Source organism: Woronichinia naegeliana WA131 (assembly GCA_025370055.1).
GTDB classification, from domain to species: domain Bacteria; phylum Cyanobacteriota; class Cyanobacteriia; order Cyanobacteriales; family Microcystaceae; genus Woronichinia; species Woronichinia naegeliana.
Window position 1 is genome coordinate 7,265,060 of record CP073041.1, and the last position, 57,671, is coordinate 7,322,730.

At 39.1% G+C, this 57,671-nt stretch carries 51 protein-coding genes and 13 pseudogenes (2 of these 64 running past the window's edge); 39 read left to right on the forward strand and 25 right to left on the reverse strand.

Annotated features, from left to right (window positions below):
* From KA717_36890 to KA717_36930, 9 genes and pseudogenes are all read left to right on the forward strand, one after another.
* Nucleotides 1-477 carry the 3' portion of a DUF2231 domain-containing protein gene (locus tag KA717_36890; protein ID UXE60948.1) on the forward strand. The gene continues 129 nt to the left of window position 1, outside the view, so only the last 477 of its 606 coding nucleotides appear in the window; the start codon falls outside the window, past its left edge; its stop codon occupies nt 475-477.
* Nucleotides 478-485: 8 nt separating this feature from the next.
* On the forward strand, nt 486-1,358 hold the full coding sequence (locus tag KA717_36895) for a cytochrome c oxidase subunit II (GenBank protein ID UXE60949.1): 873 nt from the start codon (nt 486-488) through the stop codon (nt 1,356-1,358).
* Nucleotides 1,359-1,370: 12 nt separating this feature from the next.
* A complete protein-coding gene (ctaD, locus tag KA717_36900) occupies nt 1,371-3,053 on the forward strand; it encodes a cytochrome c oxidase subunit I (protein UXE60950.1) in 1,683 nt (560 codons plus the stop codon).
* Nucleotides 3,040-3,657, forward strand: a complete 618-nt coding sequence (locus tag KA717_36905) for a heme-copper oxidase subunit III (GenBank protein UXE60951.1) — start codon at nt 3,040-3,042, stop codon at nt 3,655-3,657. Before ctaD ends, KA717_36905 begins: the two co-directional genes overlap by 14 nt.
* Before the next feature lie 9 nt (nt 3,658-3,666).
* Nucleotides 3,667-5,178, forward strand: a complete 1,512-nt coding sequence (locus KA717_36910) for a GMC family oxidoreductase (GenBank protein ID UXE60952.1) — start codon at nt 3,667-3,669, stop codon at nt 5,176-5,178.
* A gap of 141 nt (nt 5,179-5,319) precedes the next feature.
* Nucleotides 5,320-5,691 (forward strand): annotated as a pseudogene (locus KA717_36915) (transposase).
* Between the two features lie 140 nt (nt 5,692-5,831).
* A complete protein-coding gene (locus KA717_36920; GenBank protein UXE60953.1) occupies nt 5,832-6,050 on the forward strand; it encodes a hypothetical protein in 219 nt (72 codons plus the stop codon).
* Between the two features lie 137 nt (nt 6,051-6,187).
* Nucleotides 6,188-7,390 (forward strand): transposase, encoded by a 1,203-nt coding sequence (locus KA717_36925; protein ID UXE60954.1) that lies wholly within the window; start codon nt 6,188-6,190, stop codon nt 7,388-7,390.
* Nucleotides 7,391-7,474: 84 nt separating this feature from the next.
* A pseudogene (locus tag KA717_36930) lies at nt 7,475-8,168 on the forward strand (IS5/IS1182 family transposase).
* A 622-nt stretch (nt 8,169-8,790) separates the two neighbouring features.
* Here the strand turns inward: KA717_36930 and KA717_36935 are convergent.
* The gene (locus KA717_36935) at nt 8,791-9,360 is read right to left on the reverse strand and encodes an ISAs1 family transposase (protein ID UXE60955.1); all 570 of its coding nucleotides are present in this window, start codon (nt 9,358-9,360) and stop codon (nt 8,791-8,793) included.
* Between the two features lie 279 nt (nt 9,361-9,639).
* Between KA717_36935 and KA717_36940 the strand changes: the two genes are divergently transcribed.
* Nucleotides 9,640-10,497 (forward strand): ISKra4 family transposase, encoded by an 858-nt coding sequence (locus KA717_36940; GenBank protein UXE60956.1) that lies wholly within the window; start codon nt 9,640-9,642, stop codon nt 10,495-10,497.
* A gap of 13 nt (nt 10,498-10,510) precedes the next feature.
* Here the strand turns inward: KA717_36940 and KA717_36945 are convergent.
* Nucleotides 10,511-10,723 (reverse strand): annotated as a pseudogene (locus KA717_36945) (ISAs1 family transposase).
* 194 nt (nt 10,724-10,917) lie between these two features.
* Between KA717_36945 and KA717_36950 the strand changes: the two are divergent.
* A pseudogene (locus KA717_36950) lies at nt 10,918-12,321 on the forward strand (IS66 family transposase).
* On the opposite strand, the gene KA717_36955 reads toward KA717_36950, so the two are convergent.
* Nucleotides 12,318-12,860, reverse strand: coding sequence for an ISAs1 family transposase (locus tag KA717_36955; GenBank protein ID UXE60957.1), 543 nt, complete (start codon nt 12,858-12,860; stop codon nt 12,318-12,320). The pseudogene KA717_36950 and the gene KA717_36955 overlap by 4 nt on opposite strands.
* A gap of 133 nt (nt 12,861-12,993) precedes the next feature.
* Here KA717_36955 and KA717_36960 point away from each other — a divergent pair.
* The 7 genes and pseudogenes from KA717_36960 (at nt 12,994) to KA717_36990 (ending at nt 18,114) form a co-directional block, all read left to right on the forward strand.
* Nucleotides 12,994-13,242: pseudogene (locus KA717_36960) on the forward strand (transposase).
* Nucleotides 13,243-13,488: 246 nt separating this feature from the next.
* On the forward strand, nt 13,489-13,686 hold the full coding sequence (locus KA717_36965) for a hypothetical protein (GenBank protein UXE60958.1): 198 nt from the start codon (nt 13,489-13,491) through the stop codon (nt 13,684-13,686).
* A gap of 1,072 nt (nt 13,687-14,758) precedes the next feature.
* Nucleotides 14,759-15,457, forward strand: a complete 699-nt coding sequence (locus KA717_36970; GenBank protein ID UXE60959.1) for an IS1634 family transposase — start codon at nt 14,759-14,761, stop codon at nt 15,455-15,457.
* Entirely contained in the window at nt 15,448-16,602 is a 1,155-nt protein-coding gene (locus KA717_36975) for an ISL3 family transposase (GenBank protein UXE60960.1), read from the forward strand. The genes KA717_36970 and KA717_36975 overlap by 10 nt, the downstream gene beginning before the upstream one ends.
* A 42-nt stretch (nt 16,603-16,644) precedes the next feature.
* Nucleotides 16,645-17,622: an IS1634 family transposase gene (locus KA717_36980; protein UXE64900.1), complete on the forward strand. Its 978-nt coding sequence runs from the start codon at nt 16,645-16,647 to the stop codon at nt 17,620-17,622.
* The gene (locus KA717_36985; protein UXE60961.1) at nt 17,619-17,789 is read left to right on the forward strand and encodes an IS1-like element transposase; all 171 of its coding nucleotides are present in this window, start codon (nt 17,619-17,621) and stop codon (nt 17,787-17,789) included. Before KA717_36980 ends, KA717_36985 begins: the two co-directional genes overlap by 4 nt.
* 79 nt (nt 17,790-17,868) lie before the next feature.
* On the forward strand, nt 17,869-18,114 hold the full coding sequence (locus tag KA717_36990; GenBank protein UXE60962.1) for a hypothetical protein: 246 nt from the start codon (nt 17,869-17,871) through the stop codon (nt 18,112-18,114).
* A 237-nt stretch (nt 18,115-18,351) separates the two neighbouring features.
* Here the strand turns inward: KA717_36990 and KA717_36995 are convergent.
* Nucleotides 18,352-18,962 (reverse strand): annotated as a pseudogene (locus tag KA717_36995) (transposase).
* Between the two features lie 200 nt (nt 18,963-19,162).
* Here KA717_36995 and KA717_37000 point away from each other — a divergent pair.
* Both KA717_37000 and KA717_37005 read left to right on the forward strand, forming a co-directional pair.
* Nucleotides 19,163-19,357, forward strand: a complete 195-nt coding sequence (locus KA717_37000) for a transposase (GenBank protein UXE60963.1) — start codon at nt 19,163-19,165, stop codon at nt 19,355-19,357.
* A gap of 17 nt (nt 19,358-19,374) precedes the next feature.
* Nucleotides 19,375-19,548, forward strand: a complete 174-nt coding sequence (locus KA717_37005) for a hypothetical protein (GenBank protein UXE64943.1) — start codon at nt 19,375-19,377, stop codon at nt 19,546-19,548.
* On the opposite strand, the gene KA717_37010 is transcribed toward KA717_37005, so the two are convergent.
* Nucleotides 19,521-19,670: a hypothetical protein gene (locus tag KA717_37010; protein UXE60964.1), complete on the reverse strand. Its 150-nt coding sequence runs from the start codon at nt 19,668-19,670 to the stop codon at nt 19,521-19,523. The two genes, KA717_37005 and KA717_37010, sit on opposite strands and share 28 nt — an antisense overlap.
* Nucleotides 19,671-19,794: 124 nt before the next feature.
* Between KA717_37010 and KA717_37015 the strand changes: the two genes are divergently transcribed.
* Nucleotides 19,795-20,874 carry an IS1 family transposase gene (locus tag KA717_37015; protein ID UXE60965.1) on the forward strand — a complete coding sequence of 360 codons (1,080 nt, stop codon included), beginning with the start codon at nt 19,795-19,797 and terminating at the stop codon, nt 20,872-20,874.
* 32 nt (nt 20,875-20,906) lie between these two features.
* Here KA717_37015 and KA717_37020 read toward each other — a convergent pair whose 3' ends face one another.
* The 4 genes and pseudogenes from KA717_37020 to KA717_37035 all read right to left on the reverse strand — a co-directional run bounded on the left by KA717_37020 (nt 20,907) and on the right by KA717_37035 (nt 23,807).
* The gene (locus tag KA717_37020) at nt 20,907-21,338 is read right to left on the reverse strand and encodes a hypothetical protein (protein UXE60966.1); all 432 of its coding nucleotides are present in this window, start codon (nt 21,336-21,338) and stop codon (nt 20,907-20,909) included.
* A 323-nt stretch (nt 21,339-21,661) separates the two neighbouring features.
* A pseudogene (locus KA717_37025) lies at nt 21,662-22,999 on the reverse strand (IS5 family transposase).
* A 102-nt stretch (nt 23,000-23,101) separates the two neighbouring features.
* The gene (locus KA717_37030) at nt 23,102-23,413 is read right to left on the reverse strand and encodes a hypothetical protein (GenBank protein UXE60967.1); all 312 of its coding nucleotides are present in this window, start codon (nt 23,411-23,413) and stop codon (nt 23,102-23,104) included.
* The gene (locus KA717_37035; protein UXE60968.1) at nt 23,379-23,807 is read right to left on the reverse strand and encodes a hypothetical protein; all 429 of its coding nucleotides are present in this window, start codon (nt 23,805-23,807) and stop codon (nt 23,379-23,381) included. The genes KA717_37030 and KA717_37035 overlap by 35 nt, the downstream gene beginning before the upstream one ends.
* 45 nt (nt 23,808-23,852) lie before the next feature.
* Here KA717_37035 and KA717_37040 point away from each other — a divergent pair.
* Nucleotides 23,853-24,926, forward strand: a pseudogene (locus KA717_37040) (IS4 family transposase).
* A 12-nt stretch (nt 24,927-24,938) separates the two neighbouring features.
* Here KA717_37040 and KA717_37045 read toward each other — a convergent pair.
* Nucleotides 24,939-25,669: pseudogene (locus tag KA717_37045) on the reverse strand (transposase).
* A gap of 118 nt (nt 25,670-25,787) precedes the next feature.
* Between KA717_37045 and KA717_37050 the strand changes: the two are divergent.
* Nucleotides 25,788-25,913, forward strand: a pseudogene (locus KA717_37050) (IS1 family transposase).
* A 129-nt stretch (nt 25,914-26,042) separates the two neighbouring features.
* A complete protein-coding gene (locus KA717_37055; protein UXE60969.1) occupies nt 26,043-27,122 on the forward strand; it encodes an IS1 family transposase in 1,080 nt (359 codons plus the stop codon).
* Between the two features lie 111 nt (nt 27,123-27,233).
* On the opposite strand, the gene KA717_37060 is transcribed toward KA717_37055, so the two are convergent.
* Complete coding sequence (locus KA717_37060) at nt 27,234-27,569, reverse strand: helix-turn-helix domain-containing protein (protein ID UXE60970.1); 336 nt, start codon at nt 27,567-27,569, stop codon at nt 27,234-27,236.
* A 123-nt stretch (nt 27,570-27,692) separates the two neighbouring features.
* On the opposite strand from KA717_37060, the gene KA717_37065 reads away from it, so the two are divergent.
* Entirely contained in the window at nt 27,693-28,019 is a 327-nt protein-coding gene (locus tag KA717_37065; protein ID UXE64901.1) for an FHA domain-containing protein, read from the forward strand.
* On the opposite strand, the gene KA717_37070 is transcribed toward KA717_37065, so the two are convergent.
* The 5 genes from KA717_37070 to KA717_37090 all read right to left on the reverse strand — a co-directional run bounded on the left by KA717_37070 (nt 28,016) and on the right by KA717_37090 (nt 32,261).
* Nucleotides 28,016-28,945, reverse strand: a complete 930-nt coding sequence (locus tag KA717_37070; protein ID UXE60971.1) for a LysR substrate-binding domain-containing protein — start codon at nt 28,943-28,945, stop codon at nt 28,016-28,018. The genes KA717_37065 and KA717_37070 overlap by 4 nt on opposite strands.
* A 215-nt stretch (nt 28,946-29,160) precedes the next feature.
* Nucleotides 29,161-30,006, reverse strand: a complete 846-nt coding sequence (locus KA717_37075; GenBank protein ID UXE60972.1) for a hypothetical protein — start codon at nt 30,004-30,006, stop codon at nt 29,161-29,163.
* The gene (locus KA717_37080; GenBank protein ID UXE60973.1) at nt 29,978-30,517 is read right to left on the reverse strand and encodes a hypothetical protein; all 540 of its coding nucleotides are present in this window, start codon (nt 30,515-30,517) and stop codon (nt 29,978-29,980) included. The genes KA717_37075 and KA717_37080 overlap by 29 nt, the downstream gene beginning before the upstream one ends.
* A gap of 257 nt (nt 30,518-30,774) precedes the next feature.
* Nucleotides 30,775-31,221 carry an IS1634 family transposase gene (locus KA717_37085; protein ID UXE60974.1) on the reverse strand — a complete coding sequence of 149 codons (447 nt, stop codon included), beginning with the start codon at nt 31,219-31,221 and terminating at the stop codon, nt 30,775-30,777.
* The gene (locus KA717_37090) at nt 31,218-32,261 is read right to left on the reverse strand and encodes an IS630 family transposase (protein ID UXE60975.1); all 1,044 of its coding nucleotides are present in this window, start codon (nt 32,259-32,261) and stop codon (nt 31,218-31,220) included. The genes KA717_37085 and KA717_37090 overlap by 4 nt, the downstream gene beginning before the upstream one ends.
* An 84-nt stretch (nt 32,262-32,345) precedes the next feature.
* Between KA717_37090 and KA717_37095 the strand changes: the two are divergent.
* Nucleotides 32,346-33,473, forward strand: a pseudogene (locus KA717_37095) (IS3 family transposase).
* A gap of 60 nt (nt 33,474-33,533) precedes the next feature.
* On the opposite strand, the gene KA717_37100 reads toward KA717_37095, so the two are convergent.
* The 9 genes and pseudogenes from KA717_37100 to KA717_37140 all read right to left on the reverse strand — a co-directional run bounded on the left by KA717_37100 (nt 33,534) and on the right by KA717_37140 (nt 43,654).
* Nucleotides 33,534-34,073 (reverse strand): IS1634 family transposase, encoded by a 540-nt coding sequence (locus KA717_37100; protein ID UXE60976.1) that lies wholly within the window; start codon nt 34,071-34,073, stop codon nt 33,534-33,536.
* Nucleotides 34,074-34,078: 5 nt separating this feature from the next.
* Nucleotides 34,079-35,404: an IS4 family transposase gene (locus KA717_37105; protein ID UXE64902.1), complete on the reverse strand. Its 1,326-nt coding sequence runs from the start codon at nt 35,402-35,404 to the stop codon at nt 34,079-34,081.
* Between the two features lie 70 nt (nt 35,405-35,474).
* Nucleotides 35,475-35,999, reverse strand: coding sequence for an IS1634 family transposase (locus KA717_37110; GenBank protein UXE60977.1), 525 nt, complete (start codon nt 35,997-35,999; stop codon nt 35,475-35,477).
* Nucleotides 36,000-36,279: 280 nt separating this feature from the next.
* Nucleotides 36,280-37,290: pseudogene (locus KA717_37115) on the reverse strand (IS5 family transposase).
* Nucleotides 37,291-37,341: 51 nt separating this feature from the next.
* Nucleotides 37,342-38,421, reverse strand: coding sequence for an IS1 family transposase (locus KA717_37120; GenBank protein UXE60978.1), 1,080 nt, complete (start codon nt 38,419-38,421; stop codon nt 37,342-37,344).
* Between the two features lie 192 nt (nt 38,422-38,613).
* A pseudogene (locus KA717_37125) lies at nt 38,614-38,901 on the reverse strand (transposase).
* A gap of 435 nt (nt 38,902-39,336) precedes the next feature.
* Nucleotides 39,337-40,224: a phosphatidate cytidylyltransferase gene (locus KA717_37130; protein UXE60979.1), complete on the reverse strand. Its 888-nt coding sequence runs from the start codon at nt 40,222-40,224 to the stop codon at nt 39,337-39,339.
* Between the two features lie 200 nt (nt 40,225-40,424).
* Complete coding sequence (gene cbiT / locus KA717_37135; GenBank protein UXE60980.1) at nt 40,425-41,018, reverse strand: precorrin-6Y C5,15-methyltransferase subunit CbiT; 594 nt, start codon at nt 41,016-41,018, stop codon at nt 40,425-40,427.
* A 98-nt stretch (nt 41,019-41,116) separates the two neighbouring features.
* Complete coding sequence (locus tag KA717_37140; GenBank protein ID UXE60981.1) at nt 41,117-43,654, reverse strand: glycogen/starch/alpha-glucan phosphorylase; 2,538 nt, start codon at nt 43,652-43,654, stop codon at nt 41,117-41,119.
* Nucleotides 43,655-44,454: 800 nt separating this feature from the next.
* Between KA717_37140 and KA717_37145 the strand changes: the two genes are divergently transcribed.
* From KA717_37145 to KA717_37205, 13 genes are all read left to right on the forward strand, one after another.
* Nucleotides 44,455-44,853 (forward strand): hypothetical protein, encoded by a 399-nt coding sequence (locus KA717_37145; protein ID UXE60982.1) that lies wholly within the window; start codon nt 44,455-44,457, stop codon nt 44,851-44,853.
* Nucleotides 44,854-44,872: 19 nt separating this feature from the next.
* Entirely contained in the window at nt 44,873-44,974 is a 102-nt protein-coding gene (locus KA717_37150; protein UXE60983.1) for an NAD-dependent epimerase/dehydratase family protein, read from the forward strand.
* Between the two features lie 287 nt (nt 44,975-45,261).
* Nucleotides 45,262-46,269, forward strand: coding sequence for an NAD-dependent epimerase (locus KA717_37155; protein UXE60984.1), 1,008 nt, complete (start codon nt 45,262-45,264; stop codon nt 46,267-46,269).
* 144 nt (nt 46,270-46,413) lie between these two features.
* A complete protein-coding gene (locus tag KA717_37160; GenBank protein ID UXE60985.1) occupies nt 46,414-48,216 on the forward strand; it encodes an ABC transporter ATP-binding protein/permease in 1,803 nt (600 codons plus the stop codon).
* Nucleotides 48,217-48,546: 330 nt separating this feature from the next.
* Nucleotides 48,547-49,014 carry a serine acetyltransferase gene (locus KA717_37165; GenBank protein UXE60986.1) on the forward strand — a complete coding sequence of 156 codons (468 nt, stop codon included), beginning with the start codon at nt 48,547-48,549 and terminating at the stop codon, nt 49,012-49,014.
* Nucleotides 49,015-49,065: 51 nt separating this feature from the next.
* Nucleotides 49,066-49,932 (forward strand): UDP-N-acetylmuramate dehydrogenase, encoded by an 867-nt coding sequence (murB, locus tag KA717_37170; GenBank protein ID UXE60987.1) that lies wholly within the window; start codon nt 49,066-49,068, stop codon nt 49,930-49,932.
* 7 nt (nt 49,933-49,939) lie between these two features.
* Nucleotides 49,940-51,205 carry a UDP-N-acetylglucosamine 1-carboxyvinyltransferase gene (locus tag KA717_37175; protein ID UXE60988.1) on the forward strand — a complete coding sequence of 422 codons (1,266 nt, stop codon included), beginning with the start codon at nt 49,940-49,942 and terminating at the stop codon, nt 51,203-51,205.
* A 112-nt stretch (nt 51,206-51,317) separates the two neighbouring features.
* Nucleotides 51,318-52,304, forward strand: coding sequence for a glycosyltransferase (locus tag KA717_37180; protein ID UXE60989.1), 987 nt, complete (start codon nt 51,318-51,320; stop codon nt 52,302-52,304).
* A 189-nt stretch (nt 52,305-52,493) separates the two neighbouring features.
* Nucleotides 52,494-53,438, forward strand: a complete 945-nt coding sequence (locus KA717_37185; protein UXE60990.1) for a glycosyltransferase family 2 protein — start codon at nt 52,494-52,496, stop codon at nt 53,436-53,438.
* 251 nt (nt 53,439-53,689) lie between these two features.
* On the forward strand, nt 53,690-55,042 hold the full coding sequence (locus KA717_37190) for a hypothetical protein (GenBank protein ID UXE60991.1): 1,353 nt from the start codon (nt 53,690-53,692) through the stop codon (nt 55,040-55,042).
* A 182-nt stretch (nt 55,043-55,224) separates the two neighbouring features.
* Nucleotides 55,225-55,974 (forward strand): FkbM family methyltransferase, encoded by a 750-nt coding sequence (locus tag KA717_37195; GenBank protein UXE60992.1) that lies wholly within the window; start codon nt 55,225-55,227, stop codon nt 55,972-55,974.
* A 140-nt stretch (nt 55,975-56,114) separates the two neighbouring features.
* On the forward strand, nt 56,115-57,041 hold the full coding sequence (locus KA717_37200) for a glycosyltransferase (GenBank protein UXE60993.1): 927 nt from the start codon (nt 56,115-56,117) through the stop codon (nt 57,039-57,041).
* Nucleotides 57,042-57,395: 354 nt separating this feature from the next.
* Nucleotides 57,396-57,671: the 5' portion of a class I SAM-dependent methyltransferase gene (locus tag KA717_37205; GenBank protein ID UXE60994.1), read on the forward strand. Its footprint extends 216 nt past the window's final position; only the first 276 of its 492 coding nucleotides appear in the window; its start codon is at nt 57,396-57,398; the stop codon falls past the right edge of the window.

Below are 57,671 nucleotides of genomic sequence, written 5' to 3' on the forward strand. Positions count from 1 at the left end.
ATTGTGGGAGTCTTTTTTCCGTTAGAAAAACCTGTGTTCAAATTTTTGGCCATTCCTGCCACGCGGTCAAACTTTTTTGATGTGGGTTGGTACAATATGCTGGCTTCTGCCGTGATTACTTTTTTTACGGTAGGCTTCGGGTTTTATGAAATTTTGTTAGCCTCTCCCGATAGCAATGTGAAAAGTGCCTGGGGTCTAGAGGCAATGGAAACGATGATCTGGCATGGCGTGGGGGGTGTTCTACTCCTGGCACTGATTGTGGGAATGACTATCTGGCGGGGATTTCAACGGTTTCTCTGGCGCAAAGATATGGCCCGACAAGTCGATTGGGGCTATCTAGCGGCAGGATTGGGCATTTTTGCCATCATGTTTGTGCATGGAACTTTAGGGGCGCAACTCGCTTCGGAATTTGGGGTTCACATCACCGCCGATCGCCTCTTGAGAATGGGCAAAGATCTGAACGCCTTGAAGCAATAGGAGACTTTATGAAAATTCGGACAATTTTAATTTTAGTGACAGTTGCGATCGTGATCGCCCTGGTGAGTTTGTGGATGGGACAGGTTGCCTATAGTTGGTTCCCTCCCCAAGCCTCGGCTGAATCGGTCTTGATCGATAATTTATTTAGCTTTTTGACCGCCTTAGGAACCTTTATCTTTCTAGGGGTCATTGGAACCTTAAGTTATTCGGTGTTATTTCAACGTGCTGATAAATACGATGAAAGTGATGGCCCGCCCATTGAGGGCAATGTCAAATTAGAAATTATCTGGACAGCTATTCCCTTTGCCTTAGTGATTTGGATTGCGGTTTACAGTTACCAAATTTATGATCAAATGTCGGTTTTAGGCCCGATGGAACACGTCCACATGATGGCTTCTGCCCAAGCCGCACCGCTCGAAAATGACGAAACGACTGAAAACATCGAAGTTTTTTCCCGTCAGTGGTCTTGGGAATTTCGTTACGGTGATGTGACGAGTACGGAACTCCATTTACCCAATAATCAACGGATCAAACTGGCTTTACACTCGTCGGATGTCATTCATGGCTTTTTTATCCCCGCTTTTCGTCTCAAACAAGACATTATTCCTGGTCAAGTGATTGATTTTGAATTTACCCCCATTCGGGAAGGAAAATATCGTCTTAGGGATTCCCAATATAGTGGGACTTATTTTGCCGCCATGCAAACCGATGTGGTCGTTGAATCTCCCGAAGCCTATCAAAAATGGTTAAAAGATTCAGAAAGCCAAAAGCCAACTACGGCCTATAATCGTGCCTTTACTGAATATTCCCAACGAAAAGGCGATCGCTGGAAAATTGTTGAGCCAGCCTCTCCCCCAGTGGTTAATTATTCAAATTCTTAAATAGAGTAACCCATGACCAATATTTCTGTTGATTCCCTTGATTTTGCCAAACCGCCTGATTCTAACCCACCCGAAAACTGGCGACGTTTTTTCGGTTTCAGTACCGATCATAAAGTGATTGGCATTCAATATATTGTTACTTCCTTCTTTTTCTTTTTAGTTGGCGGTGTATTGGCCATGATTATCAGGGGAGAATTATTGACCCCTGAAGCGGATCTAGTTGATCGCGCTGTGTATAACGCCATGTTCACCATGCACGGCACAATTATGCTGTTTTTGTGGACATTTCCCGTTCTTTTAGGGTTATCCAATTACCTTGTCCCCCTAATGATCGGTGCCAGGGATATGGCGTTTCCCCGTTTGAATGCCGTTGCCTTTTGGATGGTTCCCCTGTTTGGCATTATCCTGATGGCTAGTTTTTTCATTCCGGGTGGGCCTTCTCAATCAGGTTGGTGGGCCTATCCCCCCGTCAGTCTGCAAAATCCAACGGGAAATCTGATTAACGGACAATTTCTTTGGCTCTTAGCCGTTGCCATTTCGGGTGTGGCTTCCATTATGGGAGCGGTGAATTTTGTGACTACCATTGCTCGAATGCGTGCGCCAGGAATGACTTGGTTTCGGATGCCCGCCTTTGTCTGGACAGTGTTAGCGGCACAAATTATTCAACTCTTTGGTTTGCCTGCACTGACGGCGGGGGCGGTAATGTTGCTATCGGACCTGACCTTTGGGACAAGCTTTTTTGATCCAGCAAAGGGCGGCGATCCCGTTCTTTTTCAACACTTTTTCTGGTTCTATTCCCATCCTGCGGTTTATGTCATTATCTTACCCATTTTTGGAATTTTCTCGGAACTTTTTCCTGTTTATGCCCGAAAACCCCTATTTGGCTACAAAGTGGTCGCGGTTTCTTCTTTGATCATCACAGGTTTAAGCGCGATCGTTTGGGTACATCATATGTTTGCCAGTGGTACACCGAGTTGGATGCGGATGCTCTTTATGGCGACGACGATGCTGATCTCAGTTCCCACAGGTATTAAGGTTTTTGCCTGGGTCGCAACGGTTTGGGGCGGCAAAATACGGTTAACGACTGCCATGCTGTTTGCCCTGGGCGGTTTAACGATGTTCGTTTTTGCAGGAATTACGGGGATTATGCTTGCCTCTGTTCCTGTGGATATTCATGTTAACAATACCTATTTTGTAGTTGGGCATTTTCACTATGTAATCTATGGTGCGGCGGTGATGGGAATTTACGCGGCCCTCTATCACTGGTTTCCTAAAATGACAGGACGGATGTATTCTGAAGGCTTGGGAAAACTCCATTTTGCCCTGACTTTTTTGGGAACTAATCTCTGCTTTTTTCCCATGCACCCCTTGGGTTTACAGGGAATGCCCCGTCGTGTAGCTTCCTATGATCCTGAGTTTGCTTTTTGGAATGTGCTGGCGAGTTTGGGAGGATTTTTGTTGGGTGTATCAACGATTCCTTTTATTCTGAATATGGTGAGTTCCTGGGTGCAGGGCGAAAAAGCTCCGAAAAATCCCTGGCGAGCGATCGGTTTGGAATGGCTGGTTTCTTCTCCTCCCTCCCAGGAAAATTTTGAAGAATTGCCGATAGTGATTTCTGAACCCTACGGTTACGGTAAAGATGAACCCTTAGTGTCTAATCCTGATAAATTGGAGGTCGTCCATGCAACCCCTTGATGCTTCTATTGATACGCTTGATACTTCTTTGATCGTTACTGAAAAATCCGATCACCACGAAGAACACGACCATCGAATGTTTGGGTTTGTGATATTTTTACTGTCTGAAAGTGTTATTTTCTTTAGCTTTTTTGCGGGCTATATTGTTTACAAAACGACTGCTCTCGATTGGTTGCCGACAGGAGTAACGGGATTAGAAATTAAAGAGCCTGCCATTAATACGGTCGTCTTAGTTTCCAGTAGTTTTGTCATTTATATTGCCGAAAAATTTCTCCATAAAAATAATCTTTGGGGCTTTCGTGCCTTCTGGTTAATGACGATTGCGATGGGGAGTTATTTTCTCTACGGTCAAGCGGTGGAATGGAGTGGATTGTCCTTTGGATTTGGGGATGGGCTGTTTGGCGGAACCTTTTATTTATTAACAGGTTTTCATGGACTGCACGTTTTAACAGGCGTATTGTTGCAATTAATTATGTTAGGGCGATCGTTTCTTCCGAATAATTATGCCAAAGGTGAATTTGGAGTTCAATCAACTTCTTTGTTTTGGCATTTTGTGGATGTGATTTGGATTATTTTATTTACTTTAATTTACGTTTGGCAGTAAGGAAAAACCATGATTATTGATGACCAATATTACGATGTGATTATTGTTGGTACGGGGGCAGGGGGAGGCACTCTAGCCTATAAACTGGCCGCAACGGGAAAAAAAATTCTCATTCTCGAACGGGGTGGTTTTATGCCCCTAGAAGAACAAAACCGCAGTAATATCGATATTTTTAAGCGAGAACGCTATCACGCTCCTGAACAGTGGTACGACAACGCAGGAGAGCCGTTTTATCCCCAAATGAATTACGCGATCGGTGGGAATACGAAAATCTATGGCGCGTCCCTGCTCAGGTTCAGAGAAAAGGATTTTGAAGCGGTAGAGCATAAAACAGGTATTTCCCCCGAATGGTGTCTGAAATACTCAGATTTTGAACCCTATTACACCGAAGCCGAAGCTCTCTACAAAGTGCATGGAGAAGCGAAGGGAGATCCCACTGAACCTATCCATAGTGTCGATTATCCCTATCCCGCCGTCAATCAAGAATCCCCTGTTCAAGAAATTTATGACGCGATCGCCCAACAAGGCTTACATCCATCGGCAATTCCGTTAGGATTGACTCGTCAAGACGATGATCCGACCAATGATTCGGAAGTCAGTGGCATTAATCTTGCTTTGAAATACGAGAATGTAACTTTAAAAACCCAGGCAAAAGTGATCGGTTTACATACCAATCCATCGGGAAAAGCGGTTAAAGGTGTAGAAGCAGAAATTGACGGACAATCCTACTTATTTTTAGGGAATATTATCGTCTTAGCTTGTGGTGCAGTTAATTCAGCCGCTTTACTCCTCAAATCTGCTAACGATACCCATCCGACGGGATTAGCCAACAGTTCCGACCAAGTGGGACGTAATTTGATGAAAAGTTTGATGTCCTCAATTGTGCAACTGAGTACCAAACCAAATTCAGGGTCTTTTCAAAAAACCATTTGTGTCAATGATTTCTATTGGGGGGACGAGGATTTTCCCTATCCAATGGGTCATATCCAAAATTCAGGCGGCTTGCTCACGGATATTATTTTCGCGGAATCTCCCCCTGGCTTTTCCGTTGTTGCCCGATTAATGCCTGGATTTGGCTTGAAGCAGTTAGCAACCCATTCCATCGGCTGGTGGGCGCAAACGGAGGATTTGCCCGATCGCGATAATCGAGTGCAGGTCGAGAAGAACAAAATTCAGATCAATTACACCGCCAATAATACCGAAGCCCACGATCGCTTAATTTATCGTTGGTTGAATGTGTTAAAAAGTATCGAAAAGAATTTAGATGATTTCCATCGGGGCATTATGCACCCACGCGGAGAAGTTCCTTTGTCGGTAATGGCGAATCAATGCGGAACCTGTCGTTTTGGTCATGATCCTCAAACATCGGTTTTAGACCGTGATTGTCGCGCCCATGATCTGGATAATCTCTATGTGGTGGATGGTAGTTTTTTCCCTTCTAATGCGGCGGTGAGTCCAGCTTTAACGATTATTGCTAATGCTCTGCGAGTCGGCGATCGCTTAATTGAGCGATTGAAATAGGCTGATCATCGTTAATTAGGGCTTGCTGAAAAAAGCTGAAACCTTTACGGAGAAAAATAGTAGGCGAATTAAGAACCGCTAGAATGCACGAAAATAGGGTAGAATGCCTCAAAACCATTGCATTAAGAAGAGAGAAAGCAGATGTACCGAAAGCAACAGTACTCAATTGAAACACCAGAAAACTTGAAAAATCTGTTCGGCGGGCAGTTAGACGAAGAAAATCGTTGGATAGAAATGTCAAAAATGATTCCCTGGGAAGAATATGAGGAAGAATATGCAAAAAACTTCACAGAAAAAAAAGGAGCCCCAGCCAAATCATTTAGAATGGCATTAGGAGCATTAATTATCAAAGAAATTTCAGGAAAAAGTGACAGAGAAACAGTAGAACAAATAAAAGAGAACCCTTATTTACAGTACTTTATAGGAATGGAAAGCTATAGTAGCAAAGAAGCATTTAATGCGTCAATGATGGTTCATTTTCGTAAAAAAATAGGAATGGAATTAATAAATAAATAAAATTAATAAACTGGACAGTGGGAAGTTCTCGAGCAGGGTAAGTGAGAAAAGAAAATCGGACATGCGATACCCAAGAGTGCCGTTATGTCCGAAACTGGCTGATATAGAAAATCGATAGCCAGTGCTATCTATCAATTATGCAACTATGTCAGCGACTAGAGCAAATCCTAGAGAATCTCCGTCCCGCCTTTAGCCGAGAAGCAACGTACCAATGGTTTATCCTATTAGCCTGGGGAGTAGTGCTCAACAGCCAACCGAGCGCAATAACAAGCTATGTCAATGCCTTAGCAGCAATTCCAAATTCAAAACTTGATAGCTCTGAAAACCTTACACCAAGAGGACTTTACAATTCTTGACAATTTGGTGAATCGCTGAAACGACGCAAAATCGTTCTGAATTTATTTTTGCTGATGCCTTAGGGTTAACAGAGAGCTACTACCATCAGGCACTACATTGGTTTGAATCCAAGGCATTTAACGTCAAAGGACTGACCTTGGGATGGTCGAAGTGGGTAAGTCAGCATGAAAATCTATATCGAATCAAGGAAAAACGAGTGTATGTGGGGGATGGAATCAAAGTGGGGAAAGAAGGGCGCAAGATGCCAGGGGTAAAACGACTACACCAAGAATCCGGAAATGTGGCGAAGCCAGAATGGATAAGGGGGCATTACTTCAATGCCTTGAGTGTTTTGGTGGGAGCAGGAAAAGCCTGCTTTGCCTTGCCCTTAGTGTTGCGGCTAGACGATGGCATCAAGTCCAAAGCAACGGCAAAGGAAGGGAAAAAAGGCAGCAAAAAAGAGAAGACTACTCTAGTCACGAAAATGGGGGAGCTTTGCACTACCTACGCAGAGGCGGGAAGCTATGTGATTTTGGATGCTTACTTCGCTTGTGGAGCAGTGCTCAAAAGTTTTCGCCAAAATGCCTTGCATCTCATCACCCGAGTGCGTTGCTCTACAGTGGCATATGCTCCCTTTTCTTCCGTTCCGACCTTGAGGGGGAAAGGACGACCACGGCTTTGGGGGAGTTCAATAAAACTAGAAAGCCTGTTTGCTCTTGTGGAGGATTTTCCCACCGCTAAAGTCTGGCTCTATGGTCAACAAGTCTCCGTTTCTTATCAGTGCTTTGAGTTCCACTGGGATAGTCCCCATCAGCTCGTTAAGTTTGTCCTCACCCAATTGCCCAACGGACAAAGACTGATTCTGCTTTCTACTGACCTCTGTTTGACTGGACCTGAGATTATTGCCGCTTACGGTCTCCGATTTAAGATTGAAGTCACTTTTCGTCAATTAATCCATCTTTTGGGCGGCTTTGCCTATCGTTTTTGGCTTAAGGCTCTTCCTACTTTACCGACCTGGCCTAGCAATCTTATCCTCCCTGACTATCCCCAAACTGTTCAGACTCAGATTTTAAACAAAGTAGAAGCCTTTGAGCGTTTTGTTAATCTTCATGTCATTGTTCTCGGCTTACTTCAAATTCTTTCCTTAGAGTTACCCCAGGGGATTTGGGCTAATTTCCCTCGCTGGTTTCGGACTCTACCCTCCCATGGCTATCCTAGTGAACGCATTGCTCAACTAGCCATCCAACATCAAGCCCCAATGATTTTTCCTCAAAGTCCACCTAGTCTGCTTTTGCCTAAATTCCTTGCCGCTAAACTTGACCCTTTTCCAAGTCCTGATAGACTTACTTTGGCCGCATAGTCATTACCTTCTCTGCCATCCATAAACTTCCCACTGTCCAGTTAATAAAGAAATAGAAAAAAAGCGACGGGTGTAGCGTCAGAAAAAAAAGAAAATGAAGGAAAGTTATTGTTAGATGCGACTTGTACACCAGCAGATATAAAATATCCAACGGATATAGGAATATTGAATGATGCCAGAGAAAAAACAGAAAAAATAATAGATAAGCGATATGAAGAAATAAAAGAGAAAAGGAAAGCCGAGGACTTATAGGGAAGTGGCAAGAAAAGAGTACTTAGCCATAGCAAAAAAACGTCGTGTGTCAAAAAAAGAAAGAAGAAAAGGAACAAAAAAACAACTAGGATATATAAAAAGAAACTTGTCTCATATAGAAAAAATGATAGAAGAGGGAGCAAAGTTAGAAAAACTAACGAAAAAAGAGCAAGAAGAGCTTGTAACGATAGGAAAAGTGTATGAGCAACAGTTAGAAATGTATGAAAAAAAGACAAATAAAGTAGAAAACAGAATCGTGAGTGTAAGCCAACCTCACGTGCGTCCAATAGTGCGTGGAAAAGCGGGAAAAGCAGTAGAGTTTGGAGCTAAAATATCGGCAAGTAATGTGAATGGCTTTGTCTTCTTAGACAAATTAAGTTGGGATAATTACAACGAATCGGGAGATTTACAAGCGCGAATAGAAGAATATAAAAGGGAAACAGGATGTTATCCGGAATCGGTTCATGTGGATAAAATCTATCGAACAAAAGCGAATCGAGCTTATTGTAAAGAAAGGGATATAAGAACAGGGTAATCGCATATTAGTAGAGTGGAATCAAAAAAGAAATCTAGCTTAAAAATAGACTATATCAAAAACTAAAAAGAGAAGAAAATCAACTTAAACTCTAAAAGATTAAGTAGGGTCTGCTGAAAAAGTCCACAAAACGAACCTAGATGCCACAGGGCGCGAAAAATGGTGACTTCAGAGCTCAGTTTCCAGTTTTACCTCACATTTTTCCAGCAAAGTGCATGGATTTTGAGCCTCCAAATGCCATAAACTTGCATCTGATCGTTTGTAAAATGCCTGAAAGTATTGTATAGCAAGGATTTCATCCTTATTCAGCAAGCCCCAAATAGGAGGATTGGCAAAATATTGACACCAACAATTATGAATTAGCGAAATTACTTAGGGCTTGCTGAATAAGTATAGAACCCTTGCCAGATAATGCTTTCAAGCATTTTAAAAACGATCAGGTGCAAGGTTATGGCCTTTGGAGGCTCAAAGCCCATGCACGTCGTTGGAAAACTGGGGGTTGAAATTGGAAACTGAGCTCTGAAGTCACCATTTTTCGCCTCCTGTGGCATCTAGGTTCGTTTTGTGGACTTTTTCAGCAAGCCCTATTTGAAGCTAAATATACTCATGAATATCACTCCCGTGAACTAGCTGCTAAAACCTGTAGAAGAAAATTGTTGTCCATCGCCGCCAAATAACGCTTCATCTTCAAGCTTTTTTGAGATGGCTCATGTTTAAGCAAATTAATACTTAAACGACGGAGCAAGCCCAAATTATCAGCCGCATTACCTTGACGCACTCGACTCGCATCCTCATTAAAAGTGACATCTAAAACCCAATGCAGACTATTTTCAATACTCCAGTGAGAACGAATCACATGGCTATGACGTTCGGCATCCGTAGGAAGACTGCTAATATAATAGCGAAACGTCTCTGTTGTTTTATGACCGAATTGAGTTTTACTTTTAACCATCACAACAGTTGCTAAACCGACCCACTGATTTTGGCGATGCAATGCGGAAAGCTGATTGATTGACACTGTCCAGACTTGACGAGTTTCTAAACGGTAATGTCCTTTTTCTGTCTTCTCATGATAACTGTATTCAATTCCTTGCCAGTTCTGAGCGACCGCTTGTTTAAACCAATCCCTAACTTGTTTATTAAGTTTGCCCTGATTGGGTACATCCCGGATAAAGTAGTACATAGAATCTGGGGTAAAATGGAAAAAAACTGATGAGCGAAAAAAGTATGTTACCGATTCCCCCAGAAGAAAAAGCACTGTTAAAACAGCATCTCACCGAATCAGCCCGTATCCTGCGCAAATATACGGAACCAGAGAAACAGAAGGACTTTGGAAGCATCGAAGTAGAAGTCAGAACCCAGATGTTAGAAATTGTGGGGCCAACAATGGGGGAGTTTTTTTTTCAGAAGGGGGAAAAAACGGTCTGGAAACAAGCGAAAAATCAAAACCCTAGTCGGAGAAGTGGAAATAAGCCAAAAACAAGCCAGAAAACTAAAGGTGTCGCCAAAAATCGTCTTAAGTCCAGGTTTAGAGAAATGCTGTCTAAGAGCCAGTGCGAAAACATCCTACCAACAAGCAGAAGAAGATATAGAGGAGTTGATGGGGATAAAAGTAGGACATAGCAGTTTACATCGCTTGGTAGAACGGACAGAACTGCCCTTAGCTCAAGCTCAGTCAGAGAGTGCGGGGGTCAGTATAGATGGGGGAAAGATTTGTCTGCGGGGCGAGGAGAAGGAAGGGGGACAGTGGCGAGATTATAAACTGGTGAGTCTTCATGGCAATGTCTGTGAAGCCTTTTTCCAAGACCCAGAGGGCTTAAAGAATTGGAGCAATGTTCAACCTTTGTCTCCAATAGTGACCTTTTTGGGAGATGGTCATCCCGCAATCTGGAATGCGGTAGAGAGTTTCGCCACTCAATCGTGGCTGATACGACGAGAGGTGTTGGATTGGTATCATCTCAAGGAGAATCTGTTCAAAGTGGGTGGCTCTCTCAAACGGCTAGAAGCAGTGGAGCATTTACTGTGGCGGGGTTTTGTGAACAAGGCAATAGATGCGTTTGATGGAGTCAAAAGCAAGAGGGCAAAGAATTTTCAAGCCTATTTGACGAAGCATTATCAGCGTATCCCTGATTACCAATACTATCAACAGCTTGGTATTGTGATTGGTTCTGGTGATGTGGAGTCTAAGATTAAACAGGTGGGAGCTAGGGTTAAATTGTCGGGAGCACGTTGGCATCTTCATAATGTTTCTCGTATTCTTCGGCTACGATGTGCTTATCTCAATCACTCTCCTCTTTTGAGTGTCAATGTATTATCTTAAGTGGGATGCACCCGCCCTGATTTCCTTTGAGAGCCAATACATAGTCACCTTCACCTTGCTTTATTTGTTTTGCGATTTCTGTCTGCGTTCCCATTGCATCTAGGGTTACTACTGCCCCCTTGATGTTAAGTAACTTCAGTAACAAGGAGACTGCTTTTATTTCATTAGATTTACTATCTACTTTCTTTTGCGCTAACATCAGTCCCCGCTCACTACTCCACGCACTGTAATTAGTCACCGCAATAAAGAAGGAAATTATTGAGAATGAGAAGCAAATGAAAAAAGTAAAGAATAATGAAGAAAGGAAAGGCGGTTAAAGAGATAGGTTAGAATAGGGAGACTATGAAAAAACTAGACCCAGTTCCAGACTTAAACCAAGAAGAAGTGAAAATGCCATGGCAAAAAGAAGTGGCAAAAGATTGGTATGAAGATTATCAGAAAGAAAAAGAAGAGAACGAAAAGCTGAGAAAAGAATTGGTAGAGTTAAAGAAAGAGATAGAAAAGTTGAAAGAAAAGCTGAAAAAGCTTAACCAAAGAACGAGTGAAAATAGCTCTCAGCCCCCAAGCAGTGACGGTTACAAAAAGAAAGTCGCCAAAACCTTCGGTCAAAAAGGAAAAAAAAGAGGTCCAAAGTACGACCATGTGGGTAAAACCAGAAACGGGTTTGGTCGGGTAGATGAAATAGTAGATTTAAGGATGGAAAAATGCCCAAAATGTGGTGCGTCAGTGGAAAAGCAAAAGGAGACTATCATCAAAAAAAATCAAATAGCTGAATTAGTCAGTAAACCAGTAGAGGGAAGGGAATATGTTAGGGAAAAGTATCAATGCTCAAAATGTGATTGGGAAGGTTATGCCCCACTTCCTTTGGGATGTCGTGAAGATTTTAGCTACGGTGCAACCTTATCCAGCTTAGTGGGATGGCTGGGATATGGGGGAAATTTGACTTGGCTAAAACAACGATACTTGGTAGAAACGGTCTTTGGCATTCCTCTGTCTCAAGGGAGTTTAGCTAAAATGCACCGATGGTTTTGCGAAAGCTTGTATCCTAGTTATGAACAGTGGTGGACTTACATACAGGAGCCTGGAGTCCGTTGTGTGGACGAAACCAGCTATCGCGTCAATGGGGTTAACTATTGGATGTGGGTGGCTACTTCCTCCTCTGTTTGTGTTTTGTTTCTGGCTCCCAGCCGGAGTTCCGATGAGGTTCATTCCCTATTAGGTAAAGATTTTCATGGGCTTCTCAGTACGGACTGTTGGGGGGCTTACCATCGCCAAAATGCCCAGCATAAACAGAAATGTCTGGCTCATATTGGGCGGGAATTGAAGGCCTTGGAAACTTCCCACTTTTCTGAAAATAAACTTTTTGCTCAGAGAGTTTTTCCTATTCTAGAGCAAGCTCGTCAATCCCATCGAGATTATCATCAAGGCAAACTGAGCTTAGAAGCTTTACAACAACAGCGACCCCTAGTAGAAGCTCAACTTCAAGAGGTTCTGGATAATCCGCCGCCCACGGGATGGGCAAGTGATTCCCAATTGTTATCTAATCGCTTTCGACGTTATTGGCATGATTGGTTTACTTTTCTTACTTTTCCTGAAGTTAAACCTGATAACAATGATGCCGAGAGAGCCTTGCGTCCTGTTGTTATTCATCGTAAGGTTAGTGGCGGTGCTAGAAGTCATTGGGGCGGACAACTTGTTGCCATGATGTTTAGTTTTCTTGAAACCATGAGACTTCAAGGTAAAAGTGCGGTCGAACAGTTATCTCTTATTTTATCTTCCTCTGGTCTTTCTCCTCCTTCCATTGATGACTTTCTTCCTCTCTAGTATTTTTGGGGCTTAATGAGAATTAAGCCCCACTTATTGCTGTGACTAATTACCTTTTGCGCTAACATCAGTCCCCGCTCACTACTCCACGCACTTATGCTGTGTAACGCATTTAGTCCTTTTTCCCTATCATAAGAACCTCTTTTCGTTTTTCCATCTATCTGTATCAGCTCTATGTCCATTTTCTCTGTTAGACTGCTTATCCAGCTCAGAAAACTTTTTTCTAGTTCTTCTGTTTCCAACATTCCAAATACTCTTCCAAAGGTATCGTGAGAGGGAATTCCCTTTGGTAACTCTAGAAACATTTCTAGCCATTCTCGTTTGGCTTTGCCATAGGCTTCAATTGCTACGAAGCCATCTGCCCCTGACAATACTGCCAATATTCCTATGGTGACAATTGCTGTTAAGTTATGGTCTTGCCTTCTCCCTGTTCTCGGTTCTTTTAGGCACTGAAAATGTTTCAGTATGCTTCTTTTGATAATTTTGACTTCTTTTTCTTGTTGTGGGGTTAGAACTCTTGCGCCGAAGCCTTTTGCCATCTTTGACCTCACTCACTTACTTTTTTTAAATAATAGCCTTTTCTTCTCTTAGATGACTGCTTCTTTTTTACACTATATTTCTCTCTTTTTGTCTGTATTTTTTGTAACAAATAAGATGCGATTACCCTGGGATATAAGAATGAGTGGTCCCCGATTGGGAAGACCGCCGAAAGAGGTGAGCAAAGAAAAAAAGAAAGAGGCACGCTCAGATGAAAGAGTGCGTAATGCCATTGAGGGTAAATTCGGACAGGGAAAGAGGAAATTTAGTCTTGGTCGAGTGATGGCCAAACTACCTGAGACCTCGGAAACGGTAATTGCGATGAACTTTTTGGTAATGAATCTTTCTACTCTACTTCAGAAAACAAAAAGTAAAAAGTTGTAGAGTCGTTTTTCTTGTGAAAAATGGTGTTAATTTTCCTCTCTTTTGTGAGGAGTGATTTGTGTTGACCTTTTTAGACAGAAAGGAACAATAGATTAAACAAAATCTGTATTTTGATTTGTTTCCATAAGGATAAGTTATCTATGCTTTTTCAGTCCATACTTCCCTAACCCACATTTCTTTCGTTTTTTGACTTTTTCAGCAAGCCCTAATTATGGAGGTTTTTAGATGCAATCGAACTTTGAAGCGATGACTGTTGCTGAACTAAAAAGCTATGCTTTATCACATCGGCATGAGATTGAGCCATTACGAGAGCTTTATCGTCGTAGCACTCCTGATGCTGAAGCTGTTTGGTTTCAAGCTCCTCAAACCCCAGAGGAAGAAGAACAGCAAATTAAGGTTATTCAACAAGTTATCATGAATCAGGGGCTAACTAAAAATTTCTAATTATTAATGCATCCTACGAAAGCTATGAGATCGGCGATCTCCTTCGATGGTTACGTCATAACGTTTGAGCATGGTTATTGTTCTCCTTGTTCATCTAAAAACTTGATTAACTTTTCATTACGACTACAAATCAAAAGGCTGAATCGATAATTTTTTTTGCTTCTTCAGACAAATACATTCCATATGGTAAGGATGTATTCGACCATTTCCGTATCCGTGTTCTAAACTCATTCCAACGCATATAGACCTCTTGAAAGTTAGGATCTCACCCAGCGCGCTCTATCAAGATTGTTTTAGTATGCGATTTTGCTGCTTTAAGAATTGCGTCTGGAAAAGGAATAATCTTAGTTGGATCATTAAGTACAAAATCGTATAGTACTTGGCTATTTTTTTGCTCGTATTACAACAACATTTCTGTGTAAACTTGCAGACAAGCAGCTTTGAAAATTGCTCTATACTTATCAGATAAACGGTTCCATGCGTCTAGATTAACCTGCATATCATAAGTTGTACTAGGTTCTCACCATCCCAAATAATGATAAAAAAGTGGCTTTCCTTCTTTAGTTTTTGCTTTATTTAATTCTAGGATTGTTATCTCGTCGTAGGGTCCTATCCACTCGGCAGCATTTATGTCTCCATTAATTAATGAGTCTTTGATTTGAGAGAATCTAATCTTATGCTTGTAGCTAAAATTCGAGTTTAACTTCTTTAAAACGTCTTTTCCCAAGCCTGGGGTCGTGTTCTAAACCTGTGGAAAAGAGTAATAATAAATAAATGTAAATCTTAAAATTGGTGTGCCATGCTATTCAAAGCAATTGTTTGCCCAAGTTGTCAAAGTACGGATATTGTGAAACACGGCCCCTCTGGGGAGGGGAAAGAGCGTTACAGATGTCGTAATACAGAATGTAAGCGTTGCACATTTATCTTAAACCCACATTCCGCAGGTTGTCGAAGAGGAGCACTAGTTCACGCGAGCTAGTATCGGTACTTGTGCATTGATTTCGGGCAAGGATAAAAAATGTCAATAAAGTTCTAAAATGGAGTCTTGTCTTAGATAGAATCAACAGTAAAAATGAATAACCTAAATATTAAAGACCTCGACCACTTAGGAATCGTAGCGGGAATTATAGATGAAATGGGTTTAGTAGAAATTATCGATGAGGAAGTGGGAACTCATCCTCAAGAAAAGCTCAGTGTAGGTACAATAGTAAAAGCAATGATATTAAACTGCTTAGGATGTATCAATGCTCCGTTATATTTGTTGAGTGAGTTTTTTAAAGGAAAAGCATTAGAACACCTATTAGGAGAAGGAATAAAAGCAGAAGATTTAAATGATGACAAGCTAGGAAGGTCATTGGATAAGGTATTTGGAGTGGGGGTAAAAAACCGGTTCACGAAAATAGTCCTAAAAGCGGCAGCAATCTTTGGAATAGAACAAAAGTCAAAGCATTTAGACTCAACCTCAATGTCTGTACAAGGGAAGTATAAGGAAAGGATAGAAGATGAGGAAGACGAGCAGACAAAAGCCATAAAAATAAAATTTGGTTATTCCAGAGATAAACGACCAGACCTAAAACAGTTTATGTTAAATATGATATGTAGTGGAGATGGTGGTGTCCCTCTCTTTATGCAATTAGGAGATGGCAATGAATCGGATAAAAAGGTGTTTCCCCAGATAATCAAAGACTGTCAAGAAACGTTGGCTCTTCCCCCAACTGTGTGGAAAGTGTATAATAGTAATACCACAGTAGGAGGTGGAGTATGTGGATAAACTTGGATGAGCTACTAGGTTTGCCAAAGGTAACAGTCGTAAACTATCGAGAAATAGATGGTGCTTTGTTCTTAAAATTAAAAATGAAAAACGAAGTAATAGAATGTCCAAATTGTCATAAAGAATTGGAAGATATAAATCAAATAGAATATAATTTGGTTCGGGATTTATCCCTATTGGGAAAGAAAGTATATCTGGAAGTGCCCCGCCGCCAGTTCCATTGTGAAAAATGTCAGAAATACATAACAGAAAGACTGGACTTTATGCGGCTAAGAAAACATTATACAATTCGTTATGAAGAAAAGATTTATGAGCAAGTAAAAAAGAAAAATGTAGAAGAGGTAAGGCAAGAAGAAGAAATAAGTTGGGGAACATTGGAATCAATATTTGAAGAGTATGCAAAGCAGGCAGAAAAGAAGGAATGGGAATTACCAGAAAAGATAAGTTTAGACGAATTTAGTAATAGAAAAGGAAAAAAAGACTTTATTACAACAGTGATAGATATAAATAAAAAGGAATTGTTAGAAGTAATAAAAGGACACAAAAAAGAAGAGATAATAGAAGCCCTAAAGGTGCAGCCAGCAAGGGTTAGAGAGAATGTAAAGGAAGTAAGTGTGGATATGTGGGAGGGATTTACGTCAGCAATAAAGGAGTTATTTGTAAATGCTAAAATCGTCTATGATAGATTTCATGTAATGAAAAATATAAATGAAGAATTGAATAAATTGAGAAAGAAAATGAATATCCATAAAAAGGGTTTAACATACCTATTATGGAAAAATAAAGAAGAGTTAAAAAAAGAAAAAAGAGAAGAGTTAGAAGAGATATTGAAAATGTATCCTTGTTTAGGAATAGCGTATGAAATGAAGGAAGAGATTAGAGATATTTATGAGCATTCAAGAACGACAAATGGTGCAAGGAGAAAATTTGAAAAATGGATGAGAACAGCGTGCCTATTCTATAAAAAAAGTGTGGGTATGCTGAAAACTCATTTGACAGGTATATGCAATTATTTTGAAAACCATACAACTAATGGATTAACGGAAGGGATGAATACAAAAATTAAATTAATAAAAAGGAAAAGTTATGGATTTGCTAATTTTGAGCATCTACGGCTTAAATTGTTAGCTTGCTTTAACTCTTAACATAACATTACACACAGACAAGGGGAGAGCCAAACGTTGAATATGGAAGGTTTATCGGTGATTGATGGAGCTTTTTATACGGCGGAAAATGTGGGCATGGCGAGGTCAATTCAATGGTTAAGTCGTGTCCCTCTGAAAGAAGCCACTGAGACTTTGGCAAATATATCAGAAGACCAATGGCAGCAGGGTGAACAGGACGGTTATCGTTGGCAAGTGAGGGCTTCGGAATATGGGGGTGAACAGCAACGATGGCTTGTGGTCGAAAGTGCTCAACGTCTCCAGTCCGATAATAAAGCTATAAGTCAAAAAATTGAGAAAGCCGATAAAGTTGTCAAAAAAGAATGGCAGAAACTTTGTGGACAGAATTTTGCTTGTGAGGCCGATGCTCTTACTGAGGCTCAACTCTGGCCAAAAACCTTGACTTATCATCAACTCAGTCAAGTTGAGGTTCAGACTATTCCTTACTATGCCAAGGGAGGAAGACCGAAACAAGGGGCTACCCCTCTCGGTTTTCATTACCGCTTAACTGGGCAATTAAGCCTTGATTCCTCTTGCTTGGAAGCCGCATCTAAACGGGCTGGACGTTTTATTTTAGCTACTAATGTTCTTGATTCTCAGGTTTTGAGTCCCGACCAGATGTTGGCTGAATATAAGGCTCAACAAAACACCGAGCGCGGCTTTCGCTTTCTCAAAGACCCTTTCTTTTTTGCCTCTGCTCTTTTTCTCAAGAATCCTCAACGCATTATGGCTTTGATGATGATTATGGTTGTCTCTTTATTGGTTTATACTTTGGCACAACGTCGCCTACGACAGGCTTTGGCTCTTGCCCATCAGACTATTCCTAATCAAAAGGGTAAACCGACCGCCATTCCCACTCTGCTTTGGGTCTTTCAGTCTTTTCTGTTTATCCGTTGGTTAGAGATTGACGGCATTCAAACTATCGTTAATTTGACCTCCAAACACAAACATATTCTTTCCTTTCTTGGCTCTTCATGTCAAAAGTACTACTTTGTCTCTTGACTTACCTGCGGAATGTGGGCTTAAACTATACTTATAAAGGTTATTTGCCAGAAGTAAAGGAAAAGATTGCCGAAATGGCAATGAATGGTAGTGGCATAAGGGATACAGCCCGTGTGCTGAGGATTAGTCCATCAACAGTGATTAGTGAACTAAAAAAAAGAGTCTAGTTTAGTATTCGTCAACGAAAAAAAACTAGCAGAACTGGAACCCAGTCAGAGTATTGTAACGCTCTGCCAATGGAATGACGTGGAAGCAGAACTCGACGAAATGTGGGGTTTTGTGAAGAGCAAAAAAGAGCAAAGATGGTTATGGCACGCTATTGATCATAAGACAGGTGAGATACTAGCTTATGTTTTGTCTGGTCACAAAGACGAAGCATTTCTAAGGCTAAAAGAGTTGTTAGAACCTTTTGGTATTACTCAATATTATACAGATGGATGGGGGGCTTACGAACGACATATTGAGCCAGCATTGCATGAGGTGGGTAAGTAGGGCTTGCTGAAAAAGTCAAAAAACGAAAGAAATGTGGGTTAGGGAAGTATGGACTGAAAAAGCATAGATAACTTATCCTTATGGAAACAAATCAAAATACAGATTTTGTTTAATCTATTGTTCCTTTCTGTCTAAAAAGGTCAACACAAATCACTCCTCACAAAAGAGAGGAAAATTAACACCATTTTTCACAAGAAAAACGACTCTACAACTTTTTACTTTTTGTCTTCTGAAGTAGAGTAGAGTAGAAAGATTCATTACCAAAAAGTTCATCGCAATTACCGTTTCCGAGGTCTCAGGTAGTTTGGCCATCACTCGACCAAGACTAAATTTCCTCTTTCCCTGTCCGAATTTACCCTCAATGGCATTACGCACTCTTTCATCTGAGCGTGCCTCTTTCTTTTTTTCTTTGCTCACCTCTTTCGGCGGTCTTCCCAATCGGGGACCACTCATTCTTATATCCCTTTCTTTACAATAAGCTCGATTCGCTTTTGTTCGATAGATTTTATCCACATGAACCGATTCCGGATAACATCCTGTTTCCCTTTTATATTCTTCTATTCGCGCTTGTAAATCTCCCGATTCGTTGTAATTATCCCAACTTAATTTGTCTAAGAAGACAAAGCCATTCACATTACTTGCCGATATTTTAGCTCCAAACTCTACTGCTTTTCCCGCTTTTCCACGCACTATTGGACGCACGTGAGGTTGGCTTACACTCACGATTCTGTTTTCTACTTTATTTGTCTTTTTTCATACATTTCTAACTGTTGCTCATACACTTTTCCTATCGTTACAAGCTCTTCTTGCTCTTTTTTCGTTAGTTTTTCTAACTTTGCTCCCTCTTCTGACTTTTCCCGTTAAGTCCAAAATCCAGCAATGCAAACTTCTAGAGGCTTTATCTGGCAAGGGTTTGAGTAATGATTCTCTTGACAGGAAAAAAATATTCTGAAGCCATCATCCCGCTTATCGTTCAAATTTCAAAAACAAAGGATGAAGGGAGTATGAGACTGTAAAATGGAGAAAATCTTAAAGGGCAGGTCAAAAAATGTTGGAATGGTGGACAAAAAACTTTGCCAGTTGTGAATTGGGAGACGAGAGGCTAAACAATCGTGCCTTCTCGATTGGGAAAAAGTTAAGTGAGGGGTTTGGAAAAGCCTTATCAGAAGTGTTTAAGGGAGGAAACGAGTTAAAGAGGGCCTATGAATTTTTGGGAATCCGAAAACAGACTTTGTCAAGATAATAGAGCCGCACTGTGAAATGACAACTGCCGCCGTAGAAGAATATAAGATAATGCTATCAGTCGGAGATACGACCTTCTTAGATTATCGCAATATCAAGGAAAAAAGGGAAGGGTATGGGCCGACTGGAAGGGTGCGACCTTTAGTTGATAAAAGCTGTTGTAATCAGGGTTCTACAGGGAACCCATATTGATCAAGTTTTGCCCAAAATTGACTCCATCGTTCCTTGGTCAATACCAAAGCTCGTAGGCTCAAAATAATTCCTGCTCCTTTTTCCTTCCATCGCATCCCTGGGTACTGGTATCGTGTGATCAAAGCTAGAAAAAGTTATGGTGTAAGAGTTTGAGAAAATAGAAAATAACTTACGACTGGACATATTCCCGTTTTTGTTATACTATTATTATTGTCATTATATTAAAGAAAGGGAAAACGGAAAGCAATGTCAACATTGAATAAAAGCTCAATTGACCTCCTAAGTGATATTGGCTTACCTCAAGAGAAAGAGGAAGCCTTATTTCAGAAAAACTGCCCTCATTGCTATAGTGAAAAAGTAAAAATACATTCTCATTACCAAACGAAAGGTAACGGGGAACGTAAAATGTTCATCTGTCAAGAATGTGGTTCTTGTTTTGCTGAGACTTATGGTAGCGTAATCGCTGGCTTAGAAACCCCATTAAGTGAAATTGTAAAAGTATTAAAAGCCAGAATGGAAGGAATAGGATTAAATGCAGCAGCCCGAGTATTCGGCTACGCAAAAACAACAATATTGAATTGGGAAAAGAAATTATCAGGATTACAAGAGACATTATTTTTATACGCCTTAGTGAATGAATTTGTTAAATTAGTAATAGAAGGGGATGAACTATACACAAAAGTTGGAAAAAATAAAGAAGCAAGTGCCTCTGAGGGGTGGACAATCGTGCTCATGGACAGGGCTAGCCGCTTTATTTGGCATTTAAAATGTGGTAAAAAAGAGCAGAAATTATTTCTAGAAGCAATGATGACGGTAGCGGAATTATTTGAAAGGAGTGCAGAATCTCTCCAGTTATTTACAGATGGAGAAAAGCGATATAGTCAACTGCTATTTAATATTTGTCACGAAGTATTAAGGACTGGGAAGCGAGGTCGTCCCACCAAAGTATTACCGAAGGGTATGGTGGTAAGATTAAAAAATAAGAGTAGTAAACGTCGAGATTCTGAGGGTAAACTAGAGAAAGTAGAAACTCCGAAAACTGAACATCCTGAGACAACAGAAAAACCAGAAGACAAGGATGTTCATGCCAACCACGTTGAGGCATTTAATAGTTCTCTACGACGCTATTTAGCCGCCTTTCGTCGTCGAACAAATACTTATGCTAAATCTGTTGTGGGATTACAGCGAGTGCTAGATATTTTCTGGATGGTTCATAACTTTGTTCGCAGCCATTTTACGACGAAAAAAGTTCCTGCGGTAGCTCTCGGTATAATTCAAAAAGGGTTAACTTGGGAGGACTTACTCCAAATTCGCCTGATTTGTTGAACCTCTTGTATTGCAACGTTTATAGCTTCTAGCTAGACGATACCAGTGCCCATCCCTGAACAACATAATCGTTGTTTGACCAACGTCTTACAAGCTGCTTCCGTAACACCTGAACCAATCGGATACTTTTTCTCTAAGTATTCAGCATAATCCATTTGATGCTGATGATTCTCGTAATAAGTAATCGCCGCTTGTAGTTTCTCGGTAAGATTCTTAGAATGACTTTTTTCTTCTTTGACTTCTTTCATCAGATTTAGCAGTTCTCCTGCTTTTCCTTTTTCATGCTTGAGTTCTCGACAATTTTCAGTCAACCATTCTTTTTGTTTTGACACTGTATTCGGATGCAACGCTTCTGCCAAGGCACCTAAGTAACCAGAGGCATGATAGAAATCTAATATCTGTTCTTCCGTTTGCTTTTCTAAAAACTTCCAATTTGATTCTGCCCCGTCTGCTATCCCGACCAATGTTGCCTCTGGATAACGGTTTTTCGCTCGCTCAATTTCTCTTTCTAATCTTTCTAGAAAACTCTTTTTTCCATACTCTGGTGCCGCACCTAGATAGGGCTTGCTGAAAAAGTCAAAAAACGAAAGAAATGTGGGTTAGGGAAGTATGGACTGAAAAAGCATAGATAACTTATCCTTATGGAAACAAATCAAAATACAGATTTTGTTTAATCTATTGTTCCTTTCTGTCTAAAAAGGTCAACACAAATCACTCCTCACAAAAGAGAGGAAAATTAACACCATTTTTCACAAGAAAAACGACTCTACAACTTTTTACTTTTTGTCTTCTGAAGTAGAGTAGAAAGATTCATTACCAAAAAGTTCATCGCAATTACCGTTTCCGAGGTCTCAGGTAGTTTGGCCATCACTCGACCAAGACTAAATTTCCTCTTTCCCTGTCCGAATTTACCCTCAATGGCATTACGCACTCTTTCATCTGAGCGTGCCTCTTTCTTTTTTTCTTTGCTCACCTCTTTCGGCGGTCTTCCCAATCGGGGACCACTCATTCTTATATCCCTTTCTTTACAATAAGCTCGATTCGCTTTTGTTCGATAGATTTTATCCACATGAACCGATTCCGGATAACATCCTGTTTCCCTTTTATATTCTTCTATTCGCGCTTGTAAATCTCCCGATTCGTTGTAATTATCCCAACTTAATTTGTCTAAGAAGACAAAGCCATTCACATTACTTGCCGATATTTTAGCTCCAAACTCTACTGCTTTTCCCGCTTTTCCACGCACTATTGGACGCACGTGAGGTTGGCTTACACTCACAATTCTGTTTTCTACTTTATTTGTCTTTTTTTCATACATTTCTAACTGTTGCTCATACACTTTTCCTATCGTTACAAGCTCTTCTTGCTCTTTTTTCGTTAGTTTTTCTAACTTTGCTCCCTCTTCTATCATTTTTTCTATATCAGACAAGTTTCTTTTTATATATCCTAGTTGTTTTTTTGTTCCTTTTCTTCTTTCTTTTTTTGACACACGACGTTTTTTTGCTATGGCTAAGTACTCTTTTCTTGCCACTTCCCTATAAGTCCTCGGCTTTTCTTTCCTTTTCTCTTTTATTTCTTCATACAGCTTATCTATTATTTTTTCTGTTTTTTCTCTGGCATCATTCAATATTCCTATATCCGTTGGATATTTTATATCTGCTGGTGTACAAGTCGCATCTAACAATAACTTTCCTTCATTTTCTTTTTTTTCTGACGCTACACCCGTCGCTTTTTTTTCTATTTCTTTATTAATTTTATTTATTAATTCCATTCCTATTTTTTTACGAAAATGAACCATCATTGACGCATTAAATGCTTCTTTGCTACTATAGCTTTCCATTCCTATAAAGTACTGTAAATAAGGGTTCTCTTTTATTTGTTCTACTGTTTCTCTGTCACTTTTTCCTGAAATTTCTTTGATAATTAATGCTCCTAATGCCATTCTAAATGATTTGGCTGGGGCTCCTTTTTTTTCTGTGAAGTTTTTTGCATATTCTTCCTCATATTCTTCCCAGGGAATCATTTTTGACATTTCTATCCAACGATTTTCTTCGTCTAACTGCCCGCCGAACAGATTTTTCAAGTTTTCTGGTGTTTCAATTGAGTACTGTTGCTTTCGGTACATCTGCTTTCTCTCTTCTTAATGCAATGGTTTTGAGGCATTCTACCCTATTTTCGTGCATTCTAGCGGTTCTTAATTCGCCTACTATTTTTCTCCGTAAAGGTTTCAGCTTTTTTCAGCAAGCCCTAGATAGATTGTATGTTGACGTTCGCCTTCACTATCGTATAGGGAAACGGTTCCCACCATTGCTTCACGGTAGCCATCCTCACACATCAGCATACAGGTTCCATCTAATCCTATTCCCACTGTTGCAATTTGGCTATCCTCCTTGGGCGGGGCATAACTCCACGCTTCTTCTTTTGCCTGTACCACACTTCCTACTGCTTCACTCAATCTTTGGATATAGGATAGCGCTACTTTTCTACCATGATTTTCTAATAAATCATTTTTCACCTCTTTGCCTGCCATCCCTGACATTTTTGAGGATACCTGTTTTGCCAATAATGGCGTTGATGTTATGATTATCCTTGCTTCTCTTTCTAAGGGGCAATACGTTTTTCCTCAAAGGTGAACGCTGATATACATGACGATTCACTATAACCTCACCATAAGGTGTTTGATATTCTTTCGGTTGCTCTCCCTTACTCTTCCAGATTTCTTCACCGATTTTTAAGGGTGAACCATCTGTATCTAAATATTTCAAGGCTTCTTTGCTGGCGATGCAACCTACTTCGTTTAAGCCTTTTTGAATATTTATTTCTGTATCCAACATTGAACGACTGAGTTCTAATGTTAGTTCTATTTTTATCTTTGAACCCTCTACATTAATTAGTTTTGCTGTCATCATTGTTTCCTCTTTGTCACTTTTCATCTCATGTTAACACTTTTCTTTTTCTTCATCAACTAAAGGTCGCACCCGACTGGAAAAGGAGGGAATGGATTAATACTGCATAGTGCTTTAGCAATTGAGCCAGAAAAAGGACAAGTATTAGGTTTATTATGGCAAAAACTGTGGAATAGGGAGGTAAAAGAAAAGCCCCCAACAGATGAAACGGCGAAGCAGAAAAAAGAAAGACAGAAAGAACAAAGAAAAGCAGCTCGTCAAAGACCATTTGAGGAAAAAGAATCCTACAAATGGGTAGAGGCTCTAAACACCTGTGAGAAACAGGTAGAAAGTTCAACGAGGGTAATTCATGTATTTGACAGAGAAGGAGATGTTTCAGAAGTCTTTGACTCAGTGCGTCAACTCAAGCATACAGGAGTGCTGGTCAGAGCGTCTCATAATCGTAGTTTAGACAAAAATAGTGAACGACTTTGGCAACATTTGGAATCAGAACCGATTCGTTTTCATCAAGAAATCGAGATTCCGAGTACAGGAAAAAGAAAAGCACGGAAGGTTAAGCTTGCCGTCCGATTTTGCTCAGTTAATCTACGAACTCCCTATCGTTTTGATAATCGTGACCCGTTGAATGTCTATGCTGTTTATGCGACAGAAATCGATTGTCCCGAAGGCGAAACTCCTTTATCTTGGATGCTTCTGACTACAGAAGTTGTTGAGACTATTGAGATGGCTGTCACTATTCTTCGTTGGTACACCTACCGATGGCGGGTTGAAGAATTTCATAAAGTCCTTAAGTCTGGTTGTCAGAGTGAGCGTTATCGACTTGCCTCTGATGGAATGAAAACTCTTTTGGGTTTTTTAAGTGTCATTGCTGTTGAACTTTTACACGTTACTTATCTTCATCGTACCCAGCCCGATGCTCTCGCGATTGAAATTCTTAATCCTCTTCAACTTCAGGTGTTAAAAGCAGCCGCCTCTCAAAAACTTCCCCCTATTTTGACTGTTGCTTGGGCTGTCGAGTCTGTTGCTTTTCTTGGTGGTTATCTTGAACATCGTCGTAAAACTCCTCTCGGTATCCAAGTCCTTTGGCGCGGTTGGTTGAAGTTGCATGACCTTTGCCAAGGCTGGCAGCTTGCAATCCGCACTTAACGGGAAAAGTCAGGCTCCCTCTTCTATCATTTTTTCTATATGAGACAAGTTTCTTTTTATATATCCTAGTTGTTTTTTTGTTCCTTTTCTTCTTTCTTTTTTTGACACACGACGTTTTTTTGCTATGGCTAAGTACTCTTTTCTTGCCACTTCCCTATAAGTCCTCGGCTTTTCTTTCCTTTTCTCTTTTATTTCTTCATACAGCTTATCTATTATTTTTTCTGTTTTTTCTCTGGCATCATTCAATATTCCTATATCCGTTGGATATTTTATATCTGCTGGTGTACAAGTCGCATCTAACAATAACTTTCCTTCATTTTCTTTTTTTTCTGACGCTACACCCGTCGCTTTTTTTCTATTTCTTTATTAATTTTATTTATTAATTCCATTCCTATTTTTTTACGAAAATGAACCATCATTGACGCATTAAATGCTTCTTTGCTACTATAGCTTTCCATTCCTATAAAGTACTGTAAATAAGGGTTCTCTTTTATTTGTTCTACTGTTTCTCTGTCACTTTTTCCTGAAATTTCTTTGATAATTAATGCTCCTAATGCCATTCTAAATGATTTGGCTGGGGCTCCTTTTTTTTCTGTGAAGTTTTTTGCATATTCTTCCTCATATTCTTCCCAAAGAATCATTTTTGACATTTCTATCCAACGATTTTCTTCGTCTAACTGCCCGCCGAACAGATTTTTCAAGTTTTCTGGTGTTTCAATTGAGTACTGTTGCTTTCGGTACATCTGCTTTCTCTCTTCTTAATGCAATGGTTTTGAGGCATTCTACCCTATTTTCGTGCATTCTAGCGGTTCTTAATTCGCCTACTATTTTTCTCCGTAAAGGTTTCAGCTTTTTTCAGCAAGCCCTAAGTATAATACTCAAAAAATCGAACGAAAGCACTTGACATTGAGAACTCGAATAAAGAGATTAGCGAGAAAAACGATTTGTTTCTCCAAATCTATTGTGATGGGAACTGGTATCGTCTGATCAAAGTTGGAAAAAGTTATGGCGTAAGGCTTTGAGAAAATAGAAAAATAGTTTAAGACTAGACATCGGCCCGTTTTTATTATACTATTATTATTGTCATTATATCAAAGAAGAAGGAAACAGAAAACAATGTCAATATTAAAGAAAAGCTCTATGGAAATCCTGAATAATGTTGGCTTGTGCCAAGAGAAAGAGGATGCCTTATTCAAGGACAACTGTCCTCATTGCTATAGTGAAAACGTAAAAATACATTCTCATTATCAAACGAAAGGTAACGGGGAACGTAAAATGTTCATTTGTCAAGAATGTAGTTCTTGTTTTGCTGAGACTTATGGTAGCGTAATCGCTGGCTTAGAAACCCCATTAAGTGAAATTGTAAAAGTATTAAAAGCCAGAATGGAAGGAATAGGATTAAATGCAGCAGCTCGAGCATTCGGCTACGCGAAAACAACAATATTGAATTGGGAAAAGAAATTATCAGGATTACAAGAGACATTATTTTTATACGCCTTAGTGAATGAATTTGTTAAATTAGTAATAGAAGGGGATGAACTATACACAAAAGTTGGAAAAAATAAAGAAGCAAGTGCCTCTGAGGGGTGGACAATCGTGCTCATGGACAGGGCTAGCCGCTTTATTTGGCATTTAAAATGTGGTCGAAAAGAGCAGAAATTATTTCTAGAAGCAATGATGACGGTAGCGGAATTATTTGAAAGGAGTGCAGAATCTCTCCAGTTATTTACAGATGGAGAAAAGCGATATAGTCAACTGCTATTTGATATTTGTCACGAAGTATTAAGGACTGGAAAGCGAGGTCGTCCCACCAAAGTATTACCGAAGGGTCTTGTGGTAAGACTAAAAAATAAGAGTAGTAAACGTCGAGATTCTGAGGGTAAACTCAAGAAAGTAGAAACTCCGAAACCAGAACATCCTGAGACAACAGAAAAACCAGAAGAAAAGGACGTCCATGCCAACCACGTTGAGGCATTTAATAGTGCTATCCGACGCTATTTATCTGCCTTTCGTCGTCGTACAAATACTTATGCTAAATCGGTTGTGGGATTACAGCGAGTCCTAGATATTTTCTGGATGGTTCATAACTTTGTTCGCAGCCATTTTACTACGAGAAAAGTTCCTGCTGTAGCTCTCGGTATAATTGAAAAAGGGTTAACTTGGGAGGACTTACTCCAAATTCGCCTGATTTCTTGAACATCCCGTATTGCAACGTTTGTAGCTTCTAGCTAGACGATACCAGTGCCTTGTGATGCACGATATTGTCCTTGGATTATTTATCAATCGCTTTGAATTTGGATGTCTTATTTAGATGTGCTTCCACAGATTCAGAACACTACCCAATATTTGTTCGGGTTTAAACTTGGCTGGTGCTCCACTACGCTCAGCATCTTTTATTCTTTCTGTTATTTCTATTCCCTTTGCCTGCCCTGCTATCCATCTTTCTCTCCATTGACTTGCCATTTTTCGGCTGATTTTTAATTTTCTAGCAATTTCTCGATTATTTTCTCCCTCATCTGCCAGAAGCACTATTTTTGCCCTTAAGGCAATTTGCTGCTCTGTTGTATGACGATTTATCAGTTTTTCTAGATGTTCTCGTTCTTTTGCTTCCAACTTTAACTCTTTGGGGGCTAATCGGGGCATGACTTTTTCTCCTATATACCTATATTTATCTTTTTATCGGTTGCCTAATAATAGTATCTTAACTTACGCCTTAGACTACTAGGGCGATCGCTAAACTGTGATATTCGGGTTTGTTCCCAGTTCATTTCTCGCCATCATGCGACCTTACACCGTTTCAGTGAAAATGGCTCTGACTACTATCGAATTTTGGATGGGGATGGACAAGGTAAATTCAGTGTCAATGGTCTATTGATCAATGGCTATAAGGTGGACTGCCATAATCTTTGCCCCGGTGATGAAGTCATTTTAGGGACCCAGATCTCCGTTGTTTATCAATACCGTCAGCACGACAAGTTTCCGACTTTACCGAGTAATGATCCCTTTGACATTACCCTCATTGATCCCAACATGATTGAAGAGGAAGAAGAACCGACTTTCTGGCCGACTTTATCAGCCAAGGAAGAAGTTTAGGGTGTGGTTACTAAAGAAGAAAAAGAGCGAGGAATTTTCTGGCTTTCTGCCAACAGATAATCTAAAAAGGTTTGGGCAATAATCGACAATTGTTTTCCCGCTAAGGAAGCCACATACCAACGACGTTTAATCGGAAAATGCTCCACATTCAAAATGGTTAACTCACTGGATTTTCCTTCCGAGATTAAAGTATGTTCGGACAATACCGAAATACCCATCCCACCGGCGATCGCCTGCTTAATCGCTTCGTTACTGCCCAACTCCAAACGAACATGAACCTGAACATTGTGCTCGGCTAATAAATTTTGGATTGCCTGACGTGTTCCCGATCCCCGTTCCCGCATAATAAACATCTCATTATTGAGGTGCTCAATCGGAATATGCTGAAGCTTGGCCAAGGGATGATCCCGACGCGCAATGACAACTAAAGGATTATCTAAAAAAGGTTGAGAACTGAGATCTAAATCTTCTGGCGGTTGGCTAATAACATATAAATCATCCTCGTTATCCTGCATTCGGCGTTGAATTTGTTCATGGTTTGTCACCTTCAGAGAGACTTCAATCCCCGGATATTGCTGACAAAAAGAACCCAGAATGCGAGGAATAAAATACTTGGCCGTCGTAATCACCGCTAAACGCAAACAGCCTTGCTTTGTCCCTTTAAAATCCGCCACCTTCATTTCAAAATTGTTTAGACGCTGGAAAATATCCTGACAGGTTGACAACAACTCCTTCCCTGCTTCCGTTAAATAAAGACGCTTACCAATTTGCTCAAATAACGGTAATCCAACGGATTTGGAGAGTTGCTTAATTTGACTGGAAACGGTAGGTTGGGTTATAAACAACTCTTCGGCAGCACGAGTAAAACTGCCGTGACGGGCGGTAGCCTCAAAAACTTTTAATTGGTGTAGAGTTGCTTGAATCAAGAGAGGACTATCCTACTTACAGTTCCCTACATCTAGACCAGACAGCCATAGACTCAGGCTTTTATATTTTGAGATCATCATAGGGCATTGTCAATGTTTTGGCAAATGACAACGCCATAATGCAGCAATTCCAAATTCAGAATGTAGTCAAAGATACAAAAGGCTCGATGTATTTACTGGCAAGGGTTTTGCTATGAAAATTGCCAATTAATCAACTAGGAAGAATTCGAGACAGCGAGAGAAACTGAGTCATCAAGCATAAAATCTAAAAGATGATGCCAGCTTTCAAAGAACAGATATTTGGTCAAAGAGAGAATATCTTGAAAGAATCCCTTACGAGTGCCGCGTTGGACGCGAATTCTCTGGTAACGTTCATCAACCAAACCTAAAACCGTGTGCAAGAGAAAAGCCAGCAAATTCAGGGTAAGCAAAACAGAGGCGAGGTGTTGTTTACCATGCCCAAAATTATGCTCTAAGTGATAGCCTCGATTTTTGAGAATATTGTGATTCTCGTTCTCAGTACGCCAACGAGTCCGTCCAGCACGACAGACATCAAGAACGATGTGAGGGGTGAGAAAATGATTGGTAATCCAACTATTGTGATAAAGAAGTTGAGCATCGGATTCGCGGTGGATTTTTAGCTCACACCAGTTAACCAACAAAGCAGGCTGTTGGTCTCGCAGGGGAATCTGATTGAGATAACGGCAGTGCCAAATCTCGAAATACTTCCCATTCCAACGTCGGTGTTGAGTGGTTTTGACTTCTCCATTAGCTTCTAAATAGTTTAACCATTCATAGAGTGTGGGATGAGAAGTCGGTAAACAGACGAAGATAAAGTTGAAATCGTGGTCGAGACAGTGCTGACAAGTGGGCTGACGACTGTACAAGTCATCCCCTAGCAGAGTTATCTTCTGTCCCGCAAACAAACTAGCATGGTTACTTATCCAACGTTTCGCCGCATTTTGCTCACAATCTTGCTTTTCAGAACCGTCTTGAGGGGTAATAAATTCAGGGGGTAAGGAAAAAACTGATTCATGGTCTGGGGAAACAATCACGGGCAATAATGCAGTAATGGAAGTAGGTGACTTTTCCCTGTTTTGACGTTTTGGTTGAACAGCATGGACAATTTACTTTTTCCGAACTGTAGTAATTTGTCCCATCCATTGCTACTAGAAGATTTCCCCTCAATATTTCATAGGCTTTCAAGAATCCCATGCTCCTCAATGCTTGGTAAATTAACCCAAACAAAGGGAATAGACTACTCGCTGCTACCCCATCCACAATGTTGCGAATCTGTTCTACTGTTGGTATTTTTTCTAGTCCAAACAACCTCTGAGCATTATCTCGCCCACAACGGCTGTTAAGCTGACGTTGGTACTCTAAAAATGACTCATTTTGCATAAAAAAGGCGGCAAATGCCCCCAGTATCGCCTCTCTTAGACTATATTTCGTTGCATTACTAACCGAACGGGGGTCATCTATCTTCCCAATGACCTCGTTTAAACAGTGAACGATTCCGTCAAAACTTAGGTCGTTTACTTCCATCTTTCTCTCTGCAAAATCAGTAGACACTTTTCTCTTTATTCATAACTTCCTATAGGTCAAAGTTTTTCTGTCTCTATTTATACCATTTGAATTTGGAATTGCTGGCCATAATGAAAGTCAATGCCATAATCCTCTCAGGGGTTTTGAGGAAAACACTCGAAGCAAAAAACAGAGGGTCTTTAAGAAAGCGAAAACCCCGCTCAACCCCTTGCTGTTGCTTGTAGTGGACAAGCATTTGCTCATCGCTCAACGAGGTTTTATCTAACCCACATTCCGCAGGTAAGTCAAGAGACAAAGTAGTAGTTTTGACATGAAGAGCCAAGAAAGGAAAGAATATGTTTGTGTTTGGAGGTCAAATTAACGATAGTTTGAATGCCGTCAATCTCTAACCAACGGATAAACAGAAAAGACTGAAAGACCCAAAGCAGAGTGGGAATGGCGGTCGGTTTACCCTTTTGATTAGGAATAGTCTGATGGGCAAGAGCCAAAGCCTGTCGTAGACGACGTTGTGCCAAAGTATAAACCAATAAAGAGACAACCATAATCATCATCAAAGCCATAATGCGTTGAGGATTCTTGAGAAAAAGAGCAGAGGCAAAAAAGAAAGGGTCTTTGAGAAAGCGAAAGCCGCGCTCGGTGTTTTGTTGAGCCTTATATTCAGCCTGAGGTGGCCCCCCAAAACTGGACAGTAGTGTAAGCTCTAAATCGAAATCAGGAGAGCTATACTTCAAACGTTCATAATCTGAGATTTATCAAAGCGTTGAAATCGTAAGGTGAGCAGAGAATCAAGCTCCTCCTTATATTTTACGTTAGCATCCTCAAGACATCCTGAAATTGCTGCAGAAAACTGCGTAAAATCTTCATAATATTTTGCGTATAAACACTTCTTCTTCACAAACTTCCACAGTCTTTCAATTAAATTCAAGTTAGGAGAATAAGGAGGTAAGTACAGTAACTCTATTCCTAATGATTCTGCCAACTCCTGTACAATTCGGCATTTTTGATAACGAGCATTGTCTAATACCAACGTAATCGGTATTAATAGTCCTAATTCTGCTATCTTTTCTAGGAGTTCACAAACCTGAGTTCCCGTAATATAAGAACTGTTCGTTACCATAATTACTTCATGGGTAATTGCATTTAATGCTCCTAACACATTAAAACGTTTTCTCCCTGATGGTGACTTAATAAAAATCCTCTTGAAGCACCATATAAAATTTACAAATGCTCCCATTACAAAATGAGAGGCATCTACAAAGAAAACTGCCCTTTTTCCTGCTTTTGCCTCTTCTAGCCTTGGTTCTAGCTCTTTTTCTCTATAGCTATCCTGAGCTTCTACATCTGCTTTTGATGGAATTGTTCCCACCTTTAGACACCTCATTCCTATTGACTTTAAAAATTTTCTGACTTGCGTCGGACTTCTTTTTATTCCTGTTAATTCTTCTATTCTTTTTACTGCTTCATTTATTGTTGCTGGTGGATTTGACTCAAAATATGCCTCAATTGTCCCTTGATGCTCTGTTAACTCGCTTTTCGGGCGATTAAATTTTATTTCTTTTAGTTTTTCTATCCCGCCCTCTTGATAATCACGGATATAGCTTGTCACCGTATTTACTGAAACTCCTGCGAATTGAGCAATTTTTTGATGAGACAATCCCTGACTTTTTAGCCATAAAACTTCCATCTTTAGCTGCACTCTAGGATGCGGGTGATTAAACCGACCGTAAGACAACAGTCTTTTGTCTTCTTCTGTAAATTCTAACTTAATCATTTCTCAGCCTCTTGACTAATTTTTCTATTTTTATTATATTATCTCTTATTTTTAGAATTCGCAACCTGTGACCGTGTTTAGTATATGAGCAACAAGAAAAAACAGTATGGAGCCCAGTTCAAAGCCAAAGTCGCCTTAGAAGCAATTCGAGGAGAGAAAACGGTATCTGAATTAGCCAGTCAATATGAAATTCATCCAACAATGATTAATGGATGGAAACGAAAAGTATTAGACGAAGCTAGTCAAATCTTTGAAACAGAAAACCAAGGAAAAGAAATCAAAGAAAATGCTGAAACTCAGATAAATGAGCTATATCGGCAAATAGGAAAGCTAAAAGTCGAGCGAGATTTTTTAGTGGACAGGTCGGTACAATTGGGGCTACCGACCGAAAAACCTTGGTAGACCCCAAACATTCTGAATTGTGCATTCAACGTCAATGTGAATAATTAGGAATAAATCGTTCGAGTTATTATTACGAACCAAAGGAAATTAGTTCCGAAGAATTGACACTATTGAGACTGTTGGATGAACAATATATGAAAACACCATTTTATGGGAGCAGAAAGATGACAGTATACCTCAACACATTAGGTTATGAGGTAAATCGAAAAAGAGTGATACGATTGATGAATCAAATGGGAATACAAGCAATTTACCCCAAGAAAAGAACAACGTTGCGAAACCCTGAGCATCAAATTTATCCTTACTTATTACGAGACTTAAGCATTGAAAAAGCCAATCAAGTTTGGTGTACCGACATCACCTATTTGCCAATAGGAAAAGGACACTTTTATCTAGTAGCAATTATGGATTGGTTGAGTCGTAAGGTCTTGTCATGGAGGATTAGCAACACTATGGATGTTTATTTTTGTAAGTCAGCATTGGAGGAAGCATTGTCAATTTATGGCAAACCAGACATCTTTAATAGTGATCAAGGAAGCCAATTTACCTCGAAGTACAGGATGTTTAAAGCAAGAAAAAATCCAAATTAGTATGGACAGAAGGGGACGTTGCTATGACAATATTTTTATTGAAAGATTGTGGCGTTCTCTAAAATACGAGTTAATTTACATTTATTCTTTTGAGTATAGAAAACACTTGACAGAAGAGGTAAAAAAATGGTTTAATTTCTATAACAAAGAGCGATTCCATCAAGCTTTAGAATATCAGATGCCAGACCAAGTCTACTGGACAAGTTTGAATTTGGCTTGAGAGGACATTTTTAGTTAGGGAGTCCGTTAACTTCAGAGCTTTACTCCCCGCTATTTTTGTTCAGTCTATTGGGGCCACCTCAATAGTCTGAACCTCAACTTGACTGAGTTGATGATAAGTCAAGGTTTTTGGCCAGAGTTGAGCCTCAGTAAGAGCATCGGCCTCACAAGCAAAATTCTGTCCACAAAGTTTCTGCCATTCTTTTTTGACAACTTTATCGGCTTTCTCAATTTTTTGACTTATAGCTTTATTATCGGACTGGAGACGTTGAGCACTTTCGACCACAAGCCATCGTTGCTGTTCACCCCCATATTCCGAAGCCCTCACTTGCCAACGATAACCGTCCTGTTCACCCTGCTGCCATTGGTCTTCTGATATATTTGCCAAAGTCTCAGTGGCTTCTTTCAGAGGGACACGACTTAACCATTGAATTGACCTCGCCATGCCCACATTTTCCGCCGTATAAAAAGCTCCATCCATCACCGATAAACCTTCCATATTCAACGTTTCTTGACAGTCTTTGATTATCTGGGGAAACACCTTTTTATCCGATTCATTGCCATCTCCTAATTGCATAAAGAGAGGGACACCACCATCCATCCGTGTCAACTTAAAGGAATGGGTTCCCAAATTTGTTGATTGAGAGCGGCCTTTTCTCGATGTCGCTTTCTCTCAGCTTTGACCAAACCAAATAACTTAGCACGTTCAGCCAGATAGGTTACTGTATCAGGCTTTTCTCCTCTAGCAATAGCCTTCGCTACATAGTATAGACTCCGAAACACCATCTCTACTGAGATTTTTTCTTTCGGTTGATTTAGAGCAATCGCCACTTCCCCTACCAATTGATTTAAGACCGTATAGAAAATCAAAGTGCAAATAATCTGGATTTGGACACCATTCTTATTCCCTACCCATAAATAGGCTAGTCCTAAAAGTCTTTTCGTTAATAAAAAGGCTTCTTCGATTGTCCATCGTCTTCGATATAAATCACAGACCTCTTCGGCGGACAGTTGTTCGGGAGACAACACATTTGTTAAATACTGATACCAGATTGTTCCCCATAATACTGAGACTAATCTCACCGGATGCTTGCAAGGATTAGAACGGTAATTTCCCATAATGATAATCTCATCTCTGTAATGACTACCTTGAGACAATACTTGTTTGGTTTTGTAAGATGTACCCGCTCTAAATCTGGTTAGAAAAAACTTTTTAGCTTCTGTTAACAAATCAAACCACACAAAGCTAAAAAATCCCATATCTACGAGAATTAAACCATTTTCTGGTAATTTAGCTGCCAATTCTTCACACCATATTTTATCATTTGATTTATCATTTTCTGTGTACCATAAAGTAACGGGTCTTTGGGTAAAGGCTTCCACTACCATCATTATTTTACCCCCCAATTTACTCTTTTCTTCTTTACTTATTTTCATATTTTTCCTTATCTGCTCTAGCGTTGAGCCATCTGCTATCCACACTGCACTAAACTTTTCTCTTATTTTTTCCCATTTTTCTCCTACTTGGAGCTTCTTCCCTTTTTCGGCTGCTTTTTCTAACACTTCTTTTAGTAATATTGCAAATATTTCGGCTGGCACATTCATCATTCTTTTTGATACTGCCTGTTTGCTTACTTTTAATGATGCTACCCATAGCAATCCCTCTTCCTCTAACAGTCTTACCGCTTCACTTATACCCGCTATTTGACGATACACTATACTTAACACTAATGCCACCATTACTGGTAAATTTAGCACCCTATCTCTCATCATTTTCTCATGAGTTCCCTGTAAATATTTTAATGGTGTAAACATTGTGGGTTCTAGTAATTCAAACAACTCTTTTGTTATTTCAGGGATTTCTACCCCTGGCTGATTTGTCTTACGACGTAAGTCTGGGTTTCCTTTTCTCCGAGGATGTTGTCTTGCCATTTGTTTTTTGCTCACTTTTTTATATACTAACCTTTTTTTCAGCCTACTCTTACTTCCGCCTGCTTTTAGGCTAATCTTTTGTGAGTAGGCATTTTGGCTTAAGTTGACACCAATGACCACCATCTCCACTACATATCATATTTAACATAAACTGTTTTAGGTCTGGTCGTTTATCTCTGGAATAACCAAATTTTATTTTTATGGCTTTTGTCTGCTCGTCTTCCTCATCTTCTATCCTTTCCTTATACTTCCCTTGTACAGACATTGAGGTTGAGTCTAAATGCTTTGACTTTTGTTCTATTCCAAAGATTGCTGCCGCTTTTAGGACTATTTTCGTGAACCGGTTTTTTACCCCCACTCCAAATACCTTATCCAATGACCTTCCTAGCTTGTCATCATTTAAATCTTCTGCTTTTATTCCTTCTCCTAATAGGTGTTCTAATGCTTTTCCTTTAAAAAACTCACTCAACAAATATAACGGAGCATTGATACATCCTAAGCAGTTTAATATCATTGCTTTTACTATTGTACCTACACTGAGCTTTTCTTGAGGATGAGTTCCCACTTCCTCATCGATAATTTCTACTAAACCCATTTCATCTATAATTCCCGCTACGATTCCTAAGTGGTCGAGGTCTTTAATATTTAGGGCTTGCTGAAAAAGTCAAAAAACGAAAGAAATGTGGGTTAGGGAAGTATGGACTGAAAAAGCATAGATAACTTATCCTTATGGAAACAAATCAAAATACAGATTTTGTTTAATCTATTGTTCCTTTCTGTCTAAAAAGGTCAACACAAATCACTCCTCACAAAAGAGAGGAAAATTAACACCATTTTTCACAAGAAAAACGACTCTACAACTTTTTACTTTTTGTCTTCTGAAGTAGAGTAGAAAGATTCATTACCAAAAAGTTCATCGCAATTACCGTTTCCGAGGTCTCAGGTAGTTTGGCCATCACTCGACCAAGACTAAATTTCCTCTTTCCCTGTCCGAATTTACCCTCAATGGCATTACGCACTCTTTCATCTGAGCGTGCCTCTTTCTTTTTTTCTTTGCTCACCTCTTTCGGCGGTCTTCCCAATCGGGGACCACTCATTCTTATATCCCTTTCTTTACAATAAGCTCGATTCGCTTTTGTTCGATAGATTTTATCCACATGAACCGATTCCGGATAACATCCTGTTTCCCTTTTATATTCTTCTATTCGCGCTTGTAAATCTCCCGATTCGTTGTAATTATCCCAACTTAATTTGTCTAAGAAGACAAAGCCATTCACATTACTTGCCGATATTTTAGCTCCAAACTCTACTGCTTTTCCCGCTTTTCCACGCACTATTGGACGCACGTGAGGTTGGCTTACACTCACAATTCTGTTTTCTACTTTATTTGTCTTTTTTTCATACATTTCTAACTGTTGCTCATACACTTTTCCTATCGTTACAAGCTCTTCTTGCTCTTTTTTCGTTAGTTTTTCTAACTTTGCTCCCTCTTCTATCATTTTTTCTATATGAGACAAGTTTCTTTTTATATATCCTAGTTGTTTTTTTGTTCCTTTTCTTCTTTCTTTTTTTGACACACGACGTTTTTTTGCTATGGCTAAGTACTCTTTTCTTGCCACTTCCCTATAAGTCCTCGGCTTTTCTTTCCTTTTCTCTTTTATTTCTTCATACAGCTTATCTATTATTTTTTCTGTTTTTTCTCTGGCATCATTCAATATTCCTATATCCGTTGGATATTTTATATCTGCTGGTGTACAAGTCGCATCTAACAATAACTTTCCTTCATTTTCTTTTTTTTCTGACGCTACACCCGTCGCTTTTTTTTCTATTTCTTTATTAATTTTATTTATTAATTCCATTCCTATTTTTTTACGAAAATGAACCATCGGCACTGGTATCGTCTAGCTAGAAGCTATAAACGTTGCAATACAAGAGGTTCAACAAATCAGGCGAATTTGGAGTAAGTCCTCCCAAGTTAACCCTTTTTGAATTATACCGAGAGCTACCGCAGGAACTTTTTTCGTCGTAAAATGGCTGCGAACAAAGTTATGAACCATCCAGAAAATATCTAGCACTCGCTGTAATCCCACAACAGATTTAGCATAAGTATTTGTTCGACGACGAAAGGCGGCTAAATAGCGTCGTAGAGAACTATTAAATGCCTCAACGTGGTTGGCATGAACATCCTTGTCTTCTGGTTTTTCTGTTGTCTCAGGATGTTCAGTTTTCGGAGTTTCTACTTTCTCTAGTTTACCCTCAGAATCTCGACGTTTACTACTCTTATTTTTTAATCTTACCACCATACCCTTCGGTAATACTTTGGTGGGACGACCTCGCTTCCCAGTCCTTAATACTTCGTGACAAATATTAAATAGCAGTTGACTATATCGCTTTTCTCCATCTGTAAATAACTGGAGAGATTCTGCACTCCTTTCAAATAATTCCGCTACCGTCATCATTGCTTCTAGAAATAATTTCTGCTCTTTTTTACCACATTTTAAATGCCAAATAAAGCGGCTAGCCCTGTCCATGAGCACGATTGTCCACCCCTCAGAGGCACTTGCTTCTTTATTTTTTCCAACTTTTGTGTATAGTTCATCCCCTTCTATTACTAATTTAACAAATTCATTCACTAAGGCGTATAAAAATAATGTCTCTTGTAATCCTGATAATTTCTTTTCCCAATTCAATATTGTTGTTTTTGCGTAGCCGAATACTCGGGCTGCTGCATTTAATCCTATTCCTTCCATTCTGGCTTTTAATACTTTTACAATTTCACTTAATGGGGTTTCTAAGCCAGCGATTACGCTACCATAAGTCTCAGCAAAACAAGAACCACATTCTTGACAGATGAACATTTTACGTTCCCCGTTACCTTTCGTTTGGTAATGAGAATGTATTTTTACTTTTTCACTATAGCAATGAGGGCAGTTTTTCTGAAATAAGGCTTCCTCTTTCTCTTGAGGTAAGCCAATATCACTTAGGAGGTCAATTGAGCTTTTATTCAATGTTGACATTGCTTTCCGTTTTCCCTTTCTTTAATATAATGACAATAATAATAGTATAACAAAAACGGGAATATGTCCAGTCGTAAGTTATTTTCTATTTTCTCAAACTCTTACACCATAACTTTTTCTAGCTTTGATCACACGATACCAGTACCGAACCATCATTGACGCATTAAATGCTTCTTTGCTACTATAGCTTTCCATTCCTATAAAGTACTGTAAATAAGGGTTCTCTTTTATTTGTTCTACTGTTTCTCTGTCACTTTTTCCTGAAATTTCTTTGATAATTAATGCTCCTAATGCCATTCTAAATGATTTGGCTGGGGCTCCTTTTTTTTCTGTGAAGTTTTTTGCATATTCTTCCTCATATTCTTCCCAAAGAATCATTTTTGACATTTCTATCCAACGATTTTCTTCGTCTAACTGCCCGCCGAACAGATTTTTCAAGTTTTCTGGTGTTTCAATTGAGTACTGTTGCTTTCGGTACATCTGCTTTCTCTCTTCTTAATGCAATGGTTTTGAGGCATTCTACCCTATTTTCGTGCATTCTAGCGGTTCTTAATTCGCCTACTATTTTTCTCCGTAAAGGTTTCAGCTTTTTTCAGCAAGCCCTATTTAGGTTATTCATTTTTACTGTTGATTCTATCTAAGACAAGACTCCATTTTAGAACTTTATTGACATTTTTTATCCTTGCCCGAAATCAATGCACAAGTACCGATACTAGCTCGCGTGAACTAGTGCTCCTCTTCGACAACCTGCGGAATGTGGGTTTGAGAGTCAGGGCGAACGCATCTTATTTTTGAAAGGTAGGCTGGATAAGGGTTTCCGAGATCATGATTGATTTTTTATGAAACGCTGAAAATCTTATCAGATAAGGAGTCTAGAATTTAGATGCGTTTGCCCTGATTTGAGAGTGATAAAATTTAGGATAAAAACGGCAATAAAAAGATCACAAAGTAGTAAACCAATGGGGCGGTAAATACGTAGCTGTCAGTTCGATCCAGAATACCGCCATGGCCTGGAATCAATTCTCCTGAATCCTTTACCCCCGCATCGCGCTTCATCATCGATTCGGTTAAGTCCCCTAGCAAGCTCACGATGCCAATCAACATTCCCAGTAAGGCTCCAGTAATTTCCCAATAGGGCCAGTTAAGATACCAGGCTCCCAGTTCCGCGACGAGAATGCTGCCTAGTACTCCCCAAAGGGCTCCTTCTACGGTTTTTTTGGGACTAATATCGGATAATCGAGTGCGTCCTAACCATTTGCCCATGCAATAACCTCCTATATCGGCTGCCCAAATACAACTAAAGGCCAGAAATGTCACCATTAAACCAGAGGGAAAAAGTTCGGGATGAGTCCAGGATTCTGGCCAGTAGCCCATGAGCGGTAGATTGCTGGTAATACTATCTAGGTTTTCAGGAAAATTGGGCAATCCTAACCGCAGCCGTACCCAGTAGCTTGGTAAATAGCCCCCATAGAATAAACCCAGCAGAGAAGTGGAAATATCCGCGATTGTGGCCATTTTCGGCTGAAATAACAGGTAAAAACAAATTAACGTTCCTGTGAGTGGGAAAAAGGCATCGGTAAGTTGAGGCGTGACAGTGGCACTAATTAATAACAGTAACGAGAGAACAATCGTTGTTTTGTTTGCGGGTGTAATTCCTTTGGCTCGGACTAATTGAAAATATTCCCGTAGGCCCAGATAAATGACGAGGGCGATCGCGGCGGCAAAATACCAACCACCCAGAATGAGCATTCCCAAAGCAAGGGAAATAGCAATAATCGTGCTTACAATCCGAGTCCAAGGCATAGCAAGGGAGGGCTGCGTTTGAAAATTAGACTGGGGAAGACCGGCTAAGGTAAAAAAAATGTTAGTTAATCTTAAATGGCCATTAACCTTTCCTTATTGTATGGTATGTCAAACTTGCCGCTTGCCTTTGGTTCTCCATTTACTAGACTTGTACCAAGGCTGGTTCATCATGTTTTCACGTTAAGTTAAAAAGGAGTCTTTTAAAGAGGTTTTTCGCCACTGAGAATGAATACGGGATCAACGGCGGCAAAGGTTTGGTGCAGACCCCTGGTTTCCAAGCGATTAACCCCTGCCTGAACAACTTCCACATTACGAGCTTGTAATTCAGCTAAACCTTCAGAAATCAAATAGAGAGATTCCAGATTGCTGGCGGTGGCAACCACTCGACCTTCGGGTTCCAGATATTTCCAAATCTCCGTCAGGATTCCTTTGATCGGTCTGCCGCCTTCAATACAAACTCGGTCGGGTAACGGCTTCATTGTCGCTAAACATTCTGGCGCGCTTCCTTCTAAGACTTGTACATTTTTTACCCCAAAGCGATCGCAGTTACGACGAATCAGACTGGCAACTTCCTCATCTCGTTCAACGGCAATAATCGTACTTTCGGGACAGAGTAAGGCCAGTTCAATAGGAATGGTTCCTGTACCAGCTCCAATATCCCAGATCACTGACTCGGCTTGCAGACGCAGGGCAGAAATGAGTAAGAGACGAACTTCCCGTTTACTTAAGGGAATTCCTGGCAAACGCTCAAAAAGATGATCGGTAATGCCAGGAGTTTTGTAAGGCCAGAGCATGAAATCTTAACCAGTGAGGTAAAGGAGCGTAATAGCCTAGCTCAAAAAATCAGGGAAAACTACTCTCCCAAAATTAGAAAGCATAGGCTTTATCTAGCTTAACTGATGGAATCAGAATAGTTTTCTTCTAGGGAAATTTGAACCGGTTTTACCCCCCAAATTTCATTGCAATATTCTCGAATGGTGCGATCGCTCGAAAATTTACCCATGCGAGCCGCATTTAGAATTGACATTTTTGTCCATTTTTCCTGATCCAGATAGGTTTTACTGACTAACTCCTGACAGTCAACATAGGACTGATAGTCTGCCAGTAAAATATAGGGATCATGGTACAAAAGAGAATCCACAATGGGACGGAAAAGATCCTGATCGCCATGAGAGAAATAACCGTTGGCAATCCGATCTAAAACCAGTTTCAACTCTTCATTACTTTCGTAGTAGGACATCGGCTGATAACCCTGGGCTTTGATGGCATAGACTTCCTCGGCGGTTAAACCAAACAAGAAAAAGTTTTCCGGGCCAGCTTCCTCCCTGATTTCAATATTGGCCCCATCCAAGGTTCCAATGGTCAACGCTCCGTTCATCGCAAACTTCATATTGCCTGTACCCGATGCTTCCTTACCGGCTGTCGAAATTTGTTCTGAGAGATCCGCCGCCGGATAAATCCGTTGACCCAGAGAAACGTTGAAATTGGGTAAATAGACGACCTTGAGACGACCGCGCACATCAGGATCTTTGTTGACGACCTCACCCACTGCATTCACCAATTTGATAATCAGCTTGGCCATGAAGTAGCCTGGGGCCGCTTTTCCCCCAAAAAGGAAGGTACGAGGCGTGATCTCAATATTCGGATTTTGTTTAATGCGGTTGTAGAGAGAAATAATTTCTAAAACGGCTAGATGCTGACGCTTATACTCGTGAATCCGTTTGACTTGAACATCAAAGAGCGAATTAGTATCCACTTCAATATTGCGATATTTGAGCATATAGGCAGCCAAACTGCGCTTATTATCCTGCTTAATTTCTCGCCAACGGTGACAAAAATCACTGTCATTGATGAAGGCTTCTATTTGTCGCATTTCATCTAAATTTTTCAGCCAACCATCGCCAATTTTTTCCGTAACTAGCTCGGCCAGTTTCGGATTGCTGAGTAAGATCCAGCGTCGGGGGGTGACACCGTTAGTTTTATTGAAGAATTTTTGGGGCCAGAGTTTGGCAAAGTCCCGTAGGGTGTCTTTTTTCAAGAGTTCGGTATGCAGGGCGGCAACACCATTAATGGCATGACTACCCACACAGGCTAGATTGGCCATGCGGATTTGCTTACCATAGCCTTCCTCAATCAAAGACAAACTGCTAACCAGATGCTCGTCTTCTGGGAACCAGGTCTGAAGGTCTTCTAGAAAACGATGATTGATTTCATAAATAATTTCGAGATGGCGAGGTAATAGTTTTTCAAAGAGGCTGACTGACCAGCGTTCTAGAGCCTCTGGCATGAGGGTATGGTTGGTATAGGCAAAGGTTTTTTGGGTGATATCCCAGGCAATATTCCAGTCATAATTGTACTGATCTACCAATAGTCGCATTAATTCGGCGATCGCCACTGCCGGATGGGTATCATTGAGTTGGATCGCAGCCCGTTCATGGAGATTATCTAGATTATCGTGGGTGCGGAGATGAATCCGAATGAGATCCTGAAGAGAAGCTGAGACAAAGAAATACTGTTGGGCCAGACGTAACTCCCGTCCCGCCGGTGTATTGTCGTTGGGATAGAGAACCTTAGAAATGGTTTCCGCATCCATTTTTTCTGCTACGGCCCGATCATAAAGACCGGCATTAAAGGCTTCAAAGTTAAATTCTTCACTGGCTTCAGCTTTCCACAGCCGTAGCGGGTTAACGGTATTGGTTTGATAGCCAGGCACTGGGGTATCGTAGGGAATCGCTAAAATACTGCGTTCAGGAATCCAGACCACTTTGGGATGGCCCTTTTCGTTATGGGCAATTTCCGTATGGCCCCCTAATTTTACTTCGACCGACTCATCAGGACGGGGTAATTCCCAGGGATTACCGAAACGTAACCAGTTATCCGGTACTTCTACCTGCCAGCCATCCTGAATGCGCTGATGGAAGATACCAAACTCATAACGAATACCATAGCCGATCGCTGGAACCTCCAAAGAGGCAAGAGAATCCAAAAAACAGGCGACTAATCGTCCCAATCCGCCATTGCCCAAACCAGGATCAGGCTCCTGCTCAATAATCTCGTCCAGATCTAGTCCGAGTTCGGTCATGACCTGGTTAATCTTTTCGTACAGTCCTAAATTAATCAGGTTGTTACCCAAATGCCTTCCCATTAAGAATTCTGCTGAAAGATAGCAAACCACCTTGACTTGTTCTTCTCGGTAGGTACGAACAGTTTTTAGGAAACGGTGCAACAGGCGATCGCGGATTGTGTAAGCCAGGGCCACGTAATAGTCATAAAGAGCGGCTTGGGAACGATCAATGCCCTGAAGATAAAAAAGATTATCCAGAAAAGCGCGCTTGAGAGTTTCCACACTCATCCCAGTCCGATCATCCTCGATCTGAATGGTGGGTGCTTTATGGAGAACGGGCGTTTGTAGGTCGTTTTTTTCGAGCATGGTTAATCCTTAAAACCGATAATACCGGATAGTTGTCTGGCAGGGGGACTTGCGGTCACAGAGGTATGATAAGCGATCTCCGAGATCTATGACCCAGGGGGCGGGTTGAGACGATTTCACCCTAATAAGTTATAGTTTATTCCTTAACGCCTTTTTAGGCGGATTTCCCTGTCAATCGGCGATCGCGCTCTCTAAATCAACAATCGATGACAAGAATAGATAGAATGAAAGCCCAAGCACTTAAATTTTCTCTTCGTTTGGTGGCAATCCTTCTCTAGTGACTGTCTCAGAACCGATATAGTTGTCTCGAACTAACTTGACAGTTTATAAGATTAGACCTACTATCTCTTTTGTCAGTAGAAAAGAACTGATACTTGTCCATTGGCCCCTTTGCTCGATAGTCCTACATGTCCCAATTTTAATGAGGTGATAAATTTTACTGAATAGGTTGTCGTTTTTGTAAATTCCGTGTAGCATGTGCTCTAGGTTATGACTCTGTTTATAATCTGAAGAAGTAAAACTAAATCCCATTCCTAGCCCAGTAGTTTTCTACTGTAAACCGAAGGAGAAGACACCATTTGAGTGCACTCTAAAGTTTTGGTTGGTAGGGATATTATTGTCTAAATTCAGTTTAATTACGTAGTTCAGTATCAACCTTAATTTATCTCAAATCAGTTTAATCACGTAGTTAAGTGTTGTTATTGTTTGTTAGTATTTCCATGGTTTTCAAAAAAAGTAATCTTAAGTTGATCTTTTAGATCAAGTCTAGTTATTTTACCTACTATTCTTCATGAGAGCTAATGTCTAATAAGCGTAGCAACAGAAGCAAAACTCCTAAATTTTATTGCCCTTACTGTGATCGTCGTCTATGGCGAGAAGGCACAGGAAAGCATAGTCTCTTCTTTCAGGGAGCAGATGAGATTCAGCAGCAATTCGGCTTAACCAAAAAGAAAGCAAGTCTATTAGTTGGACAAAGTTTCGTTCAAGTAGATCGCTCCGTTTGGTTAGAAGAATTTTTCTGTCAAGTTGATGGAAAGATGTGGCTGAAAGTCTCTAAAGATTTAGATGGAACTATTACGACACAAGTAGCCGACCAGAAGCACTGGAAGCAATCAACTAACACGATTGATCCAAATAAACCGAATCCTTCCGTAAGTGAGTTTACCTACCGTATGAGTCGTAAATCAGCCAGAATTTAAACCCTAAATAAAGATTTTAGTGACAGGAGCGGCTGGCTTCATCGGTTTTCATTTCTGCAAGCGTCTCCTTGATGAAGGAAACAATCTATTAGAAATAGATAACTCTCTTCTGTTAGACTAGGAAGACATTTTCAGAACCCAAATACTGAAATCCTTCCATAGCAAGACTTTTAGGCTATTTAAGTTAGGAGGAAAAACACATTTTATTTTATACTCAGAAATAACGACAGAATCCTTGTTGAGAAAAAGTTGTAAGATTTGAGATTTAAAATCATTTCCAAAAGTAACAAAAGAGAGATAAGTACCTAGACAAAGTTGTTTACACAAGGCGATCCTTATACAGTAAGGCTTCTGCGCTTGTCTAATGGGTAATTTATTTTGGAGAACCACTTAATTCAAATAACTATAATGAAGATTTTAGTGACAGGAGCGGCTGGTTTTATCGGCTTTCACCTATGCCAACGACTTCTAAATGAAGGAAACGATGTATTAGGAATAGATAATCTTAACAATTATTATGATGTAACTCTCAAAAAAGCTCGATTAGAGCAACTAGAATCACAAAAGAACTTTCGCTTTCTGAAGTTAGACATTTCTGATCAGAATAGTATTAGCGATTTGTTTGCTCATGAGCTTCCTCAACGTGTTGTGCATTTAGCAGCTCAAGCAGGAGTAAGATACTCTATCCAGAATCCTTACGCCTATGTTGATAGTAACTTAGTCGGCTTTGTTAATATTTTAGAAGGATGCCGCAATCAAAGCATTGAACACCTCGTTTATGCTTCCTCCAGTTCTGTCTATGGTGCTAATACCAAAATTCCTTTTTCAGTTCACGATAATGTGGATCATCCTGTCAGCCTTTATGCCGCCACGAAAAAAGCTAATGAATTGATGGCTCATACCTATAGTCATCTCTACGGTTTACCAACAACAGGATTGCGTTTTTTTACAGTCTATGGCCCTTGGGGAAGACCCGATATGGCTTATTTCTTATTCACCAAGGCAATTTTAGCGGGAGAACCCATTAAGGTTTTTAATAATGGCAATATGAAGAGGGACTTTACTTATATTGATGACATTATAGAAGGGGTAGTAAGAGTTTTAAATAAAATTCCAGAGACAAATGCTAGTTGGAATACTAGTCAGCCAGACCCTAGCAGTAGTCTTGCCCCTTATCGATTGTACAACATTGGCAATCATAATCCTGTAGAATTAATCCATTTCCTTGAGCTTTTAGAGGATTATCTTGGACAAAAAGCTGATAAAAATTTCTTATCAATGCAAATGGGAGATGTTAAAGAGACCTACGCTGATATAGATGATTTGATGAAGGATGTGGATTTTTTTCCTAAAATATCTCTTCAAATAGGATTAGAGTGTTTTGTTTCCTGGTATCGCACATTTTACTCTATTTAAAAGCAGAAAAACTGGCGTTGTCAAATTTAAAGATGATTTGGCTCTGCGTAGATTTGAAAACGCTTTGATAGTATGGCTTTCATTGTGTTGCAATTCTTTTTTCATCTTCTGTTCTGACAACGCCGAAAAATTTATATACCAAAAATGAAACAAAGTAATAATTTAATCCAAGAACTCAGACAATTACTTAGTTATCTAGATAACCGTCGTCGCTCTCAATTAGCTCTTTTAATTATATTAATGCTCTTATCTTCACTTAGTGAAGTGGTTAGTCTTGGTGCTGTAATCCCCTTTCTTGGGGCATTGAGCAATACAAGTAGTTTGTTAGACAATCCCACTCTCAAGCCGATACTAGCTTTTTTCAATATACAATCTTCTTATCATTTGGTAATAGCACTATCTGTTATATTTATTGTTGCCGTAATCTTTACAAGTGTTATACGAATCCTGACAATCAATATTCAAACTCATTTAGCGGCGATTATTTCTAGCGATTTAAGCTGTCAAATTTATAACAAGACTTTACTCCAGCCCTATGAATTTCATTTAATGCAGAATAGTAGCGAATTAATTAATTCTGTTACGACTGATACCCGCCAATTAACGAATGCTATCCTCATTCCTTTAATTAGTGCGGTAAGCACAAGCTTTATCTCCGTTGCTTTGATACTCGCATTGTTTCTAATTAATACATTTGCTGCATTTTTTGTGGTTTTTGTCTTGGGTGGAATTTTTGTGCTTTTATATTTTTTACGAAGAAAGTTACTCGCTCAAAATAGCCAAGTTTTAGTCGCCAACACCCAAAAGCAAATTAGGGTTGTACAAGAAAGTCTCGGAGGCATCAGAGATGTATTGCTGGGAGGAACCCATCGTTTCTTTCAGACTGCCTATCGAAATTCTGACCGTCCTTTTCGTCACGCCCTTGCATCGAATACCACTCTCAGTTTGACACCTCGTTACATTGTTGAAGGTGCTGCCATGGTCGCAATGGCACTGTTGGCTCTTAGTTTAGGCAAGGATGGGGATTTTAGTCTTGCAGTACCCGTTTTAGGCAGTTTAGCATTGGGTGCTAACCGTTTATTACCTGCCTTACAACAAACGTTTTCTTCCCTTGTCAAAATTCAGGGAGCGAGGTCTTCTCTAAGAAGACTATTGGCGGGCTTACAACTCGGAGTCGATCCTTTGAGTAATTGGCAACCCGAAGAAGGACTGGTTTTGGAGAAAGCTCTTGTTTTTGAGAATGTGTGGTTTCGCTACAGTGAACAGACAAGCTGGGTTATCAAAAATCTAAATTTAACAATCAACGCCAAGACTACTGTTGGTTTTGTCGGCAGTACTGGTAGCGGTAAAAGTACGACAGCAGACTTGATTTTAGGTTTACTAAAACCTAAAAAAGGAATCATATGGGTTGATGGTAAACCTTTAGAGGGAGAACGACAACGCCAATGGCAAGGCTGCCTTGCCCACGTTCCCCAACATATATTCCTGTCTGATGCAACAATCACTGAAAATATTGCTTTTGGTATGCCTTTAAGTCAAATAGATCTAGCAAGGGTAGAAAAATCAGCTAAATTGGCTCAAATTGATCATTTTATTCAGGGATTGCCTGATAAATATAATACTTTTGTTGGTGAAAGAGGAGTTCGTCTGAGTGGAGGACAAAAGCAACGAATCGGAATTGCGAGAGCTTTATATGGAGAAACTTCAGTCATTATTTTTGATGAGGCTACCAGTGCTCTAGATAATTCAACAGAACGGGATGTTATGGAATCAATTGTAAACTTAAGTCATCACTTCACCGTTATTTTGATCGCTCATCGCCTAAGCACAGTTGCAGTCTGTGATCGTATTTTTGAATTAAATCAGGGTCAGTTAGTTTGTGAAGGAACTTATCAGGAACTATTAGAAAAATCTCCTACCTTTAGAAATATGGCATCAAGTTTCTAAAAATTGGGATTAAACTTATTTATTATCATATTCATTTTGCAAACCAAAAACTTAATCAAAATTTCCCCGCCGCAAGCGGACGGGGTATGGAAGATGTTTTGATCGCAAACCGACGGTTTCCATTGCGACTTTAAATTTTTCGCTGTAAGCAGCGGGGAATTAACCCAAGAAAGATTAAATGGGTGTGATTCAGTGTACGGAAGAAAAATGCCGTGTGAAGAAATATGTTAAGATATAGCCCTTTTAATCACCCCTGACGAGGCGAAATGCTTACTAAGCAAAGTTCGTAAAAAAACTGAACTTTTACTTTGAGTTTCTAATAAAAGCCGTATGTCAACAAAATTTTTTAAAAAACTTCTTAGACAATTATTTCCATCTCCCCAGCAAAAAATTCACAGATACTACAAATTATCAAGGTATTTCAGCGTACAGGGTTATCATTTTCTTGCAAAATTGATTCGTGAGCGACAGGCAAAGTATGGATGTTATATTTCCGAAAAAGCAATTATTCATCCTAGTGTTCAATTCGCACATCCTGTCGGAATTGTCATTGGTGAAGATGTTGTTATAGAAGAGAATGTTAAAATCTGGCAAAATGTTACCCTCGGTAGTCATGGCAAAGAAGATTCTCCACAAGAATATCCCTATGTTGAGTCTGGTGTAAAAATCTTTTCAGGTGCTGTTATCATAGGGAAAGTTAGAATTGGTAAGAATGCCATTATCGGAGCTAATTGTGTCGTGGTAAGTGACGTTCCTGAAAATAGTATAGCAGTAGGAGTACCTTATAAGAAAGTATGAATTTAGATGAGATTTGTATTATTACTCCGGTTTTTATATATGCTTTGTCCCATGCAAGAAAAAGTTTTATTGGCTTCCTATACAACATGGAAAGTAGGAGGAGAAGCTCTATGGTTAGCCGAACCCAAGTTGAGTGAAATTCGTGAGCTGGTAGCATGGGCGCAAGAAAGATCCATTCCTCTTTATTTTCTCGGTCGTGGTTCGAATGTGTTAATTGATGATGGCGGACTGCCTGGTTTAGTCATCTTAACTCGCAATTCTCTCACTGAGTTAAGACGTGAAGGCGATAATATCATTGCAGGCAGTGGCGTATTTTTACCTCATCTTTCCAAGTTTGCAGCGAAAGAAGGTTTTTCTGGGTTCGAGTTTCTGATTGGTATTCCTGGTACAGTCGGTGGGGCGATCGCCATGAATGCGGGGTTAACGGTTTTTCGCCCTCGTGAAATAGCAGAAACAGTTAAGGATTTTGATGTAATAAATCTAGATGGCAGTATTGAAACCCTAACAATGAAAGATGTTCAAGCTAGTTATCGTTATACTGATTTGCTGAATGGTAAACGATTAATTTTGCAAGCTCGCTTTTCTTTAACAGAAGAAGGCAATCCTTATGAGATCAAGAATAATACTTTTGCACATCTTGCTGAACGTAAGCGAAAACAACCGCTAGATAAGCTTACTGCTGGCAGTACTTTTAAGTCGCCTTCAGGAAGCCATGGAGCCGGCTGGTATATTGAACAAGCTGGTTTAAAGGGTGTTCAAGTTGGTGGAGCAAGAGTTAGCCCAGTCCATGCAAACTGGATCGAAAATTTAGGTAGCGCGACAGCCGAGGATATTCGACAGCTAATCATCCATATTCAAAGCACCGTTGAAAGTAAAATTGGAATCAAGCTAGAACCTGAAGTTCGCTTCCTACCTTAAAAGAATAATGGAAACTCTAAATCAGCTTGTTATTTATCCTTCCCGTTTAATAGGCGAAGTAAAAGTCAGTGGGGCCAAAAATTCTTCTCTTCGCCTTTTAGCAGCTTCTCTATTAACATCAGCTCCTGTTCGACTCAAAAACTATCCTAGTACCCTGCTCGATGCTTGTCTTCACGTCGAGATGCTTGAAGCATTAGGTAAAAAATGTAGTTTAATCAATGCAAATGAAATAGAAATTACAGAATTGAGCACTCCTCCCTCAGAATTATCGTGGAATAAGCGTTCAATTCGTAATACTTTACTAATTCTGGGCGCGTTAGTTAGTCGTACGGGTCAAGGTAAGGTTCCTCTACCAGGAGGTTGCCAATTGGGGGATCGAAAATACGATATTCATGTGCTGGTATTGGAATCCCTCGGTGCTAAAGTGTGGGAAGAAAATAGTTACCTTTGTGCGGAAATTCCCAATCGTAAAAAGCTTAAAGGAACAGATATTTTTCTGCCAATCCGTTCCACAGGAGCGACAGAAAATAGTATTATTGCTTCGTGTTTGGCAGAAGGTACAACCCGTATTTGGGGCCCTCATATTCGTCCCGAAATTCACGATTTGATTAAGTTTTTACAATCTCTAGGAGCAAAAATAGAAGTACATGGACAAGAGAGTATCTTTGTCGAAGGAGTTAACGAATTAGGTGGAAACAGCCATGAAATTATTGCCGATAATGTTGAAGCTCTAACCTGGCTCATCGGCTCAGCTATAACGAATGGAGATGTAGAAATCATCGATTTTCCCTTTGAACATTTAGAAGTTCCCCTTATTCATCTACGAGAAAGTGGAGTTCGTTTCTATCGCTCAGAAAATCGTCTCATTGTTAGGGGTTCTAAATGCTATCCTATTGATATAAGTACAGGCCCATATCCTGGTATTAATTCAGATATGCAGCCTCTTTTTGCTGTTTTGGGAGCGATGGCAAAAGGAGAAAGTAGAATTATTGATCTACGATTTCCAGGACGTTACACTTACGCAGAAGAATTGGCAAAAATGGGCATGAACTATGAAATAAAAGAGAATCTTTTATTGATTCAAGGCGGCAACAATCTTCAAGGTACTGAAGTGAAAGCTTTAGATTTAAGAGCAGGAGCTGCACTAATGATTGCAGGTTTTATAGCAAACACTCCAACTACGATTACCCATGCCTGGCAAATTTCAAGAGGCTATGACCAACTGGATAAAAAATTATCTCAACTGGGTGCCATTGCTTTGTTCAAGAACTAGTTATACTTTCCATTTTCGATAAATAACTCTTATAAATAATCCCTAGTTATTTGTTTATTTTTTCAGTGTAAATATCTTAGTTAAAAAAGTAACTAAATCAAATACTTCTCAAATGGTTAATCAACCACTTATTTCTGTTATTTCCTGTTTTTATAATCGTTCTAATTCTGTACAACCTTCTGTTGACAGCTTACTCAATCAGACATACTCAAATATTGAAGTTATTTTAGTCAATGATGGCTCCACCGATAACACGCTAGAGAAACTTGCCGCTTATCAAGATCCACGAGTTCGTCTAATTACTCATGACAATAAAGGGTTTGTTCGTGCATTATGTAATGCAATTTCTTTATCCCAAGGAGAATTAATAGCAATTCATGGTTCTGGTGATATTTCTTTACCTCAGCGAATAGAGAGACAAGTTGAACTTTTGATCAAGAATCCCGATGTTGGAGTTGTCGGTTGTCATATTAAATATTTCAATATAGTCCAAAATCAGTGGGTATTTATCCGTCGAATAGTTAATCCAGATCAATTTTCTCAATTAATAAGAGGTAATATATTTTTACATGGTGAAATTATGTTTCGGCGTACTTGTTATGAGCGAGTTGGAGGCTATCGTGAGTTTTTTGAGTTTTCTCAAGATTACGACCTTTGGTTACGCATGGCTCCAATAACCCGTTTTGAGATTGTTCCTGAAGTTTTATATCAATCTGAACGAATAGAGGATTCTGTGACAAAGATTCCCAGCAAAGCAAAAAAGCAAGCTTTGTTATCGGAATTTGCAATCGTCTGTGCCCTTACTAGAAAAAATCAAGGGTTTGATCCCCTAGAAAGAGATGGTATTGAGGCATTTAAAAGTTTTGTTGATAGTAGTGGGAAAATACATTATAGATTGAGAAGTCTAGCATCTCGTTACCTAGCTGATAACCAATTTGAATCTTCTAAAGAATTAATGACAGAAGCCGTTTCTTTAAATCCTTCAGTTTTTAACAAATTTATTCTGGCAGCTATAATCATAGCCCAAAAAAAAAATCTGAGAAAACCCATAAAATTAATATTTCAATGGCGTTCAAAACTTCTAAATTTAAGAAAATAACACAAAGAAAAAATCCAGTCTATATTTGTGGTACTTGTCAAAATTTCAATGTATATTTTTGCTATAATCTTTGCCTGTATGGTTAGTGACTAAATAACATTTTGTTGTTATTAATCAAGATAACAAAAAATTCAATCTTCTAAAGTCGTAAATAAAATTTTTTAAGTGAATGGAGAATATTTAAAGTAGATGAACAATAAAATTAACACCCAGCCTTTAATTAGTATCGTAATGTCCGTTTTCAACGGTGAGAAATATTTAGAAGATGCTATTCAAAGTATATTAAATCAAACTTATAAAAACTGGGAATTTGTTATTATTAATGACGGTTCTACTGACTTAACAGAGTCTATTGTTCAGTCTTATCAAAATGACCATCGTATAAAATACTTTTATCACAAAAATATAGGGTTAGCCAAATCCTTAAATAGAGGAATCCAATTAGCTCGAGGTGAATATATTGCGCGTCTAGATTCAGATGACCGAGCATTTCCAGAACGACTTCAAAAGCAAGTAGATTTTTTTATATCAAATCCTGATGTAGTATTACTTGGCTCTGCTTATCTACAATTAGATGCTTCTGCTGGGATGGCACTTTCTATTATTAATCCTCCTCAAGATAATTTGGGTTGTAGAAAAAAATTAAAACTTGGCCATAGCGTTTTTCATCACAGCTCAGTAATGTTCAAACGACAAATTGATGGAGAGACTATATTTTATGATGCTAGCTCCATAATAGCTCAATATGCTGAAGATATTCGCTTATGGATTACCCTCTGCTCAAAGGGTAATGTTTCTGTATTGCCAGATGTTCTTTGTTGTGTTTTGAAATCAACTCCTCAAAGTTTATCCTCTGGCCGTTCACCATTGAAGAGATTAAAATTACAGTTTCAGCTCTCACAAATTGCACGTAGTGAGTTAAACGGAAATTTTTATGATTTAATCATTTCTTTATTTGATTTATTAAAGGGATTCTTTTTTGTTTTCTTAAAAAATTTAATTATTAATAATAAATTTTTAATTTCTTTTTATACCAGTGCAAGATATTCAAGACTAAAGAAAGAAAAGTTTGATCCAAAGCTTGTTAAACTTTGGAGTTCTAACTATGAAGCTAATCTTAAAATAAGAATATAAGCAATTACTTCTGTTTTTTTTGATAAAATCCGATTTTCCTGAAATTTAGTCTCTAAACTGGAGAGTGTGAAGTTCTCTGTCAGACATTTTGGCAAAATGGCTAAAAGCCTTGCCTTGAAAGCCTTTCAGCGATTGTGAGTCTGGAGGAGAGTTGAAGAGTGTTGGGGGCTGAAACTCTAGTAAACTCGTTAGTTTTCCTATAACTTCGCACTGTCCAGTCTCTAAAGACTACTCATTAATTCTCCTCTTACATGAAAATTAAAAATTTCCTAAAAATAAAGAAGTTGTCATACTTTGTTTCTGATCCAGCCCTAATATTACTATTATTTTTGTATATTTATGCTCCAGAGTTTAGTTTTCTTCCTTTTCAAGGATTGGGATTAATTCTTCCTCCATCAACTATACTCTTATACGCTTTATCTAAAAATCCAAAATCAATTACTCGATTTTTATTCAAAAATAAAATAATTGTTACATTTCAGTTTTTATTATTGGCCCTATTTTTATTAGCTCTATTTTTGGACATTTATGGAGGTTCAAATAATCAGGTTAAATTTAGCATTCGATATCCTATTATTATTGCCAGGTTTTATTTTGGAGCATTGGTATCTTCTGTTGCTTTGTATCATCTTTTTGATTTTTCAAATAAAAAAATGAATGGAACTAATTTGGAAAATTTAATTACTTCTTTTTTCGTAATAATTTTTATTCAATTTGTCATAGTTTTTATTTCACTCTTGAATCCTAGCCTAAGAGACTTCTTTAATTTTCAACTCCTAAAACCACCAGCTGTCATGGCAGATGAAGCAACCTTCTTTTATAATAGGCGTGGATACGGTATCGCGTCAGGTTATGCTTTTTCTTATCCATTATTCAATGGTTTTGTTATGTCATTGTCTCTGTGGTCTTTAATTTGTACTCGTGAAAAGTCAAAAAAAATAATTTATTTAATTTGTGCTGCCATAGCTATAATTCCAATCATGCTTAATGCAAGAGTTGGTCTAATTGCAATACCGTGTTTTTTCCTATCTCTATTTTTGATTAAACCTTTTAATGTAGGGCTTACTATTAAGCGAGTAAAATTAATGTTTGCCATATTAGTTTTGTTAAATCCTCTATATGCTCTCATTATCAATTACTTTAATTCTTCTACAATCGATTGGCTTTTAGCAGGAATAGAGCAATTTACTCTAGCATTTACACTTAACTTTGAGGAAGTTCGGTATTTACAAGGATTCAGTAACGAGGACTACATTCCACAAAATTTCTTGTTTGGAGATGGTATGTATTTGTTCAACAACGAAAATGCTTATACTACAAGAAGTGATATTGGTTATGTCAATTATTTTTATTTTGGAGGAATATTATATTCCTTGTTACTCTATGGAACTTTCGCTTGGTTCTTTATAAGAGTTTTACTTGAGTCAAAAGCGATAAAAATCAAGGGAGTTATTTTGAGTACATTAATTATGTTTTTCATAGCCAATGTGAAAGGAATGGTTTTTTTTGATAATGAATTAACAAGAGGTTTTTTTCTCTTGCTAGTTTTTGTTGTGTTCGATGCTAAGCACCGTAATCAATATCAGAAATTCCATTCTGGATGATCACGTTATTTAGCTATTTGGGTATAGCAAATAAATTATTTTTTCTAACTTGTCTTTAAATAATAAGAACCAGAATCTTCAAGATAAACTAGTCTTAGTATATTTCGTATTAGCCGCCTAAGTCCTTAAGGCTTGTCAAGCTTCAAGAACTTTTCAATTTTAAATGAGAAAAAATTAATAAAATGTCTTCACTCTCTCCTAAATTTACTTTAATTCGTGCTTTTAAAAGAGCTTTTAATCTTATCAACTTGGAAATTGATAAACTAGCTCCTCGTTCTAATCCTGATTTACAACTAGTTTGCGGACTTAAAAAGTTTAACATTGATTTGGTTTTAGATATTGGAGCTAATGAAGGGCAGTTTGCGTCTGCTATCAGGTATTTTGGGTATCAAGAAAAAATATTAAGTTTTGAACCTCTCTTATCAGCTCATTCTAAGATGTTATCGCTTTCTAAGAGAGATAATATGTGGGAAGTCTATCAACGTTGTGCTATTGGGGACTATGATGGAGATGTAGAGATTAATGTTTCTAACTACTCTGTCTCCAGTTCAATATTAAAGATAAGCCAATTACATTTAAATGCTGAACCAAGAAGCCAAACCATCGGCAAGGAAAAAGTAAATATTTGTAGGATAGACTCAATTGCCTCCCCTTACTTAGAATGTTCTCAGAACCCTTTTCTGAAAATTGATACTCAGGGATTTGAGTGGCAAGTTTTAAATGGCTGTGAAAATAGTTTATCCTCTTTTCGAGGTATTTTGTGCGAACTTTCATTGGTTTCCTTGTATGAATCTCAGTATCTTTGGAAAGAATTGTTGAAACGAATTGAGGATAATGGTTTCACTGTATGGGCAATTCAGCCAGGTTTTACCGATCCACTAGATGGTCGAACTCTTCAACTTAATGTGATTTTTTTTAGAAATACGAATTAAATGAACTACCCCGCTGCAAGCAGACGGGGTATGGAAGATGTTTTGCTCGTAAACCGACGGTTTCCATTGCAACTTTAAATTTTTCGCTGCAAGCAGCGGGGAATTAACCCAAGAAAGATTAAAAGCATTAACTTCTACTTATGGAAATGAACAAGAAAGTTATTGTTTGTGTACCTACTTACTGCGAGCCTGAAAAGGTTACCAAATATTTAGAGTCATGTAACTTCATTAAATATAGACCTTTTCAGTTGATTATTATTAACGCAAATCCTGGTGATAAAACTTCAAAGATTATCAAGCAAGAAAAAAAATTAAGGGACTATGAAATTGTCGAAGTTTGTGGACAAAACGATGAATTTTGGAGTGCTACTGTTAATCGAGGCTTGAGGCTAATTGCTGAAAATGCTAAACCTGAAGACTACATTTTAATATCAAATATTGATATTGTTTTTGACACTGATATTGTAAGTCTGTTGCTTGAACAAGCATTGAAGCAAGGAAATTGTCAAATGGGAGCTATTTCTACTTCTAATGATCATGCAATTTCTAGTGGTGTACAAATTAAATCATGGTTAGCAACATCAACATTGCATCCCTATGCGGGCGTGGATATAGAGAACATTCCCAACGGCCTACTTATTAAAGTAGATTATTTGCCAACAAGATGTATGTTGTTTCCAGTGGAGGCACTCATGAAAGTTGGTGTAATATCTGATAAGTGGCTTCCCCATTACGGAGCAGACTATGAATTTAGTCATCGCCTTGCCAAAGCTGCATATACTCCTTATATTTATACGGGAGTATCTATTAAAGTTGATAAACAAAATACTGGAAAATCTGTTTATACTCATCAATCAAGCTATTGTGAGAGCATTTCCAATTTAATGGATATTAAAAATCCTTCTAATCCAAAATTTCGTATAAATTTTATTTTACTAGTATATCCAGTATATGCCATACCCACAGCCATATTAGCTTATCTTGTTCGGACAATTATAGAGACAATTTTGGATAAAAAACAAATTTACTCTTTGTTCGGACAAAAAGAGCGAGGTTTTTCTGAATAAAAGTATTTATCATAAATATATTATTATGAACTGGAAATTAAAAGCAAAAATACAAAACTTAGTTGATCTTTTACCAAGTATTTTGTCTTATCCGAATTTACTAGTTGGGTTCAGAGAAACTTTGGCTCTCTCAAAGACAGTAAACTTAATCCGACAAGTCGTTTAGTTGCTGGAATTGAAACTGTTAAGCGAATTGAAAAAGGCAATCGTTCTCCTATCGGAGCGACTTTTTTAGAATTGGGAACAGGAAGACGAATCAACACAATTTTAGCTTTTTGGTTATACTGCGAACGGCTTAGAGCTTAACTTTCTGGATACTGTCAGAAGCCCTGCGTGTGCTTCATTCTAGCCGATTTGGAAAAAGTTCAGTTTTTACCCGTTCGCAGTATATTAGGTGCAAAAAAAGTTTTCACCGTAGATTTAAATCCTTACTTAAAAGAAGAGCTCGTCAGAGAAGATTTAGATTACATTACTAAAAACAAATCGGAAATTGAGAGTTTATTTGCAAATCGCATTTTTAATAATCGTCTTGATGCTCTTCTTGAATTCGTTAAGCCTCCGTATCAAATAAAGAACTTACTCGAATTTCTCAATATTGAATATTTTGCTCCTAGTGATGGGTCTCGTCTG

What these genes read in the sequence shown, in the direction of transcription:
- KA717_36895 (UXE60949.1), top strand. Translation starts at nt 486, where the DNA reads ATGAAAATTCGGACAATTTTAATTTTAGTGACAGTTGCGATCGTGATC.
- KA717_37140 (UXE60981.1), bottom strand. Translation starts at nt 43,654, where the DNA reads ATGCTCGAAAAAAACGACCTACAAACGCCCGTTCTCCATAAAGCACCC.
- KA717_37195 (UXE60992.1), top strand. Translation starts at nt 55,225, where the DNA reads ATGTCTTCACTCTCTCCTAAATTTACTTTAATTCGTGCTTTTAAAAGA.
- KA717_37120 (UXE60978.1), bottom strand. Translation starts at nt 38,421, where the DNA reads ATGTCAACATTGAATAAAAGCTCAATTGACCTCCTAAGTGATATTGGC.
- KA717_36980 (UXE64900.1), top strand. Translation starts at nt 16,645, where the DNA reads ATGGAAGGTTTATCGGTGATTGATGGAGCTTTTTATACGGCGGAAAAT.
- KA717_36955 (UXE60957.1), bottom strand. Translation starts at nt 12,860, where the DNA reads ATGGCAAAAGGCTTCGGCGCAAGAGTTCTAACCCCACAACAAGAAAAA.
- KA717_37200 (UXE60993.1), top strand. Translation starts at nt 56,115, where the DNA reads ATGGAAATGAACAAGAAAGTTATTGTTTGTGTACCTACTTACTGCGAG.
- KA717_37110 (UXE60977.1), bottom strand. Translation starts at nt 35,999, where the DNA reads ATGGGTTTAGTAGAAATTATCGATGAGGAAGTGGGAACTCATCCTCAA.
- KA717_37105 (UXE64902.1), bottom strand. Translation starts at nt 35,404, where the DNA reads ATGGCAAGACAACATCCTCGGAGAAAAGGAAACCCAGACTTACGTCGT.
- KA717_37155 (UXE60984.1), top strand. Translation starts at nt 45,262, where the DNA reads ATGAAGATTTTAGTGACAGGAGCGGCTGGTTTTATCGGCTTTCACCTA.
- KA717_37180 (UXE60989.1), top strand. Translation starts at nt 51,318, where the DNA reads ATGGTTAATCAACCACTTATTTCTGTTATTTCCTGTTTTTATAATCGT.
- KA717_37190 (UXE60991.1), top strand. Translation starts at nt 53,690, where the DNA reads ATGAAAATTAAAAATTTCCTAAAAATAAAGAAGTTGTCATACTTTGTT.
- KA717_37130 (UXE60979.1), bottom strand. Translation starts at nt 40,224, where the DNA reads ATGCCTTGGACTCGGATTGTAAGCACGATTATTGCTATTTCCCTTGCT.
- KA717_36935 (UXE60955.1), bottom strand. Translation starts at nt 9,360, where the DNA reads ATGTACTACTTTATCCGGGATGTACCCAATCAGGGCAAACTTAATAAA.
- KA717_36975 (UXE60960.1), top strand. Translation starts at nt 15,448, where the DNA reads ATGTGGATAAACTTGGATGAGCTACTAGGTTTGCCAAAGGTAACAGTC.
- KA717_37015 (UXE60965.1), top strand. Translation starts at nt 19,795, where the DNA reads ATGTCAACATTGAATAAAAGCTCAATTGACCTCCTAAGTGATATTGGC.
- KA717_37000 (UXE60963.1), top strand. Translation starts at nt 19,163, where the DNA reads ATGTTGGAATGGTGGACAAAAAACTTTGCCAGTTGTGAATTGGGAGAC.
- KA717_37165 (UXE60986.1), top strand. Translation starts at nt 48,547, where the DNA reads ATGTCAACAAAATTTTTTAAAAAACTTCTTAGACAATTATTTCCATCT.
- ctaD (UXE60950.1), top strand. Translation starts at nt 1,371, where the DNA reads ATGACCAATATTTCTGTTGATTCCCTTGATTTTGCCAAACCGCCTGAT.
- cbiT (UXE60980.1), bottom strand. Translation starts at nt 41,018, where the DNA reads ATGCTCTGGCCTTACAAAACTCCTGGCATTACCGATCATCTTTTTGAG.
- KA717_36910 (UXE60952.1), top strand. Translation starts at nt 3,667, where the DNA reads ATGATTATTGATGACCAATATTACGATGTGATTATTGTTGGTACGGGG.
- KA717_37060 (UXE60970.1), bottom strand. Translation starts at nt 27,569, where the DNA reads ATGCCCCGATTAGCCCCCAAAGAGTTAAAGTTGGAAGCAAAAGAACGA.
- KA717_37055 (UXE60969.1), top strand. Translation starts at nt 26,043, where the DNA reads ATGTCAATATTAAAGAAAAGCTCTATGGAAATCCTGAATAATGTTGGC.
- KA717_37175 (UXE60988.1), top strand. Translation starts at nt 49,940, where the DNA reads ATGGAAACTCTAAATCAGCTTGTTATTTATCCTTCCCGTTTAATAGGC.
- KA717_37035 (UXE60968.1), bottom strand. Translation starts at nt 23,807, where the DNA reads ATGAAAAGTGACAAAGAGGAAACAATGATGACAGCAAAACTAATTAAT.
- KA717_37005 (UXE64943.1), top strand. Translation starts at nt 19,375, where the DNA reads ATGACAACTGCCGCCGTAGAAGAATATAAGATAATGCTATCAGTCGGA.
- KA717_37100 (UXE60976.1), bottom strand. Translation starts at nt 34,073, where the DNA reads ATGGATGGTGGTGTCCCTCTCTTTATGCAATTAGGAGATGGCAATGAA.
- KA717_37145 (UXE60982.1), top strand. Translation starts at nt 44,455, where the DNA reads ATGTCTAATAAGCGTAGCAACAGAAGCAAAACTCCTAAATTTTATTGC.
- KA717_37030 (UXE60967.1), bottom strand. Translation starts at nt 23,413, where the DNA reads ATGTCAGGGATGGCAGGCAAAGAGGTGAAAAATGATTTATTAGAAAAT.
- KA717_36920 (UXE60953.1), top strand. Translation starts at nt 5,832, where the DNA reads ATGCAACTATGTCAGCGACTAGAGCAAATCCTAGAGAATCTCCGTCCC.
- KA717_36965 (UXE60958.1), top strand. Translation starts at nt 13,489, where the DNA reads ATGACTGTTGCTGAACTAAAAAGCTATGCTTTATCACATCGGCATGAG.
- KA717_36970 (UXE60959.1), top strand. Translation starts at nt 14,759, where the DNA reads ATGAATAACCTAAATATTAAAGACCTCGACCACTTAGGAATCGTAGCG.
- KA717_37160 (UXE60985.1), top strand. Translation starts at nt 46,414, where the DNA reads ATGAAACAAAGTAATAATTTAATCCAAGAACTCAGACAATTACTTAGT.
- KA717_37185 (UXE60990.1), top strand. Translation starts at nt 52,494, where the DNA reads ATGAACAATAAAATTAACACCCAGCCTTTAATTAGTATCGTAATGTCC.
- KA717_37090 (UXE60975.1), bottom strand. Translation starts at nt 32,261, where the DNA reads ATGATTAAGTTAGAATTTACAGAAGAAGACAAAAGACTGTTGTCTTAC.
- KA717_36905 (UXE60951.1), top strand. Translation starts at nt 3,040, where the DNA reads ATGCAACCCCTTGATGCTTCTATTGATACGCTTGATACTTCTTTGATC.
- murB (UXE60987.1), top strand. Translation starts at nt 49,066, where the DNA reads ATGCAAGAAAAAGTTTTATTGGCTTCCTATACAACATGGAAAGTAGGA.